Below are 56,341 nucleotides of genomic sequence, written 5' to 3' on the forward strand. Positions count from 1 at the left end.
GGCCGTGCGCATGGACAGGTCCGAGCCCGGGGCGTCGGTGGTCAGCACGGGCGTGGTGACCTGCAGGACGGTGACCCGGGCGCCGCCCGAGGGCTGCTCGACCCCCAGCGCCCGTCCCAGCATCAGCTCGGCGGCCGCCGCGATGCTCATCGCGCCGAGCTCCGGCACGGTCGTGGTGGCGGCCGGGCTGTTGACCAGCAGGTACTGGCCGCCCGGGCCCGGCAGGCGGGGCAGGAACGTCCGCGCGGCGACGACGTGCAGCCGCACGATGCGGCCGACGGCCTCCTCCAGCTCGTCCACCGGGGTCTCCAGGAGGCGCCGGCCCCAGTACCACCCGGGCAGGGCGGCCACCACGTTGTCGATGCCGCCGTCGGTGCCGCCGTCGGTGCCGCCGTCGGTGCCGCCGTCAGTGCCGCCGGTGGCCGCCTGCACCGACCGGAACAGCGCGTCCGCACGGGCCTCGTCCTCCAGGCTGCCGGCGACCGTGGTCACCGTCCCGCCGCCGGCCGCGCCCCACGCCGGCGCCGTCGGCCGGGCGCGGTCGTGGGTGACCGCGACGACGTGGTGACCGGAGCGCAGCAGGGCGGTGACGACTCCCCGACCGACGTGTCCGGTGGCACCCAGGACGACGGTCACCGGGCGCGCGTCGCTCCCGGTCATCGGTCCGCCTCCTCGAGGAGGCCCGGACCGGCCGGGTCGGGGTCACGTCTGCGGCGGTCGACGACGCGCGTGCCGGGTGCGACGGGCACGGCGGTGGCCTCGGGGCTGATCGTCATGACGCTCGTCCTCGGGAGCGGGAACGGGATGGGGTGCTGCGCCCTCGAGCGTTCGCCCCACCGTCGGGGGCGGGAATGCCACCAAGGTGGAAGAGGCGGGCGGGATCCGCGATCCCCCCGGCGCCGGCGCTGCCGGGGGGTCGGCTACCGAGCGGCCGGCACCGTGGCGAGCAGGCGCACCAGCTCCGCCCGGCTGCGGCAGCCGGTCTTGCCGAAGACGCTGGTCAGGTGCTTCTTCACGGTGTCCACCGAGACGAACAGCGCGGCGGCGACCTCGGCGTTGGTCAGCCCCTCGCCGACCAGGCGGGCGACCTCGCGCTCGCGCGCGGACAGGCCGGCCAGCGGGTCGGCCGGCCCGCTGGGGAGGACCAGCACGCGCGCCAGCTGCCGCGCGAGCACGCGGGAGAGCGCGACGTCGTGGCGGTCGTAGGCGTGGTCGCGGGCGTCGAGGACCCCGATGATCGCCTCCGCGCCGTCGAGCCGGAGGCCCATCAGCACCTCGCTGCGCACCCGGTGGGCGCGCAGGAAACGGTCCAGGTAGTAGTCGACGACCTCGCCGTGGCGGAGGTCCAGCTCGTCGAGCGAGGCCGCACCACGGTCCCGGACGAGGACCCGGTTGCGGGGCAGGTTGAACACGTCGTAGGGCCAGTAGTGCTCCAGGAAGGGCGTGCCCATGCCGACCGCCCGGCCGCGGAGCACCGGCGCGCGGTCGTGGAAGGTCGTCCGCAGCGACGGTCCGGTGAAGAAGGTGGTGTGCCGCCACCCGAAGTGGCGGGCCAGCCCCTCGAGCACCTGCTCGCGCACGTCGACGCGCGCACCGGCGGAGGCGACGTCGTCCAGCAGCCGGTGCAGCCTGCGGTAGTCGGCCACCTCGAGGAGGTCGTACTCGTCCCCGAGCGGCCCGGTGCCGGTTCCCGCGGCGGTCAGTGTGCGCTCCACCGGTTGCGGTCCTCCTCGGCCGGGACCCGTGCTCGCGCCGGCCAGGTCGGGGGCTGCCCGGCACCGGACGGTGCCGCAGACCCCGGCCACCCGTCAGTCAACCGGCCGGGTGGCGCGGGGGTCCAATGCGCCCGCCCATAGCGGGCGCGCATGACCGGCGCTCACCGGGGAGGCGACCACCGTGGGGCACCCTCGGGGGGCGGGGTCGACGTCGGCGGAGCGGTCACCGTGAGGTCCCCGGGACCGTGAGGTGCCGCCCCCGGCCGGGGGCGGCACGCACGACCACGACCGGGCAGTGGGCGGCGTGCAGGACGGCGCCGGCGACCGAGCCCAGCAGCAGCTCCCGCAGCTCGCCGCGTCCCCGGGTGCCGACGACGAGCAGGTCCGCCCCGGCCGACGCGGCCGTCAGCACCCGCTCGGCGGGCCCGTGCACCGGCTGCCAGTGCACGTCCAGGCCCGCCACACCGGCGAGGGCAGGGGCACGCAGCCGCACCGTCTCCCGCCGCACCGCCTCCTCCCAGTCGGTGAGCGGGGGGACGTAGCCCGGCTCCCACGAGTCCGGGCGCGGCGCCGTGGTCAGCCCCCAGCACCGGACCACGTGCAGGGCCGTCCCGCGGCGGGCGGCGTCCTCGGCGGCCCACCGCACCGCTGCGGCCGAGACCGCGCTGCCGTCGTCGCCGACCACCACGCCGCCGTCGGGCAGGACGTGCTCGACGACGTCCCGGGTCGACTGCTCGAGAGGCTGTACCCCTGCCATCACCGGCTCCTCGTGACGTCCGTCCGCTCGCGGGTGGCGTCCGTCCGAGCGCGGGTCCGTGCCGGACCGCGACGGTGCCTGCCCGTGCGACCAGGGTCTCGGCGGCCGGCCCCGGCGCCCATGGCCCGAAGGTGGAGTTCCCGGACCCCGGGATCCAGGGGTCCCGCCGCGGGCGGTGGACGGCTCTCAGCCGGGCACCGGGTGGGCCGGCGCCCGGCCCTCCAGCACGGCCCGGGCGTCGCGCGCGGCGGTGTCGGCCATCCGCCGGCGGGTCTCGATCGTGGCGCTGCCGACGTGCGGGGCGAGGACGACGCGCTCCCGCAGCGCCAGCAGCCGCGGGTGCACCCGCGGCTCGTCCTCGAAGACGTCGAGCCCCGCGCCCCAGATCGCGCCGGCGGCCAGCGCGTCGGCCAGCGCCGCCTCGTCCACCAGCGGCCCCCGGGCGGTGTTGACCAGGATCGCCGACGGCCGCATGGCCGCCAGCTGGTCCCGGCCCACCACGTGGCGGGTCTCCGGCGTGAGCGGGGCGTGCAGGCTGAGCACGTCGGAGGAGCGCACGAGCGTGTCCAGGTCCACCCGGGTGGCCCCGAGCCGGTGCTCCTCCTCCGGCGGCAGCGGGGTCCGCGTCGTGTAGAGGACCCGCATGCCGAACCCGCGCGCGGCCCGGCGGGCGACGGCCGACCCGATCCTGCCCATCCCGAGCAGCCCGAGCGTCTTCCCGTACAGGTCCACGCCCATCACCGGCGGGGACAGCTCCCAGGCCCGCCAGCCGCCGGACCGGACGTGGGCGTCGGCCTCGGGGAGCCGCCGGGCCACCGCCAGCACCAGCGCGAGGGTGAGGTCGGCCGTCGTCTCGGTCAGCACGTCCGGGGTGTGGGTGACGGTGATCCCGAGCCGGCGGGCGACGGCGACGTCGACGTTGTCGTAGCCGACGGACACGGTGGACACGACCTCGAGCTGCGGGTTCGCCTCGAGCACCGGCCCGTCCAGCCGGTCGGTCAGCAGGCACAGGACCCCGTGGTGGCCGCGGAGGTGGGCCGCGAGCTCGCCGGGGGGCAGCGGCTCCCGGGCGTCGCGCACGACGACCTCGACCGAGCTCCCGCGGAAGGCCGCCGGGACGGTGTCGTCGAAGAGCCGCTGGGTGACCAGGAGCCGCTTCACCGGGCCCGCCTCAGCGCAGGACGAGGAGCAGGTCCCCGCCCTCGACCTGCGAGACGGCGCCGATCGCCAGCCGCTCCACGGTGCCGGTGACGGGGGCGGTGATGGCGGCCTCCATCTTCATCGCCTCGATGGTCGCCAGCGGCGCCCCGGCCTCGACGCGGTCGCCCTCGGCCACCGACAGCGTGACCACCCCGGCGAACGGCGCGGCGACCTGGCCGGGCACCGAGCGGTCGGCCTTCTCGGCGGCCCTGACCTGGGCGTCGACCGACCGGTCGCGCACGCTCACCGGGCGCAGCTGCCCGTTGAGCGTGCACACCACGGTGCGCACGCCGCGCTCGTCGGCGTCGGAGACGGCCTCGACACCCATGAGCAGGGTGACGCCGGGCTCGAGGTCGACGGCGTGCTCGTCGCCGGGCCGCAGGCCGTAGAGGAACTCCTTGGTCGGCAGCACCGACACGTCGCCGTACTGCTCGCGGTGGGCCTCGTACTCACGGGTGGGTGCGGGGAACAGCAGCCGGTTGAGCGCCTGCCGCGGCTGCCCGGCCAGCGCGCGGGCGTCGTCGTCGGACAGGTCGGCCGGCGGCTCGGCGGGCCGGCGGCCCTCCAGCGCGCGGGTGCGGAACGGCTCGGGCCAGCCACCGGGCGGGTCGCCGAGCTCGCCGCGCAGGAAGCCGATCACCGAGTCGGGCAGGTCGTACTTGCCGGGGTCGGAGCCGAAGTCGTCGACCGCGACGCCGGAGCCGACCAGCTGCAGGGCCAGGTCGCCGACCACCTTCGAACTCGGCGTGACCTTCACCAGCCGGCCCAGCAGCCGGTCGGCGGCGGCGTAGGCGTCCTCGACCTCCTCGAACCGCTGCCCCAGGCCCAGCGCGATCGCCTGCTGGCGCAGGTTGGACAGCTGCCCGCCGGGGATCTCGTGGGTGTACACCCGGCCGGTGGGCGAGGGCAGGCCGGACTCGAACGGCGCGTAGACCCGCCGCACGGCCTCCCAGTAGGGCTCCAGGTCGTTCACCGCGGCGAGCGAGAGACCGGTGGCCCGGTCGGTGGCGTCGGTGGCCGCGACGATCGCCGACAGCGGTGGCTGGCTGGTGGTCCCGGCCATCGAGGCGACCGCGCCGTCCACGGCGTCGACGCCGGCCTGCCACGCGGCGAGGAGCGTGGCCAGCTGCCCGCCGGCGGTGTCGTGGGTGTGCAGGTGCACCGGCAGGTCGAAGCGCTCGCGCAGGGCGGTGACCAGGGCCGCCGCGGCCGGTGGGCGCAGCAGCCCGGCCATGTCCTTGATGGCCAGCACGTGGGCGCCGGCGTCGACGATCTGCTCGGCCAGCCGCAGGTGGTAGTCCAGGGTGTACAGCGTCTCGCCGGGGTCGGAGAGGTCGCCGGTGTAGCACAGCGCGACCTCGGCCACCGCGGTGCCGGTCTCGCGGACGGCGTCGATCGCCGGGCGCATCTGGGACACGTCGTTGAGCGCGTCGAAGACCCGGAACACGTCGATGCCGGTGGCGGCGGCCTCGCGGACGAAGGCGTGGGTGACCGCCTCGGGGTAGGGCGTGTAGCCGACGGTGTTGCGGCCGCGCAGCAGCATCTGCAGGCACACGTTGGGCACCGCCTCGCGCAACGCGGCCAGCCGCTCCCACGGGTCCTCGTGCAGGAACCGCAGCGCGACGTCGTAGGTGGCCCCGCCCCAGCACTCCAGGCTGAGCAGCTGCGGGGCGGTGCGGGCCACGACCGGCGCCACGGCGAGCAGGTCCTTGGTGCGCACCCGGGTGGCCAGCAGCGACTGGTGCGCGTCGCGGAAGGTGGTGTCGGTGACCGCCACCGCGGTCTGCCTCCGCAGGTCGGCGGCGAAGCCCTCCGGTCCGAGCTGCCGCAGGCGCTGCCGGGAGCCGTCCGGCGGCGCGGTGCGCAGGTCCACCCGCGGCAGCTTGGTCACCGGGTCGACCAGGTGCGGCCGCTCGCCGTGGGGCTGGTTGACCGTGACGTCGGCGAGATAGGTCAGCAGCTTGGTGCCGCGGTCGGCCGAGGTGCGGGCGGTGAGCAGGTGCGGCCGCTGCTCGATGAACGACGTCGTCACCCGGCCGGCGGCGAAGTCGGGGTCGTCGAGCAGCGCGGCCAGGAACGGGATGTTGGTGGCCACCCCGCGGATGCGGAACTCCGCCACGGCGCGGCGGGCCCGGGCCACCGCGGTGCCGAAGTCCCGCCCGCGGCAGGTCAGCTTGACCAGCATCGAGTCGAAGTGGGCCGCCACCTCCGCGCCGAGCGACGCGCCGCCGTCGAGCCGGATGCCGGCGCCGCCCGGGGAGCGGTAGGTGGTGATCCGGCCGGTGTCGGGGCGGAAGCCGTTGGCGGGGTCCTCGGTGGTGATCCGGCACTGCAGCGCCGCCCCGCGCAGCCGGATCGTCTCCTGGCCCAGGCCGAGGTCGACGAGGGTCTCCCCCGCCGCGATCCGCAGCTGGGACTGCACCAGGTCGACGTCGGTCACCTCCTCGGTGACGGTGTGCTCGACCTGGATCCGCGGGTTCATCTCGATGAACACGTGCCGGCCCCCGCCGTCGAGCAGGAACTCCACCGTGCCGGCGTTGACGTAGCCGATCGCCCGGGCGAAGGCGACCGCGTCGGCGCAGATCCGCTCCCGCAGCTCCGGGTCCAGGTCCGGCGCCGGGGCCAGCTCGACCACCTTCTGGTGGCGGCGCTGCACCGAGCAGTCCCGCTCGAACAGGTGCACCACTCCCCCGGCGCCGTCGGCGAGCACCTGCACCTCGATGTGCCGCGGGTCGACCACCGCCTGCTCGAGGAACACCGTCGGGTCGCCGAACGCCGACTCCGCCTCCCGCATCGCCGCCTGCACCGCGGCGGGCAGCTCGGCCGGGTCGGCCACCCGCCGCATGCCGCGCCCGCCGCCGCCGGCCACCGCCTTGACGAACACCGGGAACGGCAGTTCCGCGGCCGCGGCCACCAGCGCGTCGACGTCGTCGGAGGGCTCGGTGGAGGCCAGCACCGGCAGCCCGGCCTCCCGCGCCGCGGCGATCGCACGGGCCTTGTTGCCGGTCAGCTCCAGCACCGACGCCGGCGGGCCGACGAAGGTGATCCCCGCGTTCGCGCACGCCTCGGCCAGCTCCGGGTTCTCCGACAGGAAGCCGTACCCGGGGTAGACCGCGTCGGCGCCGGCCCGCCGCGCCGCGGCGACGACGCCGTCGACGTCGAGGTAGGCCCGGACCGGGTGCCCCTCCTCGCCGATCTGGTAGCTCTCGTCGGCCTTGAGCCGGTGCACCGAGTTGCGGTCCTCCCAGGGGAAGACCGCGACCGTGCCGATGCCCAGCTCGTAGGCGGCGCGGAACGCCCGGACGGCGATCTCGCCCCGGTTGGCGACGAGGACCTTGGCGAACATCTCGACCTCCGCGAGCGCTGGTGGCGGCACGGCCGCCGGTGGTCCGAGCCTGGCCGGTGGTCGGCGGATGTGCGAGCCCTCGTCGACGTCGCAGGTCGCCCCGGTGACGGGCACGCCCGAGGCGCCTGCCACCCGCTGTGCCGGCTCGTCCCGGACTCTGCGGGCGCGATCGAGCCGGCGGTGCGCGGAAGCAGCCGACAGAGCGCCGTCAGGCGGCGGAGGCGGTGGCCCGGGGGACGGGCCTCGGGGTCAGCGCGGAGGTGCCGACGCCACCCCCTCGTCCTCACCCGCGGGAGGTGACCACGCCCGGGGGGCCGCCGGTGGCGCGGCCTGCTCCTCCCGTCCCGTGACGGCCCGCCCGAGGGCGATCACGAGCGCGACCTCGAGGACCAGGCCGAGCGCGGTGATCGCCAGCCAGGCCACGGTCCCCTCCTCCTGCGGTCACGGGCTCAGGACAGGGACTCCTCGATGTCCTGGCCGTGCACCAGCAGCCCGTAGATCACGAGCACGTCGAGCGCGGCGACGGCGATCGAGTACACGGGGTACACGCTCAGGTGGGCGAGCTGGGCGACGAGGTCGATCCCGGCCAGGACGGCCGTGGTCACCCGGACCGCCGGCGTCGGCCGCGTGACCAGCAGGACGCCGAGGGCGAACAGGCCCAGACCGAGGAGGTGCACCCAGCTCCAGACGGTGGAGTCCCAGACGAGCAGCTGCCCGTTGCCCGTCACGGCGTGGTGCTCGTCGTCGTGGACGGCGATGAGGCGGTCGATGACGTTGGCCGCGCCGCTGGCCATCGCCATCGCGCCGGCGAACCGGACCACGCCGACCCAGGCGGGGCTGGTGCGGGTGCCGACCGGGGCCGGCGGTGTGCCGGAGGTGCCGGTGTCCGTCCGGTGACCGGAGGAGAGCTGGTGGTCATGCGCCCATCGTCGGGACGCCGGCCGTTCCTGCCCCACCCTCGCGAGGGCGACCGGGGTGCCCGGGCCGGAGTCGCACGGCCCGGGCACCCCGGAGCCGGGAGCGGTCAGCTGCTCGGCGCGGCGGTGCGCTCCTCCTCCTCGGAGAAGACCTCGCGGAGCCGGTCCTCCTGCTCGTGGCTGAGGTTGGTCTCGACCAGGACCATCTGCTGGCCCTCGAAGGCGTCCCGCACCTTGTCCACGACCGCGTTGGACGAGAGGACGAACAGCGCCGAGGTCCCGGGCTGGATCTCGTCGCGCATCCGCTTGATGAAGGCGTCGTCGATCCCGACGTCGGACATGCTCCCGGCCAGCGCCCCCATCCCGGCGCCGATCGCCATGCCCAGCAACGGGATGAAGAAGATCAGGCCGAACAGCATCCCCCAGAAGGCACCGCCCAGGGCCCCGGCACCGGCCAGGTTGGCCAGCTGGCGCGTCTTCGGCTTCTTCGCCCCCTCGGGATAGGTGACGATCGCGGCGTCGTGGATCCGGATCAGCTCCTTGCGCTGGAGCTCCTTGAGCGTCTCCTCGGCCATCGCCGCGCCGTTCGCGGTGGGGAACTTCCAGACGGTCATGGTGGCCATCGGTCTCTCCTCGGGGTGTGCTCGGCCGGAACCGGTCGGTCCGGAGTCCGCGGACGGGGGTCAGGAGTTGAGGATCTGGCTCTTCTGGAGCTCGAACTCGGCCTCGTCGAGCACGCCGGAGTCCCTGAGCTCGGCCAGCTGGCGCAGCTGCGCGAGCTTGGTGTTCGTGTCGGTGCCGGGCGGGGCCTGCGGGGCCGGCGCGGCGGCCTGCGGCTCGGGGGCGTAGGCGGCGCCCTGCTGGGCCCAGCGGTTGGCCTGGCGGCGGGAGACGCGGTTGGACACCGCGGTGGCCGTCCCGGCGACGACGGCGGTGCGGGCCATCCCGCGCAGCAGTCCGGGCATGAGGACTCCTCTGTGGTGGGGGGCGGCGCCCGTCCGGCGACCGGCGCCGCGGGGACGGGTCAGCTCGCCGGCACGGCGGTCCGGGGTGCCCCGGGACGCCAGAAGGCGGCGACGAGGAGCAGCACGCCGAAGGCGGCGATCTGCGCGCCGAGCACCAGGGACAGGACGAGCACGGTCGCCTCGGGCCACGCGATCGCGAGGGTGCCGATGACCACGTTGACCGCGCCGGCGAGGACGACCCACCCCCAGCCGGGCGTCTCGGCGCGGTCGACGACGGCGACGCCGACCCGCGACGCGCCGTGCACGATGAGCGACAACCCGGTGATGAGCGCCAGCGCGAAGAGCGTGACGCCCGGCCACGCGATCGCGAGGACGCCGCCGAGCACCAGGATCGCCCCGACGACGGTCGCGACCCCGCGGTGGCGCTCCGCGGCAGCCCACGCGACGGCGATGTCGAGCAGGCCGCCGACGACGAAGGACAGCCCGACCAGCAGCGCGAGGGTGCGCGCCGCGGCGACCGGCTGGAACAGCAGGACGACGCCCAGGACGACGGCGGCGAGGCCGAGCAGCCCGACCACGACGCGCACGCCGGTGTGCCTGCTCGCGGTCGGACCCGCGTAGTGGCTGGAGACGCTCGCGGTCATGACGGCTCCTCCCCGGACCGGACGGTCGACACCGACCCTGCCGCCCCTGGTCCGGGCCGACCTCATCCGCCGTGGATGACGCAGCGGCCCGGCCCGACCGGCACGGTCGCGTCATGTCGAGGTACGGAGCCGCGGTGGTGACCGTCGGCGTGGGCGTGGCGGTGGGCCTCGCCGCCTGCTCGTCGGACCAGGAACCGGGGACCGCGGCGACGACCGCGACGACGACCGCCGCGGCCGCTGACGTGTGCGCCGCGGCCGACGAGTTCCGGGCGTCGCTGGCGCAGCTGCGCGACGTCGACGTGGTCCAGGACGGCACCGGCGCGCTGTCGGAGACCTGGACGACGGTGCAGGACGCCTGGGCGGGGTTCGCCGACGCCGCCCGCGCCGGGTACGGGGACGCGGTCGACGGCGTGCAGTCCGAGGCCGACGCCGTCCGGGACGCCGTCGACGCGGCACAGGACGCCCCCTCCCTCGACACGCTGGGCGCGGCGGCCTCCGCCGTCTCGACGTTCCTCCAGGAGGCCGGCACCCTCGTGGACGAGACGAGCTCGGCCTGCTGAACGCCTCACCCGGCCCGGATGACGCCGGCCCGCGCGGGCAGGTCCAGCATCCGCCGGGTGGACGCTCCCTCCCGAGCCGGCCTGGACACCCCGCCCGCCGCGCGCGCCCCGTACCGGCGGGCCCTCGCCGTGGCCGCCGGGCGGACGCTGCTCACCGTCGTCGCCGTCCTCGCCCTCTACGCCGGCCTGCCGCTCGACGGCCGGTTCGGCCCGCGGCTGGTGCTGGCACTGGTCGCGGGCCTGCTGGCGGTCGGCGTCCTCGTGGCCTGGCAGGTGCGGGCCATCCTGCGGTCCTCCTATCCCGCGCTGCAGGCCGTGGAGGCGGTCGCGGTGTCCATCCCGCTGTACCTCCTGCTCTTCGCCGCGGCCGACGTCGTGCTCTCGAGCAGCGATCCGGGTGCGTTCACGGAGCCGCTGAGCCGGGTCGACGGCGTCTACTTCGCGGTCACCGTCTTCGCCACCGTCGGCTTCGGGGACATCGCGCCGGTCAGCGACGCCGCGCGGGTCCTCACCACGGTCCAGATGGTCGGCAACCTGGTCTTCCTCGGGCTGGTGCTGCGGGTCTTCCTCGCCGCGGTGGACCGGCGCCGCCGGCACGCGGACCAGGCCGCCCCGGACCCGCGCTGACGCGGCCGGTCACACACCCAGCAGCCGCCCCTTCTCGCGGCCGAACTCCTCGTCGGTGAGGACGCCGGCGTCACGCGCCTCCCCCAGCCGAACGAGCAGGTCCAGCCGGCCGCTGAGCGCGGACAGCGCCTCGGGCGTCAGCGCGGCCGACACGAGCGGCTCCCGGGCGGGCGCCGGGGTGGCCACCGTGTCGACCGCGGGAGGCGCCGCCGTGTCGACCAGGGTGGCGACCGCCCCGCCGTCCGGCCGCCCGCCGGCGGACGGCGTCGCGACCGAGCGCGGGGCCGGCACGGCCGAGGAGACCCCCGCCGACGGCACGGGCGGCGCACCGGGCGCCCCTGCGGGCGCGGCCCCGGGCTCGCCAGGCACCGGCTCGGGAGCCCGGCTCCGCAGCCACTCCAGGGCGCCCAGGTAGAGGGCGACGAGCGCGGCGACCCAGATGAGCACCGAGAGCGTCGGCTCGGGCCAGAAGAGGAGCACCGCCGCGCCGATCGCGATCCCGGCCCAGCGCGCCGGGCCGTGGTGGGCGCGGACGAGGGCGCCGAGGCGGGCGGCGCGCCGGGGCAGCTCCAGGCCGTCGGCGAAGGCCCGCGTCCACGCGGCGACGCGGCGCGTCCAGGACTCCCCGGTGCCGGTGGCCGCGGCCTGCTCCGGCGTCCCTCCCCCGGCCGGGAGTGCCCGCGCGGCCTGGGCCTCGCGGCGGCGCTGGAGCTGGGTCCGCGCCGCGCGGACGCCGTTGCGCACACCGGTCACCACGCCCAGCCGTCCCCACACCAGGGTCAGCACGAGCACCAGCAGGACGGCGGCCAGCAGCCACAGCGTCCAGGACCGCAGGCTGCCGGCCAGCACGTCGTAGACCGCTCCGACGGCGTCCCGGTTCTCCTCCCGCACCCGCGGGAGCAGCACGCCCCGGGTCACCCGCAGGGCGGCCAGCAGCACCAGGAGGAGCACGGTCGTGGTCACCGCCCAGGCCCGCAGCGTGCCGCGCCGGTACCGGGAGACGCCGAGCGCCCCGGCGAGGGTGCCCAGCGCGACGAGGCCGAGCCACCACCACACCGACTCGAGCAGGTCGATCGCCGAGTAGACCTCCGGGGTGTCGGCCGGGCTCAGGAGCGTCACGCCGGCGTCGTCGGGGAGCAGGTCCAGCACCTGGCCGGCGATCCCGTCGCGGGCCGAGGCGGGCACGAGGTCCTTGGCCTGCCCGAGGGTGTAGGCCACCGGTTCCCCGGCGATCAGCTGCTCCTGGGCGGAGCGGAGCGCGGCGGTGGTGAGCGGGCGGAACGGGTCGTTGGTCAGCAGGCGCTGCACCCCGGCGGCGACCACGGAGCTGATGCCGCTCTCCACGGTGGGCTCGAACCGCTGCAACCGCTCCGGCAGCACCGCCACGGCCTCGTCGACGGCGTCCTGCAGGGCAGGTTGCGCCATCACGGTCTCGGTCACCTGCTCGGTGATGCGGGACTCCACCTCCGGCAGGTCCACGATCGTCTCGACGTTGGCCACGAAGGCGTCGGTGTCGACGACGTTCTGGCGCGTCCACAGCGACACGCTGGCCAGGACGAGCGCGACGGCGCTGACGACGACGAGCAGGCCGGCCACCAGGCGACGCATGGCACTCCCCTCCCGCAGCGGGCGGGGCACGGCGCCCAGCCGACGGGCGTCAGGGTGGTCCGGGCGGTCCCGCCGTTCATCCCTCACCCGGGGTGAGGTCGCCCCGCCAGCGCCTCGCCGGGGATCCGCTGCGCCCTGCCGGGACCATCTGCCGGTACTCGTCGGGCGTGAGGGCGCCGCTCCGCAGGAGGCCGCGGGCCTCGGCGAGCTGCTCGGCCTCCGCGGCGGCCGCGACGGACCGGATGTGGGCGTCGGTCGCGGCCTGCTGCTGCTCGACGGCACGGGCCGACCGCTCGGCCATCCCCCGGCCCTGTGCGACCAGGTAGACGAACGCCCCGAGCAGCGGCAGGAGCAGGGTGACCGCGACCCAGCCGGCCTTCGCCCAGCCACCGATGTCGTGACGGCCGAACAGGTCCCCGTAGACGCGGAACAGGAGCATGAACCACAGCACCCAGCCGAAGACGATCAGCGAGGTCCAGAACAGGTCGAGCAGCGGCATCGGTCCTCCTCGTGACGGTGCAGCCGCCCCGACGGTCGCGTCGGCGGACCGGGTGCTCGTCCCCCCGCCGGGGTGACGCAGTGGGGTCGCCGTGGCTCACGGGGAGCTGGTGTCCGACGGCTCCGGCCCCGTGGTGCGGACCTCCAGCAGGTCCAGTCCCAGACTGCGGAGGTGTTGCAGCACGCCGTGCAGCCCGGGCTGGTCCGTCGGCTCGGTCCGCAGGATGGTCAGCGGCGGTTCCTCACCGAAGTCCTCGGCGCCGATCTCCTCGAGGAGTTCGGCCGGAACCGGTCCACGCACCCGGAGTTCGTACACGCGACGCTCCATCCCGCTCGCTCCCTCCGACCGGTGCTGACACCGTTCCCCGGGGCCTCCCCCGACGGCCCTCGGCCGGCCCGGTCGCCGGAACGCCCGACCGTGGACCTCGGCAGGTCCGATCCGATCCACGCAGCCTCGCCCTCTCCGGGCTCCGGTGACCTCCTCCCGGCCGGATGAGGCGGGCTGCGGTCGTTCGACGGGCACCGGTACGGCCGCCCCCGGGGCTGCGGCGGGATCCGCTCATCCGGCCGGGGGGATGGTCACCGGCGCGCTGGTCCCCATGCTGAGCGGCACCCCAGGCCCTCCGGAGGTGGACCATGAGCTCGGCGGCCGACGACTACCGCTGGTCGACCTGTTCTGGACGTTCGTCGTCTTCTTCGCGCTGCTGGTCTTCTCCTGGCTGGTCATCACGGTCTTCGGGGACCTGTTCCGGCGGCACGACCTGTCGGGGTGGGCCAAGGCCGGCTGGATCGTCCTCGTGCTCCTCCTCCCGCTGATCGGCTCGGTCACGTACCTCACGACGCAGGGGCGCGCCATGGCCGACCGCGACGCCCGGCAGGCTGAGCAGGCGAGGCAGCGGACCGACGCCCACATCCGGTCGGTGGCCGCCCCCGGCTTCCGCGGCGTCGACGAGATCGCCCACGCCGAGGACCTCCTCGACCGGGGTGCGATCACCCAGGAGGAGTTCGAGCAGCTCGAGCGGCGCGTCCTCGTCTGAGTCCCGCGCCTCCGCACCGGGATGACCGCACGGCTGGACGCCCTCGTCCGCCGGTCCCTGCGCCGGCTGGTGCTTGGCTCCGGGCCGCTGAGGCGCCCCTCCGACCGGGTGCAGGCCGTCGGCCGGCTCGCCGTCGTCGCGTCGTTCCTCGTCGCCCCGCTGCTCGCCGTGGCCGCGTCGACCGCCACGTCGGCCCACCTCACGGCGGTGGCGGCCGCCGAGGCGGCGGACCGCTCCCGCACCCGCGCCGTCCTGCTCGAGCAGGCCCCGTCCCAGGTGGAGCGCGACGACGCCTACGGCGCCGCCCCGGCGCTGGCGGTCCCGGCGCGTGCCGCGTGGCCGGACGCCGGGAGCGCGCCTGGGAGGCGGAGTGGGCCGCCGTCGAGCCGGAGTGGCGGTCCCGGCTGCTCCAGCGGTGGCCGGGGTCGGCGGTCAGTCGACCGGGGCGGCCGGCGCGGGCGGGCTGCCCGCACCCGCGGAGGCCTGCTCCGCGGCGTCGAGGGTGTCGAGCGCCTCGACGAGGGCCTGGACCGGGATGTGGCCCGCGGCCACGAGCCGGCCGCCCGAGCGGCGCAGGGCAGCGGCGAACGGCGTGGCCCAGGTGTTCTCGTAGACCAGGACGCCGGCCGCGGTGCCGGGCTCGAGCGCGGCGGCGGCCTCGGCGACGTCGTCCGGGCCGATCAGTCCGGAGGCCGCGCCGTCGAACAGGGCCGCCTCCAGGACGCGCATGCGGTCCAGGTCGACCTGGGTGAGCGTCGTGACGGTCCCGTCCTCGTCCTTGCGCAGGAACACCAGGTCGAGGATGCGGATGACCCCCCGGTCGACGAGGTCGACCAGGAGCGGGAACGCCTCACCGGTCATGCGGTCGGTCGGGAACGCCACCACGATGTAGTCGACCGGACCCATCTGGTCGAGGTCGGCGGCCTGCTGCTCGAGGTCTGCGGTCATGTCTCCCCCAGCGGACGAGGAACGGGAGCGGACACCCGTCACGGTCCCCCCTCGGCCGGGCGGCGCACGTCACCCGGGGGAGACGATCCGGCCGGACCGGCACCCCCGTCCGGCCCGGGTCGCGGGCAGGCACGCCGGCACCCGCCCGGTCGAGGGGGTGGACCGGGCGGGTGCGGCTCCCCGTCGTCGGGGACGGGTGGTCAGCGGTAGGCCTTGACCTCCCGCCCGTGGACGATGATCGCGTAGATCACGATGACGTCGAGGGCGATCATGATGGTCGACCAGATCGGGTAGGCCGGGAGGAACGCCAGGTTCACCAGCGCGCTGAGCAGGGCGATCCCGACGCCGACGACACGGGCCACCATGTTGCCGGCCAGGAGTCCCAGCCCGGTGAGGATGGCGACGACGCCGATCACCGTGTGGATCCAGCCCCAGGTGTTGTAGTCCACGTCCACCACGAGGCCGTCCTGGGTGACCGCGTAGAAGCCGTCGTCGAAGAGCGCGACCAGTCCCTGGACGACCTGGAAGGCGCCCACCGTGATCAGCATGACGCCTCCGAAGACCACCCAGCCGGCCCAGGCCGTCGGGGGCTCGCGGTACGAGGCGCTGCTCTCCGTGGTGTTGCGGTGCGAGGTGTCCGTCATGTGCCAGTCCTCCGAGATCCACCCCCGGCTCCTGCCGCCCCTGGACCGGAGCCGGTCGGCGCGGGGTTCCGATGCCGTGCGCCGACAGCGTGGGACCCGGACGGCGGCCCGGCATCGTCCGCCGCGCATGACCCGCGGGCGGCGCCCGCACCGGCGGCGGACCGGCTCACCCGGCCGAGGGCTCCTCCGCCGTGCCGGGTCCCGGCCGGAGGGGCCGGTGCACCACCCGGAGGGGGACGACGACGCCGTCCGCGGACCGGGTGGCCGCCCCGGCGTGCGGCACGGGCTCCTGCCCCCGGTCCGGGGCCGGCCCGCGCCGCCGGCCGGGCGGTTCCGGGCACCGGCGGATCTCCAGGACCTGCACGTGGCCCTCGGTCAGCCGGTCGAGCACGTCGGAGAGGTCCCGGTCGGCGGGCACCCGGAACCGGTACACGGTCCGGCGCGGTACGGCGATCGGTGTCACGGGGACGCGGAACGAGGAGAGCGTCGCGGTGCTCACGAGCGTCCCCACGCGCACTTCGTACCGGGTGACCGCTGCCTCCACCGCCATCGCCTCCTCGAACGCCTCACCGGGTCGCCCGGGCCCGGGGGTCCCGCGGCCGGGGTCTGGCCCTGTCGGTCGTGTCCCTCCCGACGCTGCCGGAGAGCGCGGGAGCCCGCATCGTCCGCAGCGGAGGGGCCCGGTGTCCCCCTCAGAGGAGTCCGCGCTCGCGCGCCTTCCGGACGGCCTGGTTGCGCCGGCTGACGCCCAGCTTGCGCAGGATGCTCCGGATGTGCGTGCGCACCGTGTTCACCGAGATGAACATCGTCGCCGCGATCTCGGCGGTGGAGAGCATCTCCGCCAGGTACCGCAGGACCTCCAGCTCACGCTGGCTCAGCTCCTGCACCACCTCGGCGGGGCCGCCTGACCGGACCCCGTCCGTGCCACCGGCCGGCTGTGCCGCGCTCGACGGGTTGAGCCACGCGCCGGGGCCCTGCAGCCGGGGATGGGTGCGCAGCAGCCGGCGCGCCTGCGGAGGGGTGTCCACGAACGGCCAGCGGAGGAGTTCGGGCCGGGCCCGCTCGAGCGCCGCGGCGAGCTCCTCCGCCGCAGCGGTCACCTCGCCTGCCTCGAGCAGCTGGCAGGCGCGGACGACCATCGACTCGACGACGTCCGCCGGCGCCCGCGAGGACTCCTCGTCCGGTGGCACGTCTGCCGTCGTCACCCCGCCGAGGAGGCCCACCGACGCCTGCAGGCGCCGGCTCCACGGCTCGTCGCGCCCCCTGTCCCGGAGCACGGCGAGCCCGTCCTCGACGTGACCGCGGGCCACCGCCAGCCGCACCAGCTCGGTGACCACCTGCTCGGAGATCCACCGCGGCAGGGGCGGCCCCGCGAGGTGGGGTCGCAGCACCTGCTCGGCCAGGTCGTACTCGTGCCGCAGCCGGAAGTGCTGACCCTGCAGCACGGCCTGCAGGGGGCCCGGCCCGGCCGCACCGGAGGAGGCGGAGTGCTCCCGCACCCGGGCTCTGCCCAGCCACTCCCGCGACTCGACCAGCGCGTACCGGCGGAGGTGGACCCAGGCCAGGGCCGTCGCGGCCGCGGCATCGCGCGCGGCCTCCTCGGTGTCCTCCTCGGCGGCCAGCGTCTCGGCCTCCAGGGCGAGCTGGGCGGCCCGGGTCAGGTGCCCCTCGAGCGCCTCGAGGAGCGCGAGGTGGCCGATCGCCCGGCAGCGGAGCCTGCGGGAGCCCGCGGCGTTCGCCGCCGCCGCGGCGGCCCGCAGCGCGACGACCAGCTCCCGGTCGGGGGCGTTGGTCCGGAGCACGGCGAGCGCGCGCAGGTGGCTCAGCACCGCCGTGCCCTCGGTCCGCGCCCGGTGCTCGGAGTCCGGGAGCTCGGCGACCAGGGCGCCGGTGGCATCGAGCCGGGTGAGGAGGGACGCGGCCTCGACGCCGCTGTGCGTGTCGGCGGTGAGGCAGGCGAGGGCCGCCGAGAGACGCAACGGCAGGGTGGCGCCCTCCTCCTGCGCCCTCCTCGACGCGGCGAGGTCCGCCGGTGACGGGGCATCGCCGCCGGCGAGGGCCACGACCGTCCGGACGACCGCGGCCTCGGGGTCGACGAGCCCCGGCGGGAGGGACGCCAGCCCACGCGTCGTCGGGTCCGTCCCGTGCACGAGCAGGCGCGTGACGAGCAGGTCCTCGACGAGGAGACGGCTGACGGAGCCCCAGTCCTCGGCGGCGACGGCGTGACCGACCGCCACCTGGGCCCGGCCCGCCGCGGCGTACCACGCGGCGCACGTCCGGTGCAGGCCGGCGAGCTCCCCCGGGTGCTCGTAGCCGAGCTGGGCCTGCAGCATCTCCCGGAAGAGGGGGTGGACGCGGAAGCCGCCCGGGGCGCTCGGGGTCTCCTCGACGAACGCGTTGGCGTGCGCCAGCCCGGCGAGGACGCGGCGGGTGTTGCGGCGGCCGCACAGCCTGTCCACGAGGTCGGGCCACAGCTCCGACGTCACGCTGGTGCGCAGCAGGACGCGCCGGACGCCGGCCGGCTGGGTCTCCAGGACCTCCGCGAACAGGTACTGGGCCACGCTGCCGTCGTCGTGCGTCAGCGACGTGATGAGCCGCTCCGGCGGCACGCCCTGCTTGAGCGGCGCGGCGGCGAGCCGGAGGCCGACCGCCCACCCCTCGGCCTCCGCGCACAGGGCCCGCGCGACCTCCGCCGTCACCGGGACACCCATGGCGGCGAGCAGGTCGCGGGTCTCCTCCGGGGTGAAGGCCAGCTGGTCACCGCGGATCTCCGCCAGGGTGCCGTCGAGCCGGTACCGGTGCAGCGGGAGCAGCGGGTCGGCCCGGCCGCACACCACGAGCCGGAGCCGGCTGCCCGCGTGCCGGACGAGCAGGTCCAGGCCGGCGGTGACCGACCGGTCCGTGACGTGGTCGGCGTCGTCGAGGACCAGCACGACGGGCCGGGGGGACGCAGCGACGTCCGCGGCCAGGCGGGGGACGAGCGAGGCGCCGGGCGGCTCCCCCGGGACCAGGGCCGGGACCTCGGACCACTGCACGCCGGCCCGGGACAGGGCCTCGACGACGTAGCTCCAGAAGGTGGCCGGGTCGTCGTCGTACGCGTCCAGGGTCACCCAGGCGACCGGCCGGCCCGCGCCGTGGGTCTGCCGCCACGAGGACGCGAGGACGGTCTTGCCGGATCCCGCGGGGCCGCTGAGGAGGGTGAGCGGGGACCGCTGGACGTGTCGCGTCAGGAGGTCGAGCAGACGCCGGCGGAGCACGGTCGCGTGTGCCGGGTCGGGTGGCGCCAGCTTCGAGTCCAGCAGGGCCGGGCCGCGGTGTCCGGCCGGACCGGGTCGTCCCGCCACGGGGAACGGAGCACCCGTTGCCAGCCTCGCCATGTCCGCCCCCAGCTGCTCGGTGCCCCTCGACCGTGTCGTCCCCCGCAACGAGCTCGTGGCCAGATGTCGCCTCCACCACCCTCGCGAACGCTCCTCCTCCTGGTCAGGGGCGAAGGTCCCCGCGGACGGCAGCGCTCGACCCGGGTCGGACGGCGACGATGCCCCGGCCACCCGGGGACCGGCTCACCCGGAGGGGATGAGGAGTCCCACCGGGTCCCGGCCGATGCTGACGGCTCCGACGGACGGGGAGGCCGCATGAGCCGGGCATCTGACGGCGGTCCAGCGTGGCCGTGAACCCGGCGTACCCGCCTCCGGGGAGCAGCCGGCCGCACGGTCGGCCGTCCGACGTTCCCGTGCCGGACGGCGGCAGCGCCGCGGAGGACACGGTGGCCGCTGCCCACGCGGTCCTGGCGGTCACGGCCGCGCTGGTGAGGTGGGCGGCGGAGGCGGCGGTGCGGAACCCGCGCGGTGTCCTCGCCCGGTTGCCGGTGCGCCTGCCGTCCGCACGGGGCGGCCTGGCCCGTCGTGCCCTGCACGGAACGCTGCCGCGGGCCCTCGTGCGCCCGGCATCCGCCGCGGTGCGGGCCCTGGCCGCCGCCGCGGATGACCTGGTCCCCGGCGTGACCCGGGCAGTGCTCGCCCGGCTCGACGTCCCCGGCCTCGTCCGCGAGTTCGTGGACCTCGACCGGCTGGCCGCGATGCTCGACGTGGACGCGGTGGTGGCGCGGGTCGACCTCGACGCCGTGCTGGACCGGGTCGACCTCGATGCGGTGGCCGCCCGGCTCGACGTCGACGCCATCGCTGCCCGGCTCGACCTCGACGCGGTGGTGGACCGGGTCGACGTCGCCCGCGTGGTCGACCGGGTCGACGTGGACCGCGTGCTGGACCGGGTCGACCTGGACGCCGTCGCCGCCCGGCTGGACCTCGACGCGGTGGTGGACCGGGTCGACGTCGCCCGCGTGGTCGACCGGGTCGACCTCGACGCCGTCGCCGCCCGGCTGGACGTGGACGCGGTGGTCGACCGGGTCGACGTCGCCCGCGTGGTCGACCGGGTCGACCTCGATGCCGTGGTCGACCGGGTGGACCTCGACGCGGTGGCCGCCCGGCTCGACGTCGACGCCGTCGCCGCCCGTGTCGACCTCGACGCCGTCGTGGACCGCGTCGACGTCGACCGGGTCATCGCCCGCGCCGACGTCCCCGGGCTGGCGCGCTACGTGGTGGAGGTGATCGACCTGCCCGGGCTGCTGCGCGAGTCGACGGGCTCGGTCACGGGAGAGGTGGTCCGCAGCGTGCGCGACCAGGGCGTGGACGCCGACCGTGCCGTCGAGCGGGTCGTCGACCGGCTGCTGCGCCGCAACGGCCGGCGCACGGCGACCCGCGCATCGGAGGACGGTGCGCGCGGGAGCGCCCCGTGACCCGCGCCCCGGAGCGCCCGGCCTACCCGTGGCACGGGGACCCGCGCCCGGTGAGGGACGGAGCGGCGGTGCGGGCGGCGGTCCGCGGCCGCCGGGCCGGCGTGGTCACCCGCTGCCTGGCCAACGTCGTCGACGCCGCCGTCGTGCTCCTGCTGCTGGGCGCCGGCTACGCCGTCGTCGCGGCGACCCGGTTCCTGCTGGCCCCCACGAGCTTCCGGTTCCCCACCCCGTCCCTCGCCCTCCTCATCGTGGCGGGGCTCGCGCTGCTGGCCGGCTACTTCGCCGTCACCTGGACCGTGGTCGGCGCCACCTACGGCGGCCGGCTGCTGGGACTCCGGGTGGTCGACGACGCGGGCGCGCGCCTGGGCTGGGGGCGCGCGTGCACACGGGCGGTCCTCTGCGCGGTGTTCCCGGCGGGCGTCCTGTGGGTCCTGGTGAGCAGGGAGAACCGCTCGGTGCAGGACCTGCTGGTGCGCACCTCGGTGGTCTACGACTGACGGCGCTCCCGGGGAGCCGGACCGTCGCGTGTCATCTGCCGGGGACGATGCGAGCCGCCCCGGTGGCCGCCACTCTCGGGTCCCCGGGAAGGACCAGCGACTCGACCACCAGCGGGGAGTCCCGCCATGACAGCGCCAGCGCCGCCCCAGTACAGCTTCACCCTCCTCGACCGGCTCATCACCGAGGCCTGGACCGACCTCCGGGCAGCGCGGGCTGCCGCGGCGAGAGTGGGCAACCGCGAGAACCTCGACCTCCTGACGCGGACCGAGGAACACCTGAACGCGCTGCTGGAGTACCGCCACGCCGCCCTGCTGCGGTGTCCCCGGGTCGGGGGCGACCTGGCCGACGAGGCGACCGTGCTGGGCAACCGGCGGTGGTGACCGTCCCCCCGCGGCCGCAGGACCTCGTCCACCGCCCCGGCCGCCCGTCCACGAGGAGCACCCACCATGTCCGAGACCGCCCCCGAGGAGACGGTGCCGCTGTCGGTGCCCGACGCGATGCCCGTGCTGAGTCGTGGCAGGCACCGGAACTCGTCGCACGGCGCCTGCTTCATGGAGTACACGGCCCTCCTGGCCGGCGAGCGGTTCAGCGACGAGCCCCGCTGTGTGGACGGTGAGCTGGCCACCGTCCTCCGGGGCGCCAACGACAGGCTGTCCGACGCCGACCGCCCCGTCCTGTTGCCGCTGCTCGGGCGGGCCATCGGCCTCGCGGTCGAGCCCCCGCCGCCGGAACCGCGGTGGTCCCGGCGCGTCTCGCGCCGGTACCACCGCGAGGTGGTGGCCCCGCACCAGACGCGGGTCGCACGCCTGCACCGGGAGGTGACGCGCCGGTTCGTCGCCGCCCTCGGACCGCTCTCGCCGCCCGTGACGCGGGACTGGACCGGGCGCAGCGGCGAGCTCGCGTGGGTGTTCTGGGAGACCATGACCGAGCCGACGGTGCTGTCCCGCTCGCCGGACCACGTGCGCCGGCTGGTCGCCCGCCTGCACCTCCTCCACGAGTGCTACGAGCAGGCCCTGGAGCACCTCGGGTACAGCCGGACCCCCCGGTCCGCGCGGGCCACCGCGGGCTCGGCCGTCGAGGCCTGACCTCCGGCGGCCCCGGGACCCCTCACGCCGGACCGTCGAGCCCCCTGCGGGTGAGGGCCCGCTGGTACCGCGCCGCCAGCGGGGCCGCGGTGAGCCCGTGCACGAGGACGCTCAGGAGCACCGTCGCGCCGATGAGCGCCACCGGCTCGTCGGCGGCGTCCCCCAGTTCCTCCAGGGCCAGCAGGGCGAACACGAGGGACGCCAGCCCCCGGGGTCCGAGCCAGCCGACGAACAGCACGGTGTCGCGGTCCAGACCCGCGCCGGCACAGGCCAGGGCGACGGGCACCATGCGCACCAGCGTCAGGCTCAGGACCGCGTAGACCACGACGACGGGGTCGACCCGGTCGACGACGAGCGGGACGGCGAGCGCACCGAACGCGAGGTAGACGAGCAGGGAGACCAGTCCGCCGGCCTCCTCGAGGAAGACCCGCTCGCCCGGGCCCTGCCGGCCCGCCGCCGCGCCGAAACCCAGCCCGCCGCAGAACGCGGCGACGAAGCCGTTCCCGTCGACGACGAGCGCGCCCGAGTAGGCCACGAGCGCCAGGGCCAGCACCGCGGCCCCGACGGATCTCCCGTCGGCCCACCCCCGGCGGCGGGCCTCCTGCAGCAGCCACCCCCCGCCCAGGCCGACGACAGCACCCACCACCACACCGACGCCGAGCTGGAGCAGCGCCTCCCCCAGCCAGGACCCGCTGGTGCCCTCGAGCCCCGCGGTCGCGCCCGCGAGGGCGAACAGGACCACGGGCGTGACGATGCCGTCGTTCAGGCCGCTCTCGACGGTGATCAGCTGCCGCACGCGGGAGGGCACGGCGGGGTCGGTGACGACCCGCAGTCCCAGCGCGGCGTCGGTCGGCGCCAGCGCCGCCCCGACAGCAGCGCCGACCAGGTGCCGAGGCCGGGGACGAGCGCGTACGCCAGCGCCCAGCCGGCCACCACGGTCAGCAGCAGCCCGACGGCCAGCAGCCGCAGGTAGCGGCCGAGGTCGCGGCGGACCTGGCCGAACGGGACGGCGGAGGCGTCGGAGAACAGCACCCACACCGGCGCGACCTCGACCAGCGGTTCCAGCGACTCCGGGACGGACCCCGCGTCGACCAGGCCGGTGGCGGCGAGGAGCCCACCCGAAGACGAGCGCGCCGGTGATCGCGACGACCTCGACGGTCACGGGACCTCCCGGTGCGTCCGGCGGGGCGGCCCCGTCGTCGTGGACGGCCCGGCATCCCGGGCGCGGCGGGTGGCGCCGGTCAGCCGGGTCCCGGCTCCTCCGCGATCGGCGTGCGCTCCCCCGGCAGGAGGTGGCGGTCCAGGCGCAGCAGGACCAGCGTGTCCCGGAGGGCCGGCGACGCGCCGCGCAGGCCGACCCGGCAGCCGTGCCGGACCGCCCGCCGGTAGGCACCCAGCAGGGCACGCAGGCCGGCGTCGTCGATGCCGGTGACCCCGCCGACGTCGACGGTCCAGGCCGGGTGGCGGGCCGCCAGCAACGCCGAGACCGCGTCGTGCAGCAGGTGGGCGGCGCGGGCGTCCAGGGGTCCGGTCAGCGTCAGGCGACCGCTCCCCGGGTCGACGTGCACCCCGGACTCCGGCGACCCGGGAACCGACCGGGAGCGGAACGGAACAGCGGAGGCCGCAGCGGGCAGCCGTGCTCCCCTGCGGGCAGCGGCCGGGCGCCGGACCGGACGGACCGGCCCCGGGACGGCGTCGGGACCGGCCCGGAGGACCGCCGGCACCCCGTCGTCGGGCCGCCCGTCGGGTCCGGATGCCACCGTCGCCTCCTCTGCACGCCGAGGGGAGGGGACGGCCGACGCGCCCGGGCAGCGTCGCAGGGGCAGGGCGCCGGGGGCCTCGTCCGTCGCGGACGATCCGTGTGGCCCGGACCCGGACGCCGGGCCCCGCCAGGCGAGCGCACCACGGACCCGCGGGCCCTCCGTCGTCCGCCTGGCGGGGTGCGCTCAGTGTGGCACCCGGGACGTGGGGTCGCCGGTCAGCAGGGGACCGCGTCAGCGACGGTCCGCCAGGACGCCGAGGTCACGGGCCGCCCGTACGGCCGCCGCCCGGTCGGCGACGTCGAGCTTGCCCTGCACCCGCCGGATCCTCGTCCGGGCGGTGTTGCTCGACACGGAGAGGACGGCTGCGATCTGGGCCGTCGACCTCCCCCGTGCCAGGCACGCGAGCAGGTCGAGGTCACGGCGGCTCAGGAGCAGCGCCGGGCCGGGACGCGGGGCGCCACTGGCCGGCTCCACCGGACCGGCAGCCGGCTCCAGCGGCGGGCGGCGGGGCGTCGGCAGCGCGACCGCCGAGGAGACGGTGCGGACGGGCGCGTGGTCACCGGTCATCTCGCCCTCTCAGGGGTCACCGGCGTCCGGGCCCGGCCGCCGTCACGGTCGCCGGCGCCGGGACGGTGGAGAACAGGTGGTGGCCGGACGTGGGGCGAGACTAGGAAGGAGCCGACCGACCCGCTTTACCGATCGCGACGGAGCCCTTACCTTCTCGCGCATCGCACAGGGGACCGTGATGCTTCCTCGCGTTCGGACCAACACGCTCACCGGCTATGCGGACGTGGCCCGTTCGGTGGGGCTGGACGCCGCGCTCCTCGCCGCACAGGTCGGCCTGGACCTCGCCGACCTCGACGTGCCCGACCGCTGGATCGCAGCCGCGCCCGTGGCCCGGCTCCTCGAGGTGTCCGCACGGCAGGCGGGCTGCCCGGACTTCGGCCTGCGCATGGCACGGGTCCGCACTCTCGGCACCCTCGGCCCCCTGGGCGTCGTGCTCCGCGAGGAGCCCGACCTGCGCAGCGCCGTGGACCTCCTGGTGCGGTACGAGCGGGCCTACAACGAGGCACTCCACCTGCGCCTGCGGGAGGACCGCGACGAGGCGATGATCGAGGTCTGGCTCGAGCTCGGTGAGCCCGCCCCGCGCGACGAGGCGCTCGACCTGGCCGTGGGGGCGCTCGTGGGGATCATCCGGACGCTCGTGGGCGACGGCTGGGACCCCACGTCGGCCGTCTTCGCCCACCCCGCGCCCCCGGACGCGGGACCGTGGTACCGGCTCTTCGGTCCCCGCGTGCTCTTCGCCCGCCCGTTCACCGGCCTGGTGTTCCCGGCGCGGGACCTCGGTGCCCGCGTGGTCACGTCCGATCCCTCGCTGCGGCCGTACGCCCGGCAGTTCCTCCGGACGGTCGTGGCCCCCGAGACCCCCGCGTCGCCCCCCGGCCCGACGGACGTGGCGGAGGCCGTGGAGCTGCTGCTGCCGCTCGGGGGCCAGTCGCTGACGCGGACGGGCCGGCTCCTCGGCCTCGGTCCCCGGGACCTGCAGCGCCACCTGGCCCGGCAGGGCGACACCTTCTCCTCCGTCCTGGGCGCCACGAGGGCACGACTGGCCGAGCGCTACCTCCCGAACGAGGACCTGTCGCTGACCGAGGTGTCCCGGCTGCTGGGCTTCACCGCCCCCAGCGCGTTCTCCCGGTGGTTCCGCGCGCAGTTCGGCACGAGTCCCACGGAGTGGCGGAGGACGACGCGGAGCGGGGGCGGCTGAGCGGGGCAGACCCGTCCGCGGCGGGTGATGCCCCGGCCTCTCGGGGCGGCCAGGCTCCCCGGACGGGACCCGGGACGCCGGGGAGCCCCCTGGGAGGTGTGCCGTGGACTCGTTGGTCGCCCGCCGGTGGTGGGCCCGGACCGCTCTCGCGCTGGTCGTCGCCGCCTTCGTCGTCCTGCTCGCGTTCGCCGGCCGCCGCGGCCTGTGGCTCGTGCTGATGACGGCCGCGTCGGTCGTCGTCCTCGTGGCCGCCGTCTTCTGGTTCCTCCTGCAACGCGGCCCCCTGCGCTGGCTGGCGCTGGCCCTCGCCCTGGCCGCACCCCTGGCGGTGCTCGTCGCCTTCGTGGCCGACCGGCTGCTCTGGGTGGCCCTCGTCGCCGCCGCGCTGTTCGCCGCCGCGGTGTGGGCCGGGCGGGCGGCGCTGCGCCCCGACCGGTCCCGCTGGACGATGGAGGTCACCGAGGTGCCGGCGCCCCGGCAGCCGTTCCTGGTCATGAACCCGCGGTCCGGCGGGGGCAAGGTCGGTCGCTTCCGGTTGCGGGAGTTGGCCGAGGAGCTCGGCGCCGAGGTGGCCCTGCTGGACCGGCCCGGCACCGACGTCCAGGAGCTGGCCCGGGCGGCCCTGGCTCGCGGCGCGGACCTGCTCGGCGTGGCCGGCGGGGACGGCACGCAGGCGCTCGTCGCCCAGGTCGCGGCCGAGCACGACGTGCCGTTCCTCGTCGTGAGCGCCGGCACCCGCAACCACTTCGCGCTGGACCTGGGGCTGGACCGGAACGACCCCGCGCGGTGCCTCGACGGCCTGCGCGACGGCGTGGAGGCCCGCATCGACCTCGGCGACGTCAACGGCCGCACGTTCGTGAACAACGCCTCCTTCGGTGCGTACGCGGAGATCGTGGAGAACCCGGCCTACCGGGACGACAAGCGCCGGACCACCCTCGACGCCCTCCCGGACCTGCTGGCCCGCCGGCGCGGCGCCCACCTCGTGGCGCAGGCCGGTGACCTCACGCTGGACGCGCCGCAGGCCCTGCTGGTGAGCAACAACCCCTACGCCGGGTCCGACCTCGTCGGGAGCGGGCGCCGGCCGAGGCTGGACCGCGGGGTGCTCGGGGTGATCGCGGTCCGGGTGGACAGCACGCGGCAGGCGATCGGCCTGCTGAACGGCGCCCACCGGGAGGGGCTGCGGGTGGTCGAGTCCCCCGAGGTCGTGGTCACCGCGGACGTCGCCGAGGTCCCGGTCGGCATCGACGGCGAGACGGTGCGGGTGACGACCCCGGTCCGGTGCACGATCCGTCCCGGCGTCCTCCGGGTCCGGCTCCCCCGCGACCGGCCCGGGGTGAAGCCGCCGCAGGCACGCCTGACCTGGGCGGCGCTGTGGGCCCTCGCGGCCGGCCGGCCGGTCCCGGGGATGAGCGCGGAGCGCGTCTCCCGCCCGGCGGCGACGGCCTCGGAGCGTCCGGCCACGTCCACGACCACGTCCACGACCACGGACGCCTGACGCCCGCGGACTGCCGGTCAGGTGCGGTGCTCGCCGGCCGGGGTGGCCGGTGACGGCAGCGGGGTCGCCGGCTCCGGCAGCACCGCGGGACCGGGCGCGGGAGCCGGCTCGTCGGGCCAGCGCGCTCCCGTCCGCACGCGGAAGGCCTCCACCGCGGCGCCGACGGTCGGGAAGAAGTGCTTCGGCTCGATCTCCTGCGTGAGCCCGTAGCGCTCGATCTTGGCCCGCACCGGGTCCTTGAGCTCGGCGAAGACCAGCGTCTGCCCGCGCCGGTCCAGCAGGCGGTCGAGGTCGAAGAGCACGTCGGCGGCGGTGGTGTCAACGTCGGTGACCGGCTCGGCGGCGACGACGATCCACCGGGGCGCCGGCTCGCTGCGCGCGAGCGCCAGGACCGCGTCGCGGAAGGTCTTGGCGTTGGCGAAGAACAGCGGGGCGTCGAAGCGGAGGACGACCAGCCCGGGGAGCATCTGCGCGTCCGGGTAGGAGCGGACGTCGTGGTAGCCCCGCACGGAGTCCACGCGGCCGAGGGTCGTCGAGTAGGGCCGCCAGGCACGGCGGAAGACGTTCAGGATCGACAGGCCGACCGCGATCGCGATACCGGGCAGCACCCCGAGCAGCGCCACCCCGGCGAACGCGGCGACCGACAGGCTGAACTCGACCCGGCGCTGGTGCCACAGCCGGGCAGCGGCCGGGAGGTCGGCCAGCGAGAGCGCGGCGGTGACGACGACCGCGGCCAGGGCGGCGTCGGGCAGGTTCCGGAACAGGCCCGGCAGCAGCAGGATCATCAGCAGGATGAGCACGGCCCCGGTGACCCCGGTCAGCTGGGAACGGGCGCCGGCGCGCTCGGCCACGGCCGTCCGGGACGCGCTGGTGCTGACCGGGAACCCCTGGAACAGCCCGGCGGCGAGGTTCGCCGCGCCGATGCCGGCCATCTCCGCGTTCCCCCGGACCTCCTGCCCGGTGCGCTCCGCGAACGCCGACGCGGTCGAGATGGTGTCCGCCAGCGCCACCAGGGCGATCGCGAACGCACCGGCCACCAGCGGGCCCAGGTCCGACCAGCCGACGCTCGGCACGGTCAGCGGCGGGAAGCCCTGCGGCAGCTCGCCGACCAGGCCCACGCCACGGGCCCCGAGGTCGAAGACCGTCGTGGCGCCGATCGCCAGGACCACCATCACGAGGACGGCGGGCACCTTGGGCAGCCAGCGCTGGAGCCCGAGGACCACCAGGACGCCGCCGATCCCGACCGCCGCCGCGGCCGGCACGACCTCCCCGCCGGCGACGCCCGCCACGAAGCCGGTGGCCTCCCCGACCAGCCCGTCGGCGTCGACGGAGAAGCCGAGGAGCTTGGGCAGCTGGCCGACCAGGATGGTGAGCGCCAGCCCGTTCAGGTAGCCGATCATCGTGGGCTTCGACAGCAGGTCGGCCACGAAGCCCAGCCCCGCCCACGCCGCCGCGAGCATGATCGCGGCCACCAGGAGCGCGAGCACCGAGGCCAGCGCCACGGCCCGCTCCGGGTCCCCGCCGGCGACCACGAGCGGCAGCACCGTGGCGGCGATCATCGGGCCGAGGGAGGAGTCCGGGCCGAGCACCAGGATCCGCGACGGTCCGAACACGGCGTAGGCGAGCAGGCAGGTGATCGAGGTGTACAGGCCGGTGATCGGCGGCAGTCCGGCGAGCTCCGCGTAGGCCATGCCCTGCGGCACGAGCAGCGCGGTGAGCACCACCCCGGCCAGGAGGTCCTTCGCCAGCCAGGGACGGTGGTACCCGCGGAGCGCCTGGGCCCCGGGCGGCACCAGGCGCGGGGCCCGGCTCACGGGAGGGGTCGGCCGGCGGGGAGCGCCGTCCTCCGCTCGTCCCGCCGGGCCCGGTACGTCGCGCGCAGCCGCTTCTCCACCAGGATCGGGACGAACGCCTGCACGGGGGCCCCGGCGAAGGTCGCGAGCACCTCGAGCGCCGAGGAGCGGATCTCCTGCCGGTCCACGCCGTACTCGGCGTGCAGCCGTTCGACCAGGGCCTCGACGAACGGGTCGCCGGTCGGCACCGGGCCGCCGGCCGGACCGTCGTCCCCCGCGACGACCACCGCGGCGGTCACCGTCATCTCGGGCCTCCTAGCACCGTGGTCCCCTGGCAGGTGGTGGTCCCCTGGCAGGCGGCCCGAGTGTGGCGGGCGCCCCGGGTACCGGACCTCATCCGTCGCGGATGACGAGCGGGTCACCCCTGCCGGTCCAGGCGCCACGCCACCAGCCCGAACAGCACGCCCAGGGCGTTGGTCGCCCAGTGCGCCCCGGCGGCGGCCAGCACGCTGCCGCTGCGGCGGCGCATCTCACCGAAGACCAGTCCCCCGACCGTCGTGAGCGCGACCGTCCCGAGGACCAGGGCGGCGCTGCCGGACCCGCCGACCGCCTCCGACACCCCGCGGTTGGTCTCGCCGACGCGCAGCGCCGGGATGACGTGCCAGAACCCGAAGAGCACCGACGTCGTGACCAGGACCTGCCACGGGCGCAGGTGCCGCGCGAGGACGCCCCAGAGGACGGACCGGAAGGCGAGCTCCTCGAGCACCACGGTGCCGAGCGGGATGGTCACGAACGCCTTGTGCAGCGCCTCGAGCGGTGGCAGGTCGTACCGGACGTCCATGAACGCCGGCCGGGTGAGCGGCAACAGCACGCCGACCACGTAGACCCCGGCGACGAGGCCGATCGCGCCCAGCGCCCACCGGCACCCCGCCCCGAGGCGGTCCCGGCCCAGTCCCAGCTGCGACCAGGTCAGCCCCTCGAGGCGGGCCCAGGCGACCAGGCCCACACCCGTCAGGGCGCGCACCCACCAGGGCGGGTGGACCGTGTGGTCGACGACGTTGACGGCGGCGAGCACGAGCACGAGCGCGCCGGAGACCAGGCGGTGCCGCCCGCGCCGCCCGGCGGAGGTGGTCACCCCGCCCCCCGGTCAGCCACCGCCGACCAGGGACCGCAACCGGTCGGTGTCGGCGTCGGTCCAGCCGGGCGGCCGCGCGACCTCCGCCCAGGCGTCGACGTAGTCGGCCTGGTACTTGTGGCCGTGGCCGTCGGGGACGCCGGTCGAGAACGCCATGTCCGCGGTGACCTGCCAGAAGGTGACGAACGGCAGCCACACCACGTCGTCGGAGACGTCGGGACCGCGCTCCCCCTCCAGCCAGTCCGGGCGGTCGAGGAGCAGCCGCGGCGACCACCAGACGATCGGGTCGGAGGCGTTCTGCAGGTAGACCACCCGCGGTTCCTCCCACGGCCCCGGCGGCCCGGAGAGGTCCGGCGACTCGTCGGCGAAGCGCACGGTGCGGCCCTCGTCGTAGACGGGCAGCCACTCCGGCGAACCGGCCTCCCGGTCCGCGACCAGCCCCCGCCACAGCTCGTTGAAGTTCGGCGGCCCGGCCCACAGCACGCCGTCGGTGCGGTTGCGGACGTCGGCGATCCCGCTGAAGGCCGCCTCACCGCCGAAGGTGCCCAGACTCTCCCCGAAGACGTACAGCTGCGGCCGGCTGCGCTCGGGCAGCTGCGCCCAGGCGCCGTACACCGCGTCGAACAGCGCCCGGCCCGCGTCCCGCGCCTTCGCCTGGTCGACGAGGAAGGACAGCCAGCTGGGCAGGTAGGAGTACTGCACCGCGACCATCGCGGTGTCGCCGTTGAACTCGTACTCCAGCGCGGCACTGGCAGCCGGGTCCACCCAGCCGGTCCCGGTGGTCGTCACCACCACGAGGACGGCGCGGTCCAACCCGCCGGCCCGCTCCAGCTCGCGGACGGCGAGCGCCGCGCGGTCGTCGGCGTCCTCGGCCGACGCCAGCCCGACGTAGGCGCGCACCGGCTGCTCGGCCGGGCGGCCCGAGAAGGCCCGCAGCTCCTCCGGGGTCGGCCCGGTGCCGGTGAAGTTGCGGCCCTGCAGGCCCAGGTCCTCCCACTCCACGAGGGAGTCCGGGCTGCCCGACCGCTCCGGCGCGGTCGGCTCCACCGCGCCCTCCTCCGTGCCGTCGTCCCGGACGCTGAACGCGGAGTTCATCGCCTCGACCAGGCCCTGGAACAGCACGCCGTTGAGCAGGAAGACCACCAGCACGGTGACCGCGGCGACGCCGAGCGGACGGGCGATGCGCCGGGGCAGGAGGCGGCCGAGGGTCCGGACGAGCCAGCGGGCCAGTGCCCGGATCCCGCGGGCGACGGCGACCAGCAGGGCGAACAGCAGCACCGCCACGACGACGACGCCGATCGCCGACCAGCCCTCCGGCGGGTCGAGGCCCACCAGCCGGTGCACGTCCCGCTGCCACCCCGCGCCGAGCCACAGCGCGACCAGGCACAGCAGCGGGCCCGCGACGGCGAGCACCCGCCACGCGCGGCGCCGGGCACCGGCCGAGAGCCGGCGCTCGGTGACCTCGGCGACGAACCAGGCCGCCGTGACGCCCACGCCGTAACCGATGGCCGCGGTGATGCCGGCGACCAGCCCCTGCAGCACCCAGCCCCGGGGCAGCAGCGACGGCGTCAGCGCACTGCAGCCGAACAGCAGGGCACCGACCGTGCCGCTCCAGGTGTAGCGCGGCCAGGAGGGGCGCAGGCGCCTGCGCCGGGGGACGTCCCGGTCCGGTGCCGGCTCGTCGCGCGGCGGCGGAACGGTCGGCGCCCCGGCCCGTGCGGGCCTCGCCGTCGGTTCCGCCGTCATGCCGCGCTCCGCTCGTCCGGCGACCGACCCTAGGGGCCGTCCGGGCGGCCGGACTCCTACGCGGAGGATGAACCGCAGCCGCCCCGCCCGGCGCACCATCCGCGCATGGGACGCACGCGACCCCGACCGGGACGGCACAGCCGCGGACGGTCTCCCGGCACGAGCACCGCGCTCGACGTCGGGCTGGTCGTGGCCGCGGCGATGGCCCCCGGCACCTTCGCCCCCTCCCTCTCCCCGCGCAGCGCGGTGGACCAGGGGCTGGTGACCGGGCTGGGCACGGGCCTGCACCACCTGCTCACGGTCGGGACGCAGGAGGCGCTGGAGAGCGCCGTCCGGGTCGCCGTCGGCGGGGCGGCACCGCCGTCCGCGCGGCGGGCCGCCACGATCGCGGCCGACTGCGCGGCCGTGCCCCTCGGCCTGGCGGCGCTGCGGGCGTTCCCGCCGCGCGCCGAGGACCCGCTCCGCGGCATCGTCCGCCAGGCGGCCTGGCGGCTGGGCGCGACCGGCCTCGGCGGCGCGCTGCTGGGCGGCGCCCAGGCGGGGACGCGGGCGCTCGACGACCGCCTGCGGCTGCACGGCCGCCTCGCCGCCGTCCCGCTCGCGGTGCCGGTCGGCCTGGGCACCGCCTACGTCGTGGACCGGTTGCGCGCGGGCGAGCAGGCCGAGCGGACCGGCGGGGCCGACGCTCCCCCGCGCCTGTCGTCCCTCGGCGTCGCCGCGGGGGTCGTCGGGTGCCTCGCCGGCGTCGGCTACGCCGAGCACGCGCTGTCCGACCTCGCGGCCCGCCGGCTGGCCGCGGTGCTGCCCGGGCCGCCCGGCCTCTGGCGGCTCGCCGGCCACGCGGTCGCCCTCGCCGGGTTGGGGGCCGGCGTCTCCGCGGTCTGGCACCGGGCGATGCGGCGGATCGAGGCGCGGACGTCGGTCGACGTCCCGGTGTTCGAGCCCGGTGAGGGCGACCGGTGGGTGCCGCCGACGGTCAGCGGGGGTCCCGGCAGCCTCGTCGTCTGGGAGGGGATGGGGCGCGACGGCCGGCTGCACGCCCTGGCGTCGGTCCGCCCGCGGCCGGTGCCCGACCTCCCGGCCGGCGTGCCGGACCTGTCGATCGAGACCGTGATGGGCACGCCCCCGCGCGCCGCTCCCGTGCAGGTGTACGTCGGGCTGGACAACGCGCCGACCCCGCGGGCCCGGGTGGACCTCGCGATGGCCGAGCTGGAGCGGACCGGTGCGCTCGACCGGTCGCTGCTGGTCCTCGTCTCGCCGACCGGGACCGGCTACGTCAACTACGTCGCCGTCGCGGCGCTGCAGTACCTCGCGCTCGGCGACGTCGCCACGGTGACCCTGCAGTACTCGCGCCGCCCGTCACCGCTGTCCCTCGGCATGGTGCCCGCGGCCCGGGAGCAGAACCGGCTGCTGTGGCTGCGGGTGCTGCAGCGGCTCCGGGACCGGCCCGGCCCCCGCCCGCGCGTGGCGGTCTTCGGCGAGAGCCTCGGCGCCCACACCAGCCAGGACGTGTTCCTGCACTGGGGGACGCTGGGCCTCGACGCCATGGGCATCGACCGGGCGCTGTGGATCGGGACCCCGTACGGCAGCGGGTGGATGCGCGAGGTCACCCGCGGGGACCGCCTCGACGTCGACCCCGCCGCCGTCGCCGTCGTCAACGACCACGACCAGTACGCCGCCCGGGCCGGGGAGCGCGGCGCACCGCCGCGCTTCGTGCTGGTCAGCCACGACAACGACGGGGTGACGAAGTTCGGCCCCGACCTGCTCTGGTACCCGCCCGAGTGGCTGGGCCCCTCCCGGCCGAAGCCGGAGCCGGTCGCCGGCGCGAGCCCCCGCGGCATCCCCCCGGCCATGCGGTGGCGCCCGCTGACGACCTTCTTCCAGAGCCTGGTCGACATGAAGAACGCGCAGACCTCGGGGCCGTTCGGGGCCTGGCAGCACGACTACCGGGCGGACCTGCCCCGGTTCCTCCGCGACGTGTACGGGTTGCCCGCCTCCCCGGAGCAGCTCGCCCGCGTCGAGGAGGTGCTGCAGGTCCGCGAGTCCGTGCGCGAGCGGCTGTTCGCCGTCGTCCCCGGCGCGGTCGGCTGACCGCTCCCCACATCCTCCGCAGCGGACGGTGTCCCGCCGGGCCGGCCCGGGGAGGCTGCGGGCCATGCGGGCGAGCCTGGAGACGCACCTCGGATCGCGGCAGGTCGGCCGGGTGGTCTACGGCTCGATCATCGGGCTGGCGCTGGTCGTGGCGCTCGAGACCCACCCGCCCACGCCGGGCGTCATGGCCGTCTGGCTGCTCGGCACGGCCCTGGCGGTCGCCCTGTCCGAGGTCTACAGCGAGGTCGTGGGCACCGAGACGAGCACCCGCCGGCCGGTCACCCGCGGCCAGGTCGGGCACATGGTGGAGGACGCCGCGGCGGTCGGCTTCGGGGTCGCCTTCCCCGCGGTCTTCTTCCTGCTCGCCGCGCTGGGCGTGTTCGAGGTCGGCACCGCGTTCTCCGTCGCCAAGTGGTCGGGGCTGGGCCTGATCGGCTTCTACGGCTACTGGGCGGCCCGCTTCGCCGGAGCCCCGCCCCGCCGGGCGCTGCTCAAGGGCGCCCTCGTCGCGCTCGTCGGGGCCGGGCTCATCCTCCTCAAGGCGCTGGTCCACTGACCCGGGCCCGCGCCGCGGCACGGAGGACCGGTCAGCGCCCCGGGCGCGGCGGGCGGAACCGCGGGGCGACCTCGACCCGCCACAGCCCCCACCCGACGGCCTCGCCGACGGCGACACCGATCATCGCCCCGATGACCACGTCGGCCGGGTAGTGCACGCCGGTGTGGACCCGCGAGTAGCCGACCGCGGCGGCGAGGGTGCGCAGGGGCGCGGCGGCCGCGGGCACGATCTGCGCGACCGCCGTGGCGAACGCGAAGCCCGAAGCGGTGTGGCCGGACGGGAACGACGCCGAGTGCGGCATCGGCACCCACCGGGCCTCCGGCACGCCGGCCAGGTCCCGGTCGGGCCGCCGGCGGCGCGCGGCGAGCTTGAAACCGGCGTTGACGACGGCGGAGTCCACCGCCACCGCCGTCAGGCCCGCGGCGGCGGCCCGTCGCCCGGTGCGACCGCCGGCGAGGGCCATCACCCCGGCGACCGCCATCCACAGCCGCGAGAAGTCCGCCAGCCGCGACAGCCGGCGCACCGGGCGGTCGAGGGCGGGCGTGCGCGTCCCGGCCACGGCCCGGTAGAGGGCCCGGTCGATCCGCCCGAGGTCCCGGAGCAGGCGCACCGCGGTCGCCCGCGCGGGCGCCTCCCCGGGCGGGGGGCCGGCCGCCAGCCGGCCGGCCAGCCGCTCCTCGGGCGGCGGGGTCCGCGACGGTGCCGTGTCCATCCGCCCGTCCCTCCTGCGCGCTCGCTCGCCGACGGCGGCCAGTGTGCCGGGACGCCCGCGGGCACGGAACGACCGGCGCTCGTCCGCGCCGGGTGGTCCGCGGTCCTGCCAGGCGCGGACGGGGCGGCTCACCCCTGCTGGATGAGGCCGCCGCGACCTCCCGTGGGCCACGGTCGCCGGCATGACCGAGACCGTCAGCCTCGAGACCGCCATCTCCGGACACGGCCTGATCGGCGACCTGCAGACCGCTGCACTGGTGACGACCGACGGGTCGATCGACTGGTTCTGCTCCCCCCGGTTCGACTCCCCCAGCGTCTTCGGCGCGCTGCTCGACGACGAGCGCGGCGGGCACTTCCGCATCCGCCCGGCGGGCGTGGAGTACACCTCGACGCAGATGTACCTGCCGGACACCGCCGTCCTGGTCACCCGGTTCTTCACCGACGCCGGCCTGGGCCAGGTGCTCGACTTCATGCCGCCCGCCGGCGACACCGCGACCGACCGGCACCGGATCGTGCGCATGGTCCAGTGCGTGCGCGGCCGGATGACCTTCGAGGTCGAGGTGGCCCCCCGCTTCGACTACGGCCGGCACCCGCACCGCCTGGAGCTCAGCGACCCCGGCGCCGTCTTCGTGGCGAACGGCCAGCGGCTGACGCTGCACGTCGTGCGCGCGCCGGAGGACGAGCGGCTGGCCGACGTGCGCGTGGAGGACACCGACCTGCACGGCACGGTGGGCCTGGTGGCGGGCCAGACGCGCGGCGTCGTCCTGGAGACCGACGCCGACGGGCCGCCCCGCGAGATCCACCCCGACGAGGTGCAGGCCCTCTTCGACGCGACCGTGGCCCACTGGCGCTCCTGGATCGGCCGGTCCACCTACACCGGGCGGTGGCGGGAGGCCGTCCAGCGCTCGGCGATCACCCTGAAGCTGATGACCTACGCCCCCTCGGGCGGCATCGTCGCGGCGCCCACCGCGGCGCTGCCCGAGCAGGTCGGCGGGGAGCGCAACTGGGACTACCGCTACACGTGGGTGCGCGACGCCTCGTTCTCGGTGCACGCGCTGCTCAAGCTCGGGCTGACCGACGAGGCGGCGCGCTTCGGGTCCTGGCTGGGCGAGCGGATCCGCGACCGGCTCGACAGCGACAGCGGACCGCTCAACATCATGTACCGGATAGACGGCTCCTCCGACCTCAAGGAGGACGAGCTCGACCACTGGCGCGGGTACCGGGGCTCGGCGCCGGTCCGCATCGGCAACGGCGCGGCCGAGCAGCTGCAGCTCGACATCTACGGCGAGGCCCTGGACAGCGTCTACGCCGGCGTCCGGGCCGGGCTGCCGCTGTCCCACCAGGGCTGGACGGCGACCAGCCGGGTGCTGGACTGGCTCGCCGACAACTGGGACCAGCCGGAGGAGGGCATCTGGGAGACCCGGGGCGGCCGGCAGGCGTTCACCTACGGGCGGGTGATGAGCTGGGTGGCCTTCGACCGCGGCATCCGGATGGCCACGGAGCACGGCCGGCCCGCCGACGTCGACCGCTGGCGCGCCGCACGGGACCGGATCTACGAGCAGGTGCTCGAGCGCGGCTTCCACACCACGCGCGGGGCGTTCGTGCAGCACTACGACACCGACGTGCTCGACTCGGCGCTGCTGCGCATGCCGACCGTCGGCTTCGTCGACGGCCGGGACCCGCTGTGGCGCTCGACCCTGGCGGCGATGGACGACGAGCTGGTCACCGACAGCCTGGTCTACCGCTACGACCCCGAGGCCTCCCCGGACGGGCTGCGCGGCTCGGAGGGCACGTTCTCGCTGTGCACCTTCGCCTACGTGGACGCGCTCACCCGCTCCGGTCGGCTGGAGGAGGCCCGGACGGCGTTCGAGAAGATGCTGACCTACGGCAACCACGTGGGCCTGTACTCCGAGGAGATCGCCCTCACCGGCGAGCAGATCGGCAACTTCCCGCAGGCGTTCACCCACCTGGCCCTCATCGACGCGGCGGTCACCCTCGACGCGGCCCTCGACGGGCGCGGCCCCGGCTGACGCCGGGGCCCCCTCACGGTCAGGGTGAGACGGCATCCTGCGAGCGGGGCCGAGGAAGCCACGCCGGCAGCATGATGTCCCAGGCGGCGCCGGGGGGTAGCTCACCAGGACGATCGCGCAGGATCCCGGGGTCCTGCGCGGTCCAGACCCGGTGGTCCTAACCCGTGGCCACCGGGTCGCCCCCGACTCAGCGCTGCCGCCGGGCGGGGACCTCCCCGGTCTCCACCAGCCGCCGCGCCACGTCCCGCAGCTTGGTGTTGCTCTCCTGCGACAGCCGGCTGAGCACCCCGAACGCCTGGTCCGGTGTGAGCCGCAACCGCTCCATCACGATGCCCTGGGCCATCCCGATCAGGTTGCGAGTGGCCATCCCCGAGCGCAGGTTCTCCTCGATCTGGGCACTGCGCAGCGCGACCGCGGCCTGGGCGGCGAACGCCAGCGCCTCGCCCCGGGTCTCCGCGTCGAAGGCGCTCGGCTCCGGCGAGTAGAGGTTGAGCGCACCGAGGCTGTTCTGCTCCGCGTCGGTGAAGAGTTGCAGCGACAGGCTGCTGCGGATGCCGGTCTGCTCCGCGACCGCCCGGGTCCAGCGGGGATAGCGCTCCTCGGCGGTCATGTCGTCGATCTGGAAGGTCTCCTGCTCCCAGATCGCGTCCAGGCACGGCCCCTCCTCCAGGTCGTACTGCAGGTGGTCGGCCCGCTCCGCACGGTCGTCACTGGCGGCCGGGGTACGCACCTCGTGGCGGTCCTTGACCAGCGACACGCTGGACCAGACCTCGCCGTCGAGGTTCTGCGCGGCGGCCTCGACGACCCGCTGCAGCGTGTGCTGCATGTCCGGTTCGTTGACCAGATCGCGGGCGATCGCGGCCAGCCGCTCGTTGAAGTCCGACATCTCGGACATGAGCCGTTCCTCCCGCTGCCATCGGTCCGCGGCCTCGGCGGGCCCTTACCCCGACCGAGCCGCACACCATGCCGCACGGGCCCGGCTCCGATCCGCGTCGCGCCGGTCCGGCACGACGCGGATCGGACACGGCCTGCCGGCGCCGCGGCGGCCGGCGGCTGTTCCGGGGTGCTCAGCGTGGCGCCGGACCTGCCCCGGACGCGCCGCTACACCACCGCCCGCGGGCTGCCTCAGCGTGGGGAGTGCGCTCCAGCGGAGTGGGGCCGCATCTCACCCCGGTCGTAGGGGCGCCGGGGTCAGCCGTCCTCGACCGCCGTGCAGCGGACCAGCAGCAGGTGCTCGGGGTGCACCGGCGGGACCTGCAGGCCGGCCACGGCCAGGCCGCGGCCGGTGAGCACGACGCCGGCCTCACCGACGCCGGCCTCGCCGGCGCACCACGGCGGCAGGCCGGGCCAGGCGCCGCCGGTGTCGGTGCCCGGGGGCTGCAGCCGCACCCGGTAGCGGCGGTCGGGGTCCAGACCCGGCAGGCGGGCGGGCCCCGGCGGCCAGGTCACCGAGCGGCCGACCGCGACCAGCGCGAAGAGGGCGTCCCCGCCGTCGGCCGCCACGACCCCGTGCACCTGCACGGTGGGGTCGGGGTGGTCGCCGTTGACGACGGTGCCGCGGTGCAGCAGCGGGCGGAGCTCCTTGTGCAGCGCGATCCACGCGGCCAGCTCCTCGCGGTCCTCGGGTGAGGCACCGGCGAGGTCCCACTCGGCACCCATGTGCCCCCACAGCGCGGTGCCGGCGCGGAAGGACAGGTCGTGGGTGCGGCCGGTGGTGTGCGAGCGCGGCGGCCCGACGTGGGTGCCGACCAGCTCCGGCGGCAGCAGCAGCTGCGTGTACCGCTGGATGCCCTGCCGCTCGAGCGCGTCGTTGGTGTCCGACGCCCACACCCGGTCGGTGCGCTGCAGGATCCCCAGGTCCACCCGACCGCCGCCGGAGGCGCAGGACTCGATCTCCAGGCCCGGGTTGGCCGCCCGCAGCTCGTCGAGCAGCCGGTAGGTGGCACGGGTCTGCCCGTGCACCCCCGGCTCGCCGCCGGGGGTGTGCCCGGCGTCGACGAGGTAGCGGTTGTGGTCCCACTTCAGGTAGGCGATGGCGTACTCGTCGAGCAGCGCCTGCAGGTGGGAGCGGACGTGCTCGTAGGCGCCCGCGTGGGTCAGGTCGAGCACGTGCTGGTTGCGGGAGGGGTCGCCGACCCGCCCGCCGGCGCTGAACAGCCACTCCGGGTGCGCGCGGGCCAGCTCGGAGTCCAGGTTGACCATCTCCGGCTCCACCCACAGCCCGAACTCCATGCCCAGCTCGTGCACCCGGTCGACCAGCGGGTGCAGGCCCTCGGGCCAGACGTCGGCCGAGACGCGCCAGTCCCCCAGCCCGGAGGTGTCGTCCCGGCGGGAGCCGAACCAGCCGTCGTCGAGGACGAACCGCTCGATGCCCAGCCGGGCCGCGATCTCCGCGAGCTCGGTGAGCCGGCCGAGGTCGTGGTCGAAGTACACCGCCTCCCAGGTGTTGAGCGTCACCGGCCGCGGCCGGGCGGGGTGGGTCGGCCGGGCCCGCAACCACGCGTGGAACCGGCCGGCGACCTCGTCCAGACCCTGCCCGTGGGAGGCGTACAGCCACGGGGAGGTGTAGGTGGCCCCGGCCGCCAGCTCGACCTCGCCCGACAGCAGCAGCTCGCCGGCGCCGAGCACGCGCGCCCCGTTGTGCAGCCGTTCGGCGTAGTGCACCTGGTTGCCCGACCAGCCCAGGTGCACCGCCCACACCTCGCCCGCGCGGAACGAGAAGCCGGGGGTGCCGGCGCAGAGCAGGTGCACCGCGTCGAGCCCGGTGCGGCCGTTGCGCACCTCCCGGGAGTGCAGGCCCGCGGTGAAGGGGGTGCGCTGCGGCACCCGCTCGAGGGTGTGCCGGCCGGTGAAGTCGAGCAGCTCGCCGGCCTGCGGCGGCACCGGCAGGACCAGCCGGAGGGCATCGAGGCGGAACGGCTCGCCGCCGTCGGCAGCCGCGGCGTCGCCCTCGGCCGTGTTCGTGACCGCGGCCCGGGCCCGCAGCAGGCCGGAGGCGGTGAGCTCGAGCTCGAGCACCACCTCCAGCCGGGCGACCGGGTCGTCCGCGCGGGCCACGAGCCGGGTGGTCCCCTCGGCGGTGACGGCGACCTCGCGGGAGCGGAGCCGCAGCGCCGGTGACCAGTCCCGGCCGGCGCGCGAGCCCTCCAGGCCTGGCCGGCCGACCCAGCCGCTCGCATGCTCGGGCAGCAGGGTCAGCCGGCGCACCACGTCGGTCGGGTGGTCCCCCACCGACGGCGCCGCGGCCCGGCCCAGCCCGGCGAGGGCGTCGGCGGGGAGGTCCCCCAGGTCGGCGCCCCAGTACACGACCTGGGGCAGCAGACCACCGACCGGGTCCAGGGCCAGCACGACGCTGGTCCCGGCGGTCCGCCAGTGGACCAGTCGGTCGGCGTCGCCGGCCGGGCCGGGCAGCGACGGTCCGGTCGGCGCCGGGTCGGTGCTCTGGCGTTCGGTCGCCGCCTCGGAGGCCGTGGGCGGTGTCGGGGCGCCGTGGGACGTGCTGGTCAGGGTGTTCTCCGGGGTTCGGGCGACCGGGCCCGGCCCGATGCGGGAGGGTCCGCGGGGCGGGCGGGCCGGCGGTCGGTGGACGGGTCCGGGACCGGACCTCCGGTGTCCCATGATGACGTCCGGCCGGGGACCCGCTGCACCCCGTGCGAGCCCACCCGTCATCCCATCCCTCCCGGGTGAGTCGGCGGCGCCGATCCGGCGGGACGGTGTCGGCCATGGACGCAGCAGTGCGCACGTCGACGACGCGGACGACGACCTCTCGCGGCAGCGGCTCCACCAGCTCGCGGTGGCACCGGGACGCGGCGCGCTTCCTCGCCGGGTGCATCGGTACGGGAGCCGTGCTCGGGGTCGCGGTGGAGGCGGTCCGGAGACCGCACGAGTGAGCCGGCGGGCGCCGGCCTCCGCTGACCGGCGTCAGAACGCGCCCAGGGCACGCGCCGCGTCCACGACGCGGTCGCGGTCGGAGACGGCGAGCTTGCCCAGGAGCCGCCGCACGCGGCCGCGGACGGTGTTGGTCGAGATCGACATGGCGGCGGCGATCTGTCCCGTCGACCTCCCGGCGGCGAGGTGCCGGAGCGTCTCGAGGTCCCGCTCACTCAGGGTCGGCGTCGCGTCGGCGCGGACCGCACCGGCGCCGCTCGAGGGGTGCTGCATCGCTGTGCCTCGCTCCGTCCGGTCCGGCCGCGGCGTGGGAGCGCGCGGCCGGGCTCCTGGATCCGGTTCCGCTCCGGCAGGTCGGCGGGGCCTGCGCCGCCCGCTGCCGGTGCGCGCGACGATAGGGAGGCGACCGGGCCCCCGCTTCAGCGATCCGGACGGTGTACTTGCTGTTTTCGGACAGCGCAGGGGGGACCGATGGACCGTCTCGTCCGCTACGCCGCGCTGACGGGTTTCCCGGAGGTGGCCCGCTCGTGCGGCCTCGACCCGGAGCGGTCGATGGCGGGCGTGGGCCTGGACATCGGCGGTCTGGCGATGCAGGACGAGTGGATCCCCGCCGTGCGGGTCGCCCGGCTGCTGGAGTCGGCCGCGGCCGAGTCCGGCCGCGAGGACTTCGGTGTCCGGATGGCGGGGATGCGCCGGCTGTCGACGCTGGGCCCGATCAGCGTGGTGCTCCGGGAGGAGCCCGACCTGCGCAGCGCCCTGGACCTGCTGATCCGCTACGAGCACGTCTTCAACCCGATCCTCGACCTGCGCCTGGTCGAGCACGACGGCCTGGCCACGGTGCAGACGTGGCTGGAGATCGGTGAGCCCGTCCCGGCCCGCCAGGCGCTCGACCTCACCGTGGCCGGCCTGGTCGGGGTCGTCCGCGCGCTGATCGGTGCCGACTGGCAGCCGCTGACGACCTGCTTCGCCCACCGGGCACCGGCCGATCGCGGCCCGTTCCACGAGGTCTTCGGCCCCGGGCTCCGGTTCGAGCAGGCGTTCACCGGTGTGGTCTTCCCCGCGCGCGACCTCGACGCCGCGACGGTGACCTCCGACCCGGTGCTGCGGCCCTACACCCAGCCGCTGCTCGAGTCGATCGCCTCCCCCCGCGCGGCGACCGCGGTCGACCAGGTCCGGGCACTGGTCGACCTGACCCTGCCGCTGGGTCGGTGCTCGATGACCCAGATCAGCCGCACCCTCGGCGTCCAGCCGCGCACCGTGCACCGGCACCTCGCCGAGGCCGGCGAGACCTTCACCGGCATCGTGCAGGCCACCCGCGCCCGGCACGCCGAGCGCCACCTCGCCAACGACGGCTACTCGCTGACCGAGGTCTCCCGGCTGCTCGGCTTCGCCGCCCCCAGCACCTTCTCCACCTGGTTCCGCCGGCAGTTCGGCACCACGGCCAGCGAGTGGCGCAGCCGGTCCCGGGCCGACGCCACGTCCGGGTCCCGTGGGTGACCGCGCCACCGGCCGCGCCGTCCCCGGCCGCGGGTGGGGCCCGCCCGGCCTTCCCGCGGATCGTCTTCACCCTGTCCTTCGCGCTGCTGCTCTCGGACTTCATGTGCCGACAGGTCCTGGCGGCCGTCTTCCCCCAGCTCAAGGCGGAGTGGGGGCTGTCGGACACCCGGATCGCCGCGCTGAGCAGCGTCGTGCCGCTGACCGTGGCCGTGCTGACCGTGCCCCTGTCGGTGCTGGCCGACCGGCTCGGCCGCCGGCGGGCCGTCACCGCCATGGCCGCCGGGTGGAGTCTGGCCACCCTGGGCTCGGCCCTCGCCGCGGACTACGGGCAGCTGCTCGCCGCGCGAGCGCTGGTCGGGGTCGGGGAGGCCGCGTACGCCAGCGTCGGCCTCGCCCTCGTCCTCGGCCTGTTCCCGGCCGACCGCCGCGCGACGCTGGCCGGTGCCTTCACCGCCGGCGCCTCCTTCGGCGCCGTGCTCGGCATCGCGCTCGGCGGCGCCCTGGCCGCCCGGTTGGGTTGGCGGTGGTCGGTGGCGGCCATGGCGGCGATCGGGTTCGTCCTCGTCGCGCTGTACCACCGGCTGGTCACCGACGAGCAGCTGGCCCGGCACGAGCAGGTCGACGGGGCGTCCGGCGCGCCCGCGGGCACCACGGGTCGGCGGGTGCGGCTGTCGGCCCTGGTCTCCCCGCCGGCGGTCGTCTGCGCCTACGTCGGCAACGGCCTGCAGCTCCTCGTCGCCGGGGCGCTGCTGACGTGGCTGCCCAGCTACCTGGAGCGCACGTACCGGGTGCCGCTGGGAGCCGCCGCCGGGCTGGCCGCGGCCCTCGTCCTGGTCATGGGCATCGGCATGATCGGCTGCGGGGTGCTCGCCGACCGGCTGGCCCGCGCCGCACCGCGGCGCACGTGGACGACCGCCCTCGTCTGCTCCGCGTCGTCGCTGCTCCTGCTCGGCGTCGCCTTCTCCCTCCCGCCGGGGCCGGCACAGCTGGCCCTGCTCGCCGCCGGGGCCCTCACCACCGCCGGCACCACCGGCCCGGCCGGCGCGCTGGTCGTGTCCCTGACCGCCGCCTCCGTCCGGGCCGGCGCGCTCGGCGTGCTCGCCCTGGCCGGCAACCTGCTCGGCCTGACCGCCGGTCCCCTGGTCGTCGGGGTGCTCGCCGACCGGATCGGCCTGGCCGAGGCGCTGCGATGGGTCTCGGTCGTGTCCCTCGCCGCCGTGGCCGTCTTCGCGATCGGCCGCCGCGCGGCGCCGGACGGCACCACTCCACCGGCAGTGGCCCCGGACCCGGCTCGCCCGACCGTTCGGGTCCCCGTCCTCCGGCGGCGGCGGCGAGGAGTCGGCAAGATGGACACCGGACGGTGCACGGAGTGGCCGTGAGGGGGTCGGCGTGGAACCCGAGGACCCGGGGCGCAGGGCGGCCGAACGCGCCGCGACGGCCGCCCGCCGGACGCGGGAGCTCTCCGAGCGGCTCGCCCGCCTGACCGCCGGGGAACCGCCGGACGCCGAGGACGTCCAGGAGGCCCGGGCGCAGGCCGCGCTCGCCGCCGAGCACGCCCGCGAGTCGGCCGAGCGCGCGCGCCTGGGCCACGAGCGCGCGGCCCGCTCGCACGAGCGGACGGCGGAGGTGCACGAGTCGGCCGCGCGGGCCGGCGTCGGCGACGTCGCCGGTCACCGCAGCCGGGCGGAGGGCCACCGTTCCGCGGCCGAGGAGGACAGGCACGCCGCCGAGGAGGACGCGGCGGACGCCCGGCACGGGGAGGAGGTGCCCGGTGGCCCTGCCTGAGCCGGGACCGGCCCTGCCGCCGGCCTCCGTCGACGAGGTCCTCGCCCTGCTCGCCGACCTCGACGTCCGCGACGAGGAGCTGCAGGTCGTCTCCGAGGAGCTGCGCGCCCAGCAGGAGCAGATCGCCTCCCTGCTGGCCCGCCACGAGAGCGAGCTCCGCTGGCGCAGCCACCTCGCCGCCCTCGTGCCGCTGGGACTGGCGCTCACCGACGGCAACGGCAAGCTGCTCGAGGTCAACCCCGCGCTGGCCACGACCCTGGGCGTGGGCTTCGGCCGGCTGCACGGCAAGCCCCTGTCGGTCTTCCTGGCGCCGGCGGACACCGCCGCCTTCCGCACCGCCCTGCGCCGGCTCGCCGCGGCGGACAGCGGCGAGCAGCACCTGACGGTCACGGTCCGGCCGCGCACCGGGCCGGAGGTGCGGTCGGAGCTGTTCGGCTTCCCCGAGCGGTCCGCTGCCGCCCCGTCCGCCGCGCGGGTGCAGTGGGTGGTCGCGCCGGCCGCTCCGGAGCCGGGGCCGGACGACGGGGGCGAGCCGGGTGCGGCCGACGTCCTGGGCCTGGCCGCCGCCTTCTCCCAGCTCTCGGCGCTGCCGGTCGCCGAACCCGACCGGCAGCGGATGCTCGGCCGGATGGCCACCCTCGTGCGCAGCGCGGTCCCCGGCGCCGACTGGGTCAGTGTCGCCCTCGGCTCTCCCCTGGACCCCCAGCGGCTGGGCAGCGACTCGGCGGAGGCCCAGGACTTCGACGGCCGGCAGGTGCAGGTCCAGGAGGGCCCCTGTCTGGACGCGCACGCCACCGGGCGGCCGGTGACCACCCCGGACGTGACGGCCGACGAGCGCTGGCCGCGGTTGGCCGCGGCCAGCGGCTCCGCCGCCGTGCGCAGCGTCCTCGCCGTCCCCGTCCTGGACGGCGACGAGAGCATCGGCGTCATCAACATCTACGGGGCCCGGCCGCACGCCTTCGGGCCCGCGAACCGGCGCATCGGCGAGCTGGCGGCCGCCGCGGCGACCGGGGTGCTGCAGAGCGTCGGCGAGCGGGAGTCGCTGCGCACCCTCGCCGCGCACCTGGAGCGCGCGCTGACCTCCAGGGCCGTCATCGACCAGGCCAAGGGGGTGCTGATGGCCCGCCTGGGCGTGGACGCCGACGAGGCGTTCGCCCGGCTGGTGACCCTGAGCTCCCACCTCAACGTGAAGCTGCGCGACCTGGCGCGGCTGGTCGTCGAGGGCGACCGGGACGTGATCGCCCGGATCAGCGCTCGCTCGGGTCCATCACGATGACCGCGCCACCGCGCTCGCCGGTCCGCTGGAAGAAGGCGCTGACGGTGACCCGCACGTGGACCGGCCGGCCCCGCCGGTTGACGCCGTCGAGCTCGACGGTGTCGTGCGAGGGGCCCTGCTCGGCCACCTGACGGCGCAGCAGCGGGTGCAGCTGCGACACCGGCAGGCCGATGTCGAGGTTGAGCAGGTGCTGGCCCTTCACCTCGTCCTGGCGGATCCCCCAGAGGTCCTCGGCGGCGGCGTTCCAGGCCAGCACGCGCAGCGCCGGGTCGACCACGGCCACCCCGGCGCGGAAGCTGCCGAGGACGCCGGCCATGAACTCGTTGAGCGCGGTCACCTCGTCGGTGCTGCCCCGCAGCTCCTCGTTGGTCGCGTGGAGCTCGTCGTTCATCGACTGGAGCTCCTCGTTCATGGTCTCGAGCTCCTCGTTGGTCGACTGGAGCTCCTCGTTGGTGGTCTCGAGCTCCTCGACCGTGGACTGGAGCTCCTCGTTGGTGGTCTCGAGCTCCTCGTTGGTCGACTGCAGTTCCTCGTAGGCGGTCTCGAGCTGCCGGTTGGCGTACTCCAGCTCGGTCTGCAGCCTCCGGTACTGCGTCACGTCGACGAAGATGATCGTGGTGCCCAGCAGGGCGCCGCCCTCGCCGTACAGGGGGCGGACCTGGACGTCGAAGACGGTGACCTCCTGTCCCGGCCGCCGCCGCTCGACCCCGCGCAGCCAGACCGGCCGGCGCTCGGCCACCGCCTCGGCGATCGCGCCCCGCAGCTCGACCGGGCGGTAGGAGCTCTCGAGGTCCTGGAACGGGCGGCCGACGTCCCGGTCCTCGACGCCGAGCACGTGCTCGGCCTGGCGGTTGACCATCGCCACCCGCCCGTCGGCGTCGAGCGCGAGCTGGGCGGTCGGCGCCGAGAGCATGACCTCCTGCCGCAGCCGGGACAGGCTGCGCTCGTCGAACGGCGGCGCGTCGGCCGACTGTGCGGGGACCGCCGGCCGCTCCGGCGCCGGTCGCGTGCTCCGCTTGCGGAAGAACCGGCGGGTGAGGTCGACCGGGACGAAGAGCTGGTTGTGCGACAGCAGCATCTCCGCCTTGCCGAGGAACAGGACCCCCGACGGGTTGAGCGCGAAGTGCAGCCGGCCGAGGATCCGGCTCTGGGTCTCGGCGTTGAAGTACATGAGCGTGTTGCGGCACAGCAGCAGGTCGACGTGCGAGATCGGGGCGTCCTGCACCAGGTCGTTGCGTCCGAAGATCACCGAGCGGCGCAGGTCCTTGCGGAAGGTGTACCGGGCGCCGTCGGCCTGGAAGTACGCCTCGGCCTGCTCCGGGGTCAGCCCGACCAGCTCCCGCTCGGTGAACGACGCCTGCCGGGCCTGGGCCAGCGCCTCCTCGTCGACGTCCGTGGCGTAGATCTTCACCCGCTGCCGGAACTCGTCGGCCCCGAGGACGTCGGCGAGCAGGATCGCGAGGCTGTAGGCCTCCTGCCCGGACGCGCAGCCGGCGCTCCACACCCGGATCGTCGGCCCCGCCGCGGCCAGGACCTCGGGGAGGACGTCGTCGCGCAGGTGCTCCCAGGACGCGGCGTCGCGGAAGAAGCTCGTGACGTTGATCAGCACCGTGTTGAACAGCGGCGTGAACTCGTCGGGGTGGACCTCCAGGTAGTCCTGGTAGTCGCTCACCGACGAGATGCCCACGTCGGCCATCCGCCGGCGCACGCGGCGGACGAGGCTGGGCCGCTTGTAGCCGGTGAAGTCGAACCCGCGCTGCTCGCGCAGGTAGACCAGCAGGTCCTCGAAGTCGGGGTCGACGTCTCCCCCGCGGTCCGCGGGCGCCTCGTCGGCCGGCAGGTCGTCCCCGTCCTCGACGCCGTTCTCGACGTCGTCGGGCCCGGGCTGCTGGTGGGTCACCGGGTCACTGCTCCCCCGCCTGCTCGGGCACGGCGGTGCCCTCGAGCTCGCCGCCGCGCAGCAGGCGACGGATCAGCAGGGCGGCGGCGTGCGCCTCGTCGTGGCGCCGGGAGAACGTGTCCGCGGTGTGCGCGTGCCCGCGCCTGCGGGCCCGGTCCCTCATGCGCAGGCTCAGCGCCGCCCGCTCCTCGAGCCCGCGCAGTGCCATCCACAGCGCCCCCTCCAGGGCCTCCGACTGCTCGGCGGCCAACGCCTCCGGCGACCAGGCGTGGCCCACGCGGCACCGGTACCGCTCCAGGCCGCCCTCGGTGATCGTGAACAGGGCGCCGTTGCAGGACGGGCAGCCGAAGCCCGACGGGACGCCGGGCCGGTCGTCGTCGTTCAGCGCGGCGGCGTCGAACTCCGCCATCGCCGCCTCCTTGTCCATCAGCTCGGTCACGGCCGGGGGGTCCACCACGACCTCCTCGGTCACCAGGTCGAGGAGCAGGGGGCCCATCTTCGCCGCCGGGGCCACGTGGTCGACGGCGGCCTCCTCGATGGCGTGGGCGGGCATGCTCGGGTGGAGCGCGTCCTCGGGGTCCTGGGCCACGCACACGCCGCCGCGCTCGCGGACGGCGATCGTCCCCGCCGTCCCGTCGTCGAGCGCCCCGGACAGGACGACCGCCACCACGCGCGGGCCGGCGGCCCGGGCCGCGGAGCGGAACAGCGCGTCCACGGCCGGACGGTGGCCGTTCTCCCGCGGTCCGCGCGAGAGCATGAGGCGGTCCTCCACGACCAGCAGGTGGTGGTCGGGAACGGCGACCGTGACCACGCCCGACCGCAGCGGGGCTCCGTCGACCGCCCGGTGGACCGGCAGCGGGCAGACCCGGCCGAGGATCTCCGGCAGCGCACTGCGTCCGGTCGACGGGATGTGCAGCACCACCAGCACCGCCGCCGGGAAGTCCACCGGCAGGGTGCCGAGCAGGGTGCGCAGCGCCTCGACGCCACCCGCCGAGGCGCCGACCAGCACGAGATCACGTCGCGCCACGACCGGACTCCGTCTCCGCACCGGACCCCTCGCGAGGTCCTGCGAGCACCGTAGTGCCCCCGTCGGCTGCCGCCCCGCTCAGTGGCTGCGCCACGGCTCGGGGCCACGGACGTCGCCGGTCCGCTGGGCCGCCCGCGCCTGCTTCCGGACGTCGCGGGCATCGGCGCGGGTACGGGCGCACCGCTGGAACAGCACCGTCAGCCTGCTCGTCTGGGCACGGGTCCGCAGCACCGCGGTGGCGGTCCGGCCCAGCCCGGGATCGCCCCCGGCGAGCAGGGCGTCCAGGACGGGGGCGTCCACCGGCACGGTGTCCTCGGGCCACATCCGCAGACCGACGTCGCGGAGGGCCTCGTCGGCGACCACCGCGAGGTACCGGTCCTCCTGCTCCGGCCACACGGCCCCGGCGAGACGGGCGTCGAACTCGAACCGCGACCGGTCGCCACCCATCGCCAGGTACCGGCACCAGAGCTCACCGGCGCTCAGGCCGCTGAGCCGGCAGGCCAGCGACAGGTCATCGGGTGCCACCATGCCGCTCCGATCCCCCCTACGGGCAGTTCCCGAGCCCCTCCAGACTAGGTCCGGCGGCGCGGCTGAGCACCTCCGTGCATGCGCCCCCTCCGGCTGGGTACCGCGGCTCGGACGGAGCTGGAACAGACGGGTCCGCCGGCGTGCACCCGCGTGCGCGCGGACCGACCCGCGCCCCAGCGGAGCCCGACACGGAGGACGGGGCGCATGGGTGTGAGCGTGTGGGCGCGCCGGCCCCCGCCACGAACGACCCCCGACGGCGGGGCGGCGTGGCAGCAGCAGCCGGCCGACCTCGCCGCCCTCGCGGCGTTGCGGCGCGGACTGCGCGCGGTCCTGCGCAGCGGCGGGCTGCCCCGCGGCGCCGACGACGGTGAGCGGCTGCTGCTGGTCGTCGAGGAGCTGGCCTCCAACGCCCTGCGGCACGGCTGCCCCCCGGTGCACGTGGCCGTCACCGCCGCTCCCCTCGGCTGGCTGGTGGCCGTCGACGACGCCGCCACCGGCCGGTCGCCGGTGCCGGCGCTCGACCGCGATCCGGGACACGGCGGCATGGGCCTGTCCGTGGTCGCCCACCTCTGCGGGTCGCACGGCTGGGACGTCGGGGGGGACCACAAGACCGTGTGGGCCCGGGTGCCCTACCTCGAGTTGCTGCCCGAGGAGAGGATCCGCACGGCCACCGACCGTGCCGTCGCCCTGGCCGCCTGCCTGGTCGAGACCACGGTCCTCACGGGCCGGACCCTCGAGGCGCTGGCGGTCCGGGCGGAGGCGGCCGGCCGCACCGACGCGGCCAGGAGGTACCGCACCCGTGCGGCGCGTGCGCGGGAGGAGGCGCAGCGGGCCCGAGCGGTGGTCGAGGCGGCCGCGGGAGCACCCGGGCAGCACGCCGGCTGACCGCCGTCCCATCCGCCGCGTCCCGGCCACGAGACCCCGGCGAGCGCCGGCACCGTGCGGGACCTGCTGGCCCCGCGGACACGGCGCCGACACGCGCGACACCCCGCACCGGCCCTTGTCGACGGCCTCCGCCGGGGGAACCCTGACTGCATGGAGGGTCCCGAGGAGCGGCCCGCCCCTGGGCAGGCGCCCGGTGGCGACGCGCCCGGTTCCGCCCGGGACGCCTCCGAGCGCCTCCGGCGGGACGTGCGAGAGCTCCAGGAGCGGCTGCGCCGAGGCGCTCAGGCGGTCGCCGCCACCGAGGGGCGCATCGCCGCCACGCTCCTCGAGATGGCCGATCGGGCACTGCGGGAGACCCGGCTCGAGGACGCGCAGCGACTGTTGCGCCAGGCCGCGGCGGCGTTCCGGGGTGCGGAGCACGAGCGGCTGCGGGCGGAACGCTGGCCGGCGGCCACCGCCCCCGACGCGGAACCGGCGGGTGCCCCGCGCCGGCCGCCCGCCGGCGACCGGGTGCGGGAGGACGAGGCCCGGGACCGCGACCGGGCTGCCCGTGATCGGGACGACGCGGCCGAGCGCCGGGAGCGGGACGCTCGCCGGCGCGACGAGGAGGCCACCGGACGCGACCACCGCGCCGACCTGCGCGGCGAGGAGGCCGACCGCAGGGAGGTCGCCGCCGCCGAGGGCCGTGCCGGACGAGCGAGCCGCGCGGCACCTCCCGGGGCAGGTGGTGAACAGCGGGCCGTCGACGCCGAGGTCGAGGCGAGCCACCGGGCGTGGGCGGAGGACGACCGAGCGCAGGCCGCGGCCGACCGGGCGGCCGACGCAGCCGACCGCCGTGCCGCGGAGGACGATCGTGCGGCAGCGGCCCGGGACCGCGCGGCCGCCCGGGCCGACCGCCGCCGCGCCGCCGGCGACCGCGCCGCCGCCCGGGCCGACCGCGACGGGTCCCCGACGCCGGACCGGTAGACCGGTCGTAGCCGCGCCACGCCGAGGACGCGCGCCGCTGTGTCAGGGACCTGACACAGGAGTACCGTCGATCGGGTGGGAACGCCGACCGCTCCCGACCGGCGCCAGGGCTTCTCCGTCGTCGTCCTGGCCGCCAGTCTCGGCGGTCCGCGGGCGCTGCGCACCGTCGTGTCGGGGTTGCCGGCCGACTTCCCCGTACCGGTCCTGGTGGTGCAGCACCGCGGTCCCGGGCACCCGGACCTGCTGACCGACCTGCTGCGCGCCTGTGCGGACCTCCCGGTGCGGACCGCCACACCGGGTCCGCTGGTCCCCGGGGTGACGGTCCTGCCGGCGGGGACCACCGCCGACCTGGCCGCGGACGGGCTGCTGACGCTGCGGTCCCACCCGACGGCGACGGCTGCGGACGCGCTCCTCCTCGGTGCGGCCGCCGCGTTCGGCCCGCGCGTGCTGGCCGTGGTGCTGACCGGCCGGTTGTCCGACGGGGCCGCAGGCGTCCGCGCGGTGCGGCGGGTGGGCGGGCGGGTGCTGGTCCAGGACCCCGAGGACGCCGAGGCGCCGGGCATGCCCAGCGCGGCACTGGCCACCGGCTGCGTCGAGCACGCCCTGCCGCTGCCGCTCGTCGCCCCCGCGCTGGTGGCGTACACGATGGCACCGGGCGCGGCGGAGTTGCTCGCCGTCCCCGTACCGCCGTGGGCCCGGCTGCCCCCCCCGCTCGTACCGGCCTGACCCCGGTCCTCCGGGAGTAGCCTGGCCGTCCCGGAGACGACGGGAACACCGCCCGACGAATCGGGAGGCGGCCCGTGCCGACCGACAGCACCGCACCGGATCCGCGGCGCAACGTCCTGCTCGGCCTCCTGCCCGCGGACGAGTTCCGCAGGCTGGAGCCGCTCCTCGAGGTCGTCCCGCTCGACGTCCGCGACGAGGTGTACGAGGCCGGGAAGTTCATCGAGCACGTCTGGTTCCCCCTCGACGCCGTCCTGTCGGTGGTCGCCATCGTCGAGGGCGAGGCGGCCGTCGAGGTCGCCACGGTCGGCTTCGAGGGGATGTCGGGCCTGCCGGTGTTCCTGGGGACCGCCGAGAGCCCACACGACTGCTTCTGCCAGGTCGCCGGCACCGCCGCGCGCCTGGCGACCGGCGACCTGCGCCGGTTCCTCACCTCCGACGGCGCGCTGCACGACCTGCTGCACCGCTACACGCAGGCGACGATGGTGCAGCTGGCCCAGAACGTCGCCTGCAACCGCCTGCACACCACCGAGGAGCGCTGCGCCCGGTGGCTGCTGCAGACCCGCGACCGGGTGGGTGCCGACGAGTTCAGCCTCACCCAGGAGTTCCTGGCCCAGATGCTGGGCGTGCGCCGCGGCACGGTGTCCCTCACCGCCGGGGTGCTGCAGCAGGCCGGGGTCATCCGCTACACCCGCGGGCGGATCACCGTCGTCGACGTCGACGCCCTGCACGACGCGGCGTGCGACTGCTACGACGTCATCCAGGCCGAGTACCGGCGCCTCACCGCGGCTCCCGGGCTCTGACCGCCGCCGCGGCACCGGCCCCACCCGCGTCGACCCGTGGTCGGTCGGGAGCCGGCGGGACCGATGAGATCGGCTGCGTCCGCCGGTCGGAGCTCCCGGACCCAGCCGTGGACCGGGAGGACGCATGCGGAAGATCGTCGTGCAGATGATGCTGTCGCTGGACGGCTACTCCGAGGGGCCGGACTCCGACCTGAGCTGGCACCGCGTCGACGAGGACCTGCACGCGCACTTCAACGAGCACCTCGCGACCATGAGCGCCTTCCTCGAGGGCCGGGTCACCTACGAGCTGATGGAGGCGTTCTGGCCGACCGCCGACCAGGACCCGGACAACCCGCCGACCATGCGGGAGTTCGCCGGCATCTGGCGAGCGGTGCCGAAGATCGTCTTCTCCCGCACGCTGCAGGAGGTCGGCCCCAACGCCTCACTGCGGTCAGCGGTGGACCCCGAGGAGATCCGCGCACTCAAGCAGCAGCCCGGCGGGGACATGACGCTCGGCGGGGTCGACCTGGTCGAGACCTTCCGCCGGCTGGACCTCGTCGACGAGTACCGGCTCTACGTCAACCCGGTCGTCGTCGGCCGCGGCCGGCGGCTGTTCGAGACCGCTGACCACCCGACCGACCTGGAGCTGGTGGAGACCCGGCCCTTCGGCAACGGTGTCGTCCTGCTGCGCTACGCGGTCCGACGCGCGTAGGTGTCCCCGGCCACCCCGGTCGGTGTCCCCGGGTGCCACCGACGAGCGGCCGGGGCTGCCGCTCACGGGAGGGCGCCGACCCGCGAGCTGCGCACGACGTCGAGGCTCAGCGCCGCGCCGGCGCCCGCCACGAGACCGGCGAGCAGGAACGGGACGAGGAAACCACCCGTCGTCTCGGCGAGCCAGCCACCGAGCGGCGGGCCGGCGAGCTGCGCCAGGCCGAAGGCCAGGGTGCAGCGGCCGAAGGCGCCCGCGAACTCCCGCGGGGTCAGGGAGTCCGACAGGCGGGCGGCGATGACGGCCGGCAGCCCGGACATCGTCAGCCCGAACAGCAGCGCCGACGCCGAGGCGAGGGGTTCCGCGCCCAGGGGCACGAGCAGGATCGCCGCGGCCATGAGGAGGTAGCCGCCGACCAGCGTGGGACCGCGCCCCCACCGGTCCGACAGCGGCCCCAGGACGACCCCGCCGGCGACCAGCCCGACGCCGACGAGGGTGTACACCGCCGAGGCGTGGCCGGGCGAGAAGCCGGCGTCGTCCTCCAGCGCGGTGACCAGGTAGCTGGTGTAGACGGAGTAGGCCAGGCCGTAGGCGGCGTACCCGCCGGTCAGGCCGATCCACCCGGGGACCCGCCGCAGCGCGCCGGCACGGACGGGGACGTCGTCGTCACGGTGCCGGGCCGGGCGGAGCAGCAGCAGGCACAGCACGAGGGCGAGGACGGCGATCGCCGTCTCCACCAGGTACACCGTGCGCCAGGAGGCGTCCCCGCCGGCGGCCTGCAGGGACCAGGTGAGGGCGCTGGCGAGGACGATGCCGCCGCCGATGCCCGAGCCGGCGACGCCGATCGCCGCCCCGCGGCGGGCGGGCCGGACGACGGAGCCGGCCAGGCCGGGCGCCGGCACCCAGATGAAGGCGCCGCCCACGCCGGTCAGCGTGAGCCCGGCCGCCAGGGTCCCGGCGCCCTCGGCCCGGGTGAGCAGCGCCAACCCCAGCGCGCTGCAGGCCAGCCCGGCCTTGATGAGCGCCGCCGGCCGCGCGCGGCGCGACAGCGCGCTGACCGCCACGGTGCCGAGCAGGTAGGCGGTGACGTTGGCCGTGGCGACCAGCCCGGCGAGCGCGTAGGACCCGAGCAGGTCGCGGTTGATCGCCGGCAGGAGCAGGGCGTAGGAGAACCGGCCGAAGGCCTGCGCGACGGCGGAGGCGAGCGCCACGAGCAGGACGAGCCCCAGCGGACGCACCGGCACGCCGCCACCTCCGCACCGCCGACGGACGACGCCCCAGCGGCGCCGCGCCGAGTCCACCACGCGCGACGTGGGGGACGTCGACCGCTCCCTCGCCGGGCGGAGGCGCCTCGGGCGGAAGGCTGCGGCCTCGCGCAGCCGAGGCTGTCCCCGGCCCGCCGCCGGCGGGAGGATCACGACCGTTGCCCCGGCCTCCGCCGGGCTGCACAGCCAGCGCGCGTCACGTGGGAGGGACGGCCAGTGGCGGTCTGGGACGTCACACGCCTGCCGGAGCGGGACCAGTTCGACTACTGGCACGAGGTCATCTGCCGGGCGTTCGTCCCGCTGACCCCGCGCCGCGAGACGAGCGGTCCGGGGTTCGCCGCGAAGGTCGAGACCCGGCCACTGGTCGAGGTCAACCGGGCGCGGATCTTCTCCCAGCCGCAGGCCACCGACCACGGCCCGCGCGAGGTCGCGGCCACCGAGGGTGAGTTCTACTTCGTGAACCTCCAGCTCGCCGGGCGGTGCCACACCCGCCAGGGCGGCGAGGAGTCGGTCGTCGAGCCCGGGCAGTTCGTCGTCGTGGACACCACCGAGCCGTACCACTTCGACTTCGACACCGAGTGGCAGATGCTCTCCTTCCGGATCCCGCACCAGCAGCTGCGGTCACGGCTGGCCGGCCGGCGGCCGCGGACGGGGGTGGGCCTGGACGGCACGGGCGCCGGCGGGGCGGTCACCGCCCTCATGACGGCGCTCTGGCAGGTGGGCGAGGCCGGCGATCGGACCGCCCTGCGGGACCTGGAGCAGGCCCTGGCGTCGGCGGTCGCCGCGGCGACGGCAGCTCCCGCGGTGCGCGCCGGCGCCATCGACCGCACCGCCCTGCGGGCCGCCGTGGTGCAGCACGTGCGGGACCACCTGACCGACCGCTCCCTGTCGGTGACCACCGTCTGCCGGCGCTTCGCCATCTCCCCCCGGACCCTGCACAACGTCTTCGCCGGATCCGGGGAGTCCTTCGCCGCCACGGTGCGCGCCCACCGCCTCGACCGCTGCGCCGACCTGCTCGCCGATCCGCAGGTCTCCCGGACGGTGATCGACATCGCCGCGGCGCACGGCTTCGACGACCCCACCTCGTTCAGCCGCGCCTTCCGCCGCCGCTTCGGCGCCAGTCCCCGGGACGTGCGCCGGTCGGCCACGACCGGCCCGCGGACGGCGCACGCCACCAGGCGCTGAACGGCCGGTCGGGAGGCGGGCCGACGGCGTCCCGGCCACGGCCGACGGGGTGCACGAACTGCACGGGATCGGTGCACCCGGAGCCAGGACGGCCCGGGCGAGCGGGGCGACCCTGGCCGGTGCCCCGGGCACCGCCGGGTCCGCCAGCGAGGAGCACCGCGATGACCGTGTCGTTCACCCTCACGCCCGAGCAGGAGCAGCTCAAGGCGGTCGCCCGCCGGTTCGCCGAGGAGCACCTGCGCGACCTCGCCGCCGCCGTGCGGGCGGAGCCGGATCCGCTCACCCGGGCCATGCTCGCCCGACCGGTCTTCGAGAAGGCGGTCACCGCCGGCTTCCTCAAGGGCCTGGTCCCGGTGCCGTTCGGAGGTGCGGCCTCCAGCGGGGTGGACGCGGCGATCTTCATCGAGGAGTGGGCCACCCACAGCCCGGACTTCGTCATCTCGATGGCCGGCCCGCTGATCGCCCTGGCACCGGTGTACGAGGCGGGGACCCCGGAGCAGATCGAGCGGTTCGTCGCACCCTTCCTCGTCGACCACGGTGCGCCCGTCGCCGCGATGGCCTACAGCGAGCCGGGAGGGAGTGCGAACTTCGACGCTCCCGCACCCGCCGAGGGCACCCGCACCACCGCCGTGCTCGACGGCGACGAGTGGGTGGTCAACGGGCGCAAGGCATGGGCGTCGCACCTGTCCGGGTGGGACGGCGACGGCCCCGACGTCATGACCATCGTCTGCCGCACCCCGGGCGGCATCTCCCTCGTCGTCGCCGAGCGGGCCCAGCTGGCCGGCCGGATCGAGGTGGAGGAGCACTACGACCTGGTGGGCCTGCGCGGCTGCCTGACCTCCCGGATCAGGCTGCACGACGTGCGGGTCCCGCGCGGCAACCTGATCGGCGCCGAGGGGCAGGGGGTCGCACTGACCCGGAGCGCGTTCCTCGGCAGTGGCGCCTCGATCGGCACGTTCGCGGTCGCGGCCATGCGCGCGGCCTTCGACGTCGCCCATC

General features: G+C 76.2%; 56 protein-coding genes (2 of these 56 running past the window's edge). 23 read left to right on the plus strand and 33 right to left on the minus strand.

Annotated features, from left to right (window positions below; translation table 11 throughout):
* The 10 genes from ACI79V_RS05900 to ACI79V_RS05945 form a co-directional block, all read right to left on the minus strand.
* Positions 1–660, minus strand: partial view of an NmrA family NAD(P)-binding protein gene (locus ACI79V_RS05900; RefSeq protein WP_456887491.1) — the 5' portion only. Its footprint begins 195 nt before the window's first position; 660 of the gene's 855 nt are visible here — the first part of the coding sequence; the start codon lies at positions 658–660; its stop codon lies beyond the left edge, outside the window.
* A gap of 260 nt (positions 661–920) precedes the next feature.
* Positions 921–1,715, minus strand: a complete 795-nt coding sequence (locus tag ACI79V_RS05905; protein WP_456887492.1) for a helix-turn-helix transcriptional regulator — start codon at positions 1,713–1,715, stop codon at positions 921–923.
* 223 nt (positions 1,716–1,938) lie between these two features.
* Positions 1,939–2,472 (minus strand): universal stress protein, encoded by a 534-nt coding sequence (locus ACI79V_RS05910; protein WP_456887493.1) that lies wholly within the window; start codon positions 2,470–2,472, stop codon positions 1,939–1,941.
* Positions 2,473–2,658: 186 nt separating this feature from the next.
* Complete coding sequence (locus tag ACI79V_RS05915; protein WP_456887494.1) at positions 2,659–3,633, minus strand: 2-hydroxyacid dehydrogenase; 975 nt, start codon at positions 3,631–3,633, stop codon at positions 2,659–2,661.
* A gap of 10 nt (positions 3,634–3,643) precedes the next feature.
* Positions 3,644–7,132, minus strand: coding sequence for a pyruvate carboxylase (locus ACI79V_RS05920; RefSeq protein ID WP_456887495.1), 3,489 nt, complete (start codon positions 7,130–7,132; stop codon positions 3,644–3,646).
* A gap of 135 nt (positions 7,133–7,267) precedes the next feature.
* Positions 7,268–7,441, minus strand: coding sequence for a hypothetical protein (locus ACI79V_RS05925; protein WP_456887496.1), 174 nt, complete (start codon positions 7,439–7,441; stop codon positions 7,268–7,270).
* 26 nt (positions 7,442–7,467) lie between these two features.
* A complete protein-coding gene (locus ACI79V_RS05930; RefSeq protein ID WP_456887497.1) occupies positions 7,468–7,839 on the minus strand; it encodes a DUF7144 family membrane protein in 372 nt (123 codons plus the stop codon).
* A 203-nt stretch (positions 7,840–8,042) separates the two neighbouring features.
* A complete protein-coding gene (locus tag ACI79V_RS05935; RefSeq protein ID WP_456877703.1) occupies positions 8,043–8,558 on the minus strand; it encodes a DUF1269 domain-containing protein in 516 nt (171 codons plus the stop codon).
* A 60-nt stretch (positions 8,559–8,618) separates the two neighbouring features.
* Positions 8,619–8,900 carry an SHOCT domain-containing protein gene (locus ACI79V_RS05940; protein ID WP_456877704.1) on the minus strand — a complete coding sequence of 94 codons (282 nt, stop codon included), beginning with the start codon at positions 8,898–8,900 and terminating at the stop codon, positions 8,619–8,621.
* Between the two features lie 59 nt (positions 8,901–8,959).
* Complete coding sequence (locus tag ACI79V_RS05945) at positions 8,960–9,544, minus strand: HdeD family acid-resistance protein (protein WP_456877705.1); 585 nt, start codon at positions 9,542–9,544, stop codon at positions 8,960–8,962.
* 113 nt (positions 9,545–9,657) lie between these two features.
* Here ACI79V_RS05945 and ACI79V_RS05950 point away from each other — a divergent pair, with 113 nt between their 5' ends.
* Both ACI79V_RS05950 and ACI79V_RS05955 read left to right on the plus strand, forming a co-directional pair.
* Complete coding sequence (locus ACI79V_RS05950) at positions 9,658–10,104, plus strand: hypothetical protein (RefSeq protein WP_456887498.1); 447 nt, start codon at positions 9,658–9,660, stop codon at positions 10,102–10,104.
* Positions 10,105–10,161: 57 nt separating this feature from the next.
* Positions 10,162–10,731: a potassium channel family protein gene (locus tag ACI79V_RS05955; protein WP_456887499.1), complete on the plus strand. Its 570-nt coding sequence runs from the start codon at positions 10,162–10,164 to the stop codon at positions 10,729–10,731.
* Between the two features lie 9 nt (positions 10,732–10,740).
* Here ACI79V_RS05955 and ACI79V_RS05960 read toward each other — a convergent pair whose 3' ends face one another.
* The 3 genes from ACI79V_RS05960 to ACI79V_RS05970 form a co-directional block, all read right to left on the minus strand.
* Positions 10,741–12,339 carry an SHOCT domain-containing protein gene (locus ACI79V_RS05960; RefSeq protein ID WP_456887500.1) on the minus strand — a complete coding sequence of 533 codons (1,599 nt, stop codon included), beginning with the start codon at positions 12,337–12,339 and terminating at the stop codon, positions 10,741–10,743.
* Positions 12,340–12,415: 76 nt separating this feature from the next.
* On the minus strand, positions 12,416–12,838 hold the full coding sequence (locus tag ACI79V_RS05965; protein WP_456887501.1) for a PLDc N-terminal domain-containing protein: 423 nt from the start codon (positions 12,836–12,838) through the stop codon (positions 12,416–12,418).
* A 96-nt stretch (positions 12,839–12,934) separates the two neighbouring features.
* Positions 12,935–13,138, minus strand: a complete 204-nt coding sequence (locus ACI79V_RS05970; protein ID WP_456887502.1) for a hypothetical protein — start codon at positions 13,136–13,138, stop codon at positions 12,935–12,937.
* A 328-nt stretch (positions 13,139–13,466) separates the two neighbouring features.
* Here ACI79V_RS05970 and ACI79V_RS05975 point away from each other — a divergent pair, with 328 nt between their 5' ends.
* Positions 13,467–13,874, plus strand: a complete 408-nt coding sequence (locus ACI79V_RS05975; protein WP_456887503.1) for an SHOCT domain-containing protein — start codon at positions 13,467–13,469, stop codon at positions 13,872–13,874.
* 432 nt (positions 13,875–14,306) lie between these two features.
* On the opposite strand, the gene ACI79V_RS05980 is transcribed toward ACI79V_RS05975, so the two are convergent.
* The 4 genes from ACI79V_RS05980 to ACI79V_RS05995 all read right to left on the minus strand — a co-directional run bounded on the left by ACI79V_RS05980 (position 14,307) and on the right by ACI79V_RS05995 (position 18,843).
* The gene (locus tag ACI79V_RS05980) at positions 14,307–14,822 is read right to left on the minus strand and encodes a DUF6325 family protein (RefSeq protein ID WP_456887504.1); all 516 of its coding nucleotides are present in this window, start codon (positions 14,820–14,822) and stop codon (positions 14,307–14,309) included.
* Positions 14,823–15,022: 200 nt separating this feature from the next.
* Positions 15,023–15,466 (minus strand): DUF7144 family membrane protein, encoded by a 444-nt coding sequence (locus tag ACI79V_RS05985; RefSeq protein ID WP_456877554.1) that lies wholly within the window; start codon positions 15,464–15,466, stop codon positions 15,023–15,025.
* Between the two features lie 166 nt (positions 15,467–15,632).
* Positions 15,633–15,977 (minus strand): hypothetical protein, encoded by a 345-nt coding sequence (locus ACI79V_RS05990; RefSeq protein WP_456887505.1) that lies wholly within the window; start codon positions 15,975–15,977, stop codon positions 15,633–15,635.
* Between the two features lie 181 nt (positions 15,978–16,158).
* Positions 16,159–18,843 carry a LuxR C-terminal-related transcriptional regulator gene (locus tag ACI79V_RS05995; RefSeq protein WP_456887506.1) on the minus strand — a complete coding sequence of 895 codons (2,685 nt, stop codon included), beginning with the start codon at positions 18,841–18,843 and terminating at the stop codon, positions 16,159–16,161.
* Between the two features lie 386 nt (positions 18,844–19,229).
* On the opposite strand from ACI79V_RS05995, the gene ACI79V_RS06000 reads away from it, so the two are divergent.
* The 4 genes from ACI79V_RS06000 (at position 19,230) to ACI79V_RS06015 (ending at position 21,841) form a co-directional block, all read left to right on the plus strand.
* The gene (locus ACI79V_RS06000) at positions 19,230–20,258 is read left to right on the plus strand and encodes a hypothetical protein (protein WP_456887507.1); all 1,029 of its coding nucleotides are present in this window, start codon (positions 19,230–19,232) and stop codon (positions 20,256–20,258) included.
* Complete coding sequence (locus tag ACI79V_RS06005; RefSeq protein WP_456887508.1) at positions 20,255–20,755, plus strand: RDD family protein; 501 nt, start codon at positions 20,255–20,257, stop codon at positions 20,753–20,755. Before ACI79V_RS06000 ends, ACI79V_RS06005 begins: the two co-directional genes overlap by 4 nt.
* 126 nt (positions 20,756–20,881) lie before the next feature.
* A complete protein-coding gene (locus tag ACI79V_RS06010) occupies positions 20,882–21,136 on the plus strand; it encodes a hypothetical protein (protein WP_456877549.1) in 255 nt (84 codons plus the stop codon).
* 66 nt (positions 21,137–21,202) lie between these two features.
* Complete coding sequence (locus ACI79V_RS06015; protein ID WP_456887509.1) at positions 21,203–21,841, plus strand: hypothetical protein; 639 nt, start codon at positions 21,203–21,205, stop codon at positions 21,839–21,841.
* A 22-nt stretch (positions 21,842–21,863) separates the two neighbouring features.
* Here the strand turns inward: ACI79V_RS06015 and ACI79V_RS06020 are convergent, their stop codons facing one another.
* The 4 genes from ACI79V_RS06020 to ACI79V_RS06035 all read right to left on the minus strand — a co-directional run bounded on the left by ACI79V_RS06020 (position 21,864) and on the right by ACI79V_RS06035 (position 24,171).
* The gene (locus tag ACI79V_RS06020; protein ID WP_456887684.1) at positions 21,864–22,727 is read right to left on the minus strand and encodes a cation:proton antiporter domain-containing protein; all 864 of its coding nucleotides are present in this window, start codon (positions 22,725–22,727) and stop codon (positions 21,864–21,866) included.
* Positions 22,625–22,879, minus strand: coding sequence for a hypothetical protein (locus ACI79V_RS06025; protein ID WP_456887687.1), 255 nt, complete (start codon positions 22,877–22,879; stop codon positions 22,625–22,627). The genes ACI79V_RS06020 and ACI79V_RS06025 overlap by 103 nt, the downstream gene beginning before the upstream one ends.
* Before the next feature lie 203 nt (positions 22,880–23,082).
* On the minus strand, positions 23,083–23,409 hold the full coding sequence (locus ACI79V_RS06030) for an STAS domain-containing protein (protein WP_456887510.1): 327 nt from the start codon (positions 23,407–23,409) through the stop codon (positions 23,083–23,085).
* A gap of 426 nt (positions 23,410–23,835) precedes the next feature.
* Positions 23,836–24,171, minus strand: a complete 336-nt coding sequence (locus tag ACI79V_RS06035; protein WP_456887511.1) for a LuxR C-terminal-related transcriptional regulator — start codon at positions 24,169–24,171, stop codon at positions 23,836–23,838.
* A 223-nt stretch (positions 24,172–24,394) separates the two neighbouring features.
* On the opposite strand from ACI79V_RS06035, the gene ACI79V_RS06040 reads away from it, so the two are divergent.
* Positions 24,395–25,369, plus strand: a complete 975-nt coding sequence (locus ACI79V_RS06040) for an AraC family transcriptional regulator (RefSeq protein ID WP_456887512.1) — start codon at positions 24,395–24,397, stop codon at positions 25,367–25,369.
* 103 nt (positions 25,370–25,472) lie between these two features.
* The gene (locus ACI79V_RS06045; protein ID WP_456887513.1) at positions 25,473–26,864 is read left to right on the plus strand and encodes a diacylglycerol/lipid kinase family protein; all 1,392 of its coding nucleotides are present in this window, start codon (positions 25,473–25,475) and stop codon (positions 26,862–26,864) included.
* A 17-nt stretch (positions 26,865–26,881) separates the two neighbouring features.
* On the opposite strand, the gene ACI79V_RS06050 is transcribed toward ACI79V_RS06045, so the two are convergent.
* From ACI79V_RS06050 to ACI79V_RS06065, 4 genes are all read right to left on the minus strand, one after another.
* Complete coding sequence (locus ACI79V_RS06050; protein ID WP_456887514.1) at positions 26,882–28,678, minus strand: SulP family inorganic anion transporter; 1,797 nt, start codon at positions 28,676–28,678, stop codon at positions 26,882–26,884.
* On the minus strand, positions 28,675–28,962 hold the full coding sequence (locus tag ACI79V_RS06055) for a three-helix bundle dimerization domain-containing protein (protein ID WP_456887515.1): 288 nt from the start codon (positions 28,960–28,962) through the stop codon (positions 28,675–28,677). The genes ACI79V_RS06050 and ACI79V_RS06055 overlap by 4 nt, the downstream gene beginning before the upstream one ends.
* A 113-nt stretch (positions 28,963–29,075) precedes the next feature.
* Complete coding sequence (locus ACI79V_RS06060) at positions 29,076–29,792, minus strand: CPBP family intramembrane glutamic endopeptidase (RefSeq protein WP_456887516.1); 717 nt, start codon at positions 29,790–29,792, stop codon at positions 29,076–29,078.
* Positions 29,793–29,804: 12 nt separating this feature from the next.
* On the minus strand, positions 29,805–31,538 hold the full coding sequence (locus tag ACI79V_RS06065) for an alpha/beta hydrolase (protein WP_456887517.1): 1,734 nt from the start codon (positions 31,536–31,538) through the stop codon (positions 29,805–29,807).
* Between the two features lie 105 nt (positions 31,539–31,643).
* On the opposite strand from ACI79V_RS06065, the gene ACI79V_RS06070 reads away from it, so the two are divergent.
* Together ACI79V_RS06070 and ACI79V_RS06075 are read left to right on the plus strand one after the other, a co-directional pair.
* Positions 31,644–33,629 (plus strand): alpha/beta-hydrolase family protein, encoded by a 1,986-nt coding sequence (locus tag ACI79V_RS06070; RefSeq protein ID WP_456887518.1) that lies wholly within the window; start codon positions 31,644–31,646, stop codon positions 33,627–33,629.
* Between the two features lie 64 nt (positions 33,630–33,693).
* On the plus strand, positions 33,694–34,185 hold the full coding sequence (locus ACI79V_RS06075; RefSeq protein WP_456887519.1) for a hypothetical protein: 492 nt from the start codon (positions 33,694–33,696) through the stop codon (positions 34,183–34,185).
* Positions 34,186–34,216: 31 nt separating this feature from the next.
* Here the strand turns inward: ACI79V_RS06075 and ACI79V_RS06080 are convergent, their stop codons facing one another.
* Complete coding sequence (locus tag ACI79V_RS06080) at positions 34,217–34,897, minus strand: phosphatase PAP2 family protein (RefSeq protein WP_456887520.1); 681 nt, start codon at positions 34,895–34,897, stop codon at positions 34,217–34,219.
* A gap of 181 nt (positions 34,898–35,078) precedes the next feature.
* On the opposite strand from ACI79V_RS06080, the gene ACI79V_RS06085 reads away from it, so the two are divergent.
* Positions 35,079–36,926, plus strand: a complete 1,848-nt coding sequence (locus tag ACI79V_RS06085) for a glycoside hydrolase family 15 protein (protein ID WP_456887521.1) — start codon at positions 35,079–35,081, stop codon at positions 36,924–36,926.
* Between the two features lie 187 nt (positions 36,927–37,113).
* Here the strand turns inward: ACI79V_RS06085 and ACI79V_RS06090 are convergent, their stop codons facing one another.
* The 3 genes from ACI79V_RS06090 to ACI79V_RS06100 form a co-directional block, all read right to left on the minus strand.
* Complete coding sequence (locus tag ACI79V_RS06090; protein WP_456887522.1) at positions 37,114–37,821, minus strand: GAF and ANTAR domain-containing protein; 708 nt, start codon at positions 37,819–37,821, stop codon at positions 37,114–37,116.
* 296 nt (positions 37,822–38,117) lie between these two features.
* Positions 38,118–40,274 carry an alpha-galactosidase gene (locus ACI79V_RS06095; protein ID WP_456887523.1) on the minus strand — a complete coding sequence of 719 codons (2,157 nt, stop codon included), beginning with the start codon at positions 40,272–40,274 and terminating at the stop codon, positions 38,118–38,120.
* A gap of 573 nt (positions 40,275–40,847) precedes the next feature.
* Positions 40,848–41,087: a response regulator transcription factor gene (locus ACI79V_RS06100; protein WP_456887524.1), complete on the minus strand. Its 240-nt coding sequence runs from the start codon at positions 41,085–41,087 to the stop codon at positions 40,848–40,850.
* A gap of 198 nt (positions 41,088–41,285) precedes the next feature.
* Between ACI79V_RS06100 and ACI79V_RS06105 the strand changes: the two genes are divergently transcribed.
* The 4 genes from ACI79V_RS06105 to ACI79V_RS06120 are packed head-to-tail and all read left to right on the plus strand — an operon-like array spanning position 41,286 to position 45,372.
* Positions 41,286–42,311: an AraC family transcriptional regulator gene (locus ACI79V_RS06105; RefSeq protein ID WP_456887525.1), complete on the plus strand. Its 1,026-nt coding sequence runs from the start codon at positions 41,286–41,288 to the stop codon at positions 42,309–42,311.
* The gene (locus tag ACI79V_RS06110; RefSeq protein ID WP_456887526.1) at positions 42,308–43,690 is read left to right on the plus strand and encodes an MFS transporter; all 1,383 of its coding nucleotides are present in this window, start codon (positions 42,308–42,310) and stop codon (positions 43,688–43,690) included. Before ACI79V_RS06105 ends, ACI79V_RS06110 begins: the two co-directional genes overlap by 4 nt.
* Positions 43,691–43,700: 10 nt before the next feature.
* Positions 43,701–44,096, plus strand: coding sequence for a hypothetical protein (locus tag ACI79V_RS06115; protein WP_456887527.1), 396 nt, complete (start codon positions 43,701–43,703; stop codon positions 44,094–44,096).
* Complete coding sequence (locus ACI79V_RS06120) at positions 44,083–45,372, plus strand: ANTAR domain-containing protein (protein ID WP_456887528.1); 1,290 nt, start codon at positions 44,083–44,085, stop codon at positions 45,370–45,372. The genes ACI79V_RS06115 and ACI79V_RS06120 overlap by 14 nt, the downstream gene beginning before the upstream one ends.
* Here ACI79V_RS06120 and ACI79V_RS06125 read toward each other — a convergent pair.
* The 3 genes from ACI79V_RS06125 to ACI79V_RS06135 all read right to left on the minus strand — a co-directional run bounded on the left by ACI79V_RS06125 (position 45,344) and on the right by ACI79V_RS06135 (position 48,827).
* Positions 45,344–47,272: a CheR family methyltransferase gene (locus ACI79V_RS06125; protein WP_456887529.1), complete on the minus strand. Its 1,929-nt coding sequence runs from the start codon at positions 47,270–47,272 to the stop codon at positions 45,344–45,346. The two genes, ACI79V_RS06120 and ACI79V_RS06125, sit on opposite strands and share 29 nt — an antisense overlap.
* Before the next feature lie 4 nt (positions 47,273–47,276).
* On the minus strand, positions 47,277–48,299 hold the full coding sequence (locus ACI79V_RS06130; protein WP_456887530.1) for a chemotaxis protein CheB: 1,023 nt from the start codon (positions 48,297–48,299) through the stop codon (positions 47,277–47,279).
* A gap of 78 nt (positions 48,300–48,377) precedes the next feature.
* The gene (locus ACI79V_RS06135) at positions 48,378–48,827 is read right to left on the minus strand and encodes a hypothetical protein (RefSeq protein ID WP_456887531.1); all 450 of its coding nucleotides are present in this window, start codon (positions 48,825–48,827) and stop codon (positions 48,378–48,380) included.
* Positions 48,828–49,031: 204 nt separating this feature from the next.
* Here ACI79V_RS06135 and ACI79V_RS06140 point away from each other — a divergent pair, with 204 nt between their 5' ends.
* The 5 genes from ACI79V_RS06140 (at position 49,032) to ACI79V_RS06160 (ending at position 52,895) form a co-directional block, all read left to right on the plus strand.
* The gene (locus ACI79V_RS06140) at positions 49,032–49,712 is read left to right on the plus strand and encodes an ATP-binding protein (protein WP_456887532.1); all 681 of its coding nucleotides are present in this window, start codon (positions 49,032–49,034) and stop codon (positions 49,710–49,712) included.
* 246 nt (positions 49,713–49,958) lie between these two features.
* Positions 49,959–50,678 (plus strand): hypothetical protein, encoded by a 720-nt coding sequence (locus ACI79V_RS06145; RefSeq protein WP_456887533.1) that lies wholly within the window; start codon positions 49,959–49,961, stop codon positions 50,676–50,678.
* 75 nt (positions 50,679–50,753) lie between these two features.
* Positions 50,754–51,404, plus strand: a complete 651-nt coding sequence (locus tag ACI79V_RS06150; RefSeq protein WP_456887534.1) for a chemotaxis protein CheB — start codon at positions 50,754–50,756, stop codon at positions 51,402–51,404.
* A 74-nt stretch (positions 51,405–51,478) separates the two neighbouring features.
* Positions 51,479–52,204, plus strand: a complete 726-nt coding sequence (locus tag ACI79V_RS06155; protein ID WP_456887535.1) for a Crp/Fnr family transcriptional regulator — start codon at positions 51,479–51,481, stop codon at positions 52,202–52,204.
* Positions 52,205–52,328: 124 nt separating this feature from the next.
* On the plus strand, positions 52,329–52,895 hold the full coding sequence (locus ACI79V_RS06160; RefSeq protein WP_456887536.1) for a dihydrofolate reductase family protein: 567 nt from the start codon (positions 52,329–52,331) through the stop codon (positions 52,893–52,895).
* Positions 52,896–52,957: 62 nt separating this feature from the next.
* Here the strand turns inward: ACI79V_RS06160 and ACI79V_RS06165 are convergent, their stop codons facing one another.
* On the minus strand, positions 52,958–54,136 hold the full coding sequence (locus tag ACI79V_RS06165; protein ID WP_456887537.1) for an MFS transporter: 1,179 nt from the start codon (positions 54,134–54,136) through the stop codon (positions 52,958–52,960).
* A gap of 237 nt (positions 54,137–54,373) precedes the next feature.
* Here ACI79V_RS06165 and ACI79V_RS06170 point away from each other — a divergent pair, with 237 nt between their 5' ends.
* Both ACI79V_RS06170 and ACI79V_RS06175 read left to right on the plus strand, forming a co-directional pair.
* On the plus strand, positions 54,374–55,342 hold the full coding sequence (locus ACI79V_RS06170; protein WP_456887538.1) for an AraC-like ligand-binding domain-containing protein: 969 nt from the start codon (positions 54,374–54,376) through the stop codon (positions 55,340–55,342).
* Positions 55,343–55,503: 161 nt separating this feature from the next.
* Positions 55,504–56,341: the 5' portion of an acyl-CoA dehydrogenase family protein gene (locus ACI79V_RS06175; RefSeq protein ID WP_456887539.1), read on the plus strand. Its footprint extends 398 nt past the window's final position; only the first 838 of its 1,236 coding nucleotides appear in the window; its start codon is at positions 55,504–55,506; the stop codon falls past the right edge of the window.

The organism is Geodermatophilus sp. SYSU D00700 (genome assembly GCF_054050255.1).

Bases quoted from the DNA above. Each gene is read 5' to 3' on its own strand.
- ACI79V_RS06010 (WP_456877549.1), top strand. From the start codon at position 20,882: ATGACAGCGCCAGCGCCGCCCCAGTACAGCTTCACCCTCCTCGACCGG.
- ACI79V_RS05985 (WP_456877554.1), bottom strand. From the start codon at position 15,466: ATGACGGACACCTCGCACCGCAACACCACGGAGAGCAGCGCCTCGTAC.
- ACI79V_RS06105 (WP_456887525.1), top strand. From the start codon at position 41,286: ATGGACCGTCTCGTCCGCTACGCCGCGCTGACGGGTTTCCCGGAGGTG.
- ACI79V_RS05935 (WP_456877703.1), bottom strand. From the start codon at position 8,558: ATGGCCACCATGACCGTCTGGAAGTTCCCCACCGCGAACGGCGCGGCG.
- ACI79V_RS05945 (WP_456877705.1), bottom strand. From the start codon at position 9,544: ATGACCGCGAGCGTCTCCAGCCACTACGCGGGTCCGACCGCGAGCAGG.
- ACI79V_RS06055 (WP_456887515.1), bottom strand. From the start codon at position 28,962: ATGACGGTGACCGCCGCGGTGGTCGTCGCGGGGGACGACGGTCCGGCC.
- ACI79V_RS06075 (WP_456887519.1), top strand. From the start codon at position 33,694: ATGCGGGCGAGCCTGGAGACGCACCTCGGATCGCGGCAGGTCGGCCGG.
- ACI79V_RS06100 (WP_456887524.1), bottom strand. From the start codon at position 41,087: ATGCAGCACCCCTCGAGCGGCGCCGGTGCGGTCCGCGCCGACGCGACG.
- ACI79V_RS06080 (WP_456887520.1), bottom strand. From the start codon at position 34,897: ATGGACACGGCACCGTCGCGGACCCCGCCGCCCGAGGAGCGGCTGGCC.
- ACI79V_RS06135 (WP_456887531.1), bottom strand. From the start codon at position 48,827: ATGGTGGCACCCGATGACCTGTCGCTGGCCTGCCGGCTCAGCGGCCTG.
- ACI79V_RS05995 (WP_456887506.1), bottom strand. From the start codon at position 18,843: ATGGCGAGGCTGGCAACGGGTGCTCCGTTCCCCGTGGCGGGACGACCC.
- ACI79V_RS06035 (WP_456887511.1), bottom strand. From the start codon at position 24,171: ATGACCGGTGACCACGCGCCCGTCCGCACCGTCTCCTCGGCGGTCGCG.
- ACI79V_RS06015 (WP_456887509.1), top strand. From the start codon at position 21,203: ATGTCCGAGACCGCCCCCGAGGAGACGGTGCCGCTGTCGGTGCCCGAC.
- ACI79V_RS06065 (WP_456887517.1), bottom strand. From the start codon at position 31,538: ATGACGGCGGAACCGACGGCGAGGCCCGCACGGGCCGGGGCGCCGACC.
- ACI79V_RS06140 (WP_456887532.1), top strand. From the start codon at position 49,032: ATGGGTGTGAGCGTGTGGGCGCGCCGGCCCCCGCCACGAACGACCCCC.
- ACI79V_RS05965 (WP_456887501.1), bottom strand. From the start codon at position 12,838: ATGCCGCTGCTCGACCTGTTCTGGACCTCGCTGATCGTCTTCGGCTGG.
- ACI79V_RS05980 (WP_456887504.1), bottom strand. From the start codon at position 14,822: ATGACCGCAGACCTCGAGCAGCAGGCCGCCGACCTCGACCAGATGGGT.
- ACI79V_RS06160 (WP_456887536.1), top strand. From the start codon at position 52,329: ATGCGGAAGATCGTCGTGCAGATGATGCTGTCGCTGGACGGCTACTCC.
- ACI79V_RS05910 (WP_456887493.1), bottom strand. From the start codon at position 2,472: ATGGCAGGGGTACAGCCTCTCGAGCAGTCGACCCGGGACGTCGTCGAG.
- ACI79V_RS05960 (WP_456887500.1), bottom strand. From the start codon at position 12,339: ATGCGTCGCCTGGTGGCCGGCCTGCTCGTCGTCGTCAGCGCCGTCGCG.
- ACI79V_RS06070 (WP_456887518.1), top strand. From the start codon at position 31,644: ATGGGACGCACGCGACCCCGACCGGGACGGCACAGCCGCGGACGGTCT.
- ACI79V_RS05940 (WP_456877704.1), bottom strand. From the start codon at position 8,900: ATGCCCGGACTGCTGCGCGGGATGGCCCGCACCGCCGTCGTCGCCGGG.
- ACI79V_RS06085 (WP_456887521.1), top strand. From the start codon at position 35,079: ATGACCGAGACCGTCAGCCTCGAGACCGCCATCTCCGGACACGGCCTG.
- ACI79V_RS05950 (WP_456887498.1), top strand. From the start codon at position 9,658: ATGTCGAGGTACGGAGCCGCGGTGGTGACCGTCGGCGTGGGCGTGGCG.
- ACI79V_RS06090 (WP_456887522.1), bottom strand. From the start codon at position 37,821: ATGTCCGAGATGTCGGACTTCAACGAGCGGCTGGCCGCGATCGCCCGC.